The following is a 53825-nucleotide window of genomic DNA, read 5'->3' as shown; positions in this document are numbered from 1 at the left end:
GCCACCGACGCTGGCCCAGGTGGGGGACCTGACCGAGCGCGAGACCGAGGTGCTCGTGCTGATCGCGCAGGGGTTGTCGAACGCGGAGATCGCCGACCATCTGGTGGTGGCCGAGTCGACGATCAAGACGCACGTCAGTCGCATCCTGGTGAAACTGGGGCTGCGGGACCGGACCCAGGCGGCGGTGTTCGCGTACGAGGCGAGACTGGTACAGGTCGGCGGCTAGGGCCTCTCCGGCCCGGGCCGGTAGCGTCCGGTCATGGACGTTCCTTTCGAGCCGTGGTCGCCGGCCTTCGTCGCGGACCCGTACCCCGCCTACGCCGAGCTGCGGGCGACGGGCCGTGCGCACTGGTACGCGCCGACCCGCCAATGGCTGATCCCGCACTACGAGGACGTGTCGTCGCTGCTGCGGGACCGGCGCCTCGGCCGTACGTACACGCATCGCTTCACGCACGAGGAGTTCGGGCGCACGCCTCCGCCGGCGGCGCACGAGCCCTTCCACACCCTCAACGACCACGGTCTGCTCGACCTGGAGGCGGCCGACCACACACGGATCCGGCGCCTGGTCTCGAAGGCGTTCACCCCGCGGACGGTGGAGAACCTGGCGCCGACGGTGCGGAGACTGGCGGCGGAGCTCGTCGGCGGCCTGGTCGAGCGGGGCGGCGGGGACCTCCTCGCGGACGTGGCGGAGCCGCTCCCGGTCGCCGTGATCGCGGAGATGCTGGGCATTCCGGCGGAGGACGAGGAGCGGGGGCGGCTGCGGCCCTGGTCGGCGGAGATCTGCGGCATGTTCGAGCTGAACCCGTCGGAGGAGACGGCACGGCGGGCGGTCCAGGCGTCGCTCGACTTCTCGGCGTACCTGCGGGAGTTGATCGAGCGGCGGCGGAAGGATCCGGGGGAGGATCTGATCTCCTCGCTGATCGCGGTGGAGGAGCTGACCGAGCAGGAGATGATCTCCACCTGCGTGCTGCTGCTGAACGCGGGGCACGAGGCGACGGTGAACACGACGGTCAACGGCTGGTGGACACTGCTGCGGCATCCGGAACAGCTCGCGGAGCTGCGGCGGGATCCTGACGGAATGTTGTCCACAGCTGTGGAAGAGCTGCTGCGTTACGACACCCCGCTGCAGATGTTCGAGCGCTGGGTCCTGGACGACATCGAGGTGGGCGACGTCCGGATCCCCCGCGGCTCGGAGGTGGCCCTCCTCTTCGGCTCGGCGAACCGGGACCCCGCTCGCTTCGCGTCCCCCGACGTCCTGGACCTGACCCGCAAGGAGAACCCCCACATCACCTTCGGCGCGGGCATCCACTACTGCCTGGGCGCGCCACTGGCCCGCCTGGAACTGACGGCGATCTTCGACGAGTTGATCCGCCGCGCCCCGGACCTGCGCCTGGCGGCGGAGCCCCGGTGGAACCCGGGCTACGTCATCAGAGGCGTGAACGAACTCCTGGTGGAGGTGTAGACCCCACCCGTCGCCGAGGGGACCGATCCGGGCGGGGCCCGCCAGGCCCCGCCCGGGGCCGGTGTCCACTCGGCCCCGGGCGGCGCCCTTCAGGACGTCGTCACGTCGCGAACGCGCAGGCGCCACAGGCCCGTCGCCACGAAGGCCAGGGACAGGGCCGTCAGGGTCAGGGTCGGGCCCCAGGCCATGGTCCCGCCCGGGAGCTTCGGCAGGTGGCCGAAGGGCGACAGGTTCAGGAGCGACTGCGGAAGATCCAGTGCCGGGCCGATCCAGCCCAGCGCCAGGCACAGGCCCGCCGCCCCCCACCCCGCCACCGCCGCTCCGGGGAACGCGCCCCACAGCAGGACCGCGAGCCCCGCAAGGGTCCAGATCGCGGGGAGTTGCGCCAGCGACGCACCGAGGATCGGGCCGAGGTCCGAGCCGTACGAGACGTACAGACCGAGGCCGCTCAGCAGCATGATCAGCGCCGCGCCCCCGAACGCGATCACCAGGTGACCGGCCGCCCACCGCACCCGCCCCACCGCGTTCGCCAGGATCGGCTCCGCCCGCTGAGACGTCTCCTCGCCGTTCAGCCGCAGGACCGAACCGACCGCGTACAGCGCCGCGATCATCCCGAACAGGTTGACCATCGTCGCCAGGAAGGCGTCCGTCAGGCCCGTCCGACCGCCCATCCGCTCGAAGATCTGCCGCGCCTGCTCGTTGTCGCCCACGATGTCCGCCGCGCCCTCGACCATCCCGCCGAAGACGATCCCGCCGAGCAGGAAGCCGACCGACCAGCCGAGCACACCGCCCCGCTGCAGCCGCCAGGCCAGCGCCCAGGCCGTCCCGAGCCGCCCCACCGCGGGGCCCGGCCGCGTCGGCAGGAAGCTCATGCCCACATCGCGCCTGCCGGCCAGTTCGTACGCCACCGCCGCCTGTACGAGCACGGCCACGGCGATCAGCGCCGGCACCCACCACCGCTCACCCGCGAAGGCGCGCACGTTCTCGGCCCACCCGATCGGCGAGAGCCACGTGAGCACCGACGACCCCCCGGGCGTCCCCGCGTCCCCCGCCGCCCGCAGCGCGAAGGCAAGGCCCAGCACCGCCGCCGTCAGCCCCTTCGCCAGCCGCGCGCTCTCCGTCAGCTGCGCGACGATCGCCGCCATCGTGGCGAAGAGCATCCCCGTGCCGCCGACCGCGAGGCCGAGGGCGAGCGCCCCGCCCGCACCCTGCCCGGCGAGCCCGGCCGTGATCAGGAGCGCGACGGCCGTGTTGGCCACGAGCGCCGCGAGCAGCGCGGCGGTCAGCGGGGCCCGTCGGCCCACCACCGCGGAGGAGAGCATCTCCTGACGCCCGGTCTCCTCCTCTTCCCTCGTGTGCCGGATGACGATGATCAGGCTCATCACGGCCGCGAGCACGGCGGCGAAGGTGCTGAAGCGCCAGGCCACCAGCCCGCCGAGCGAGTCGCCGAACACCGGCCCGTACAGCGAGCGCATCGAGCTGTTGGCGTTCATCGACGCGGCCAGCTCGGTCCGTTGCTCCTGGGTTCCGTACAGGCCCTCCAGGGAGCCGACACCACTGGCGACCATGCCGCCGGTCACGAGCGCCCAGATCGGCAGCATCACCCGGTCGCGGCGCAGCGCGAGCCGTGCCAGGGCGCCGGTCCCGGTCAGTTGCACGGCGAGCGTGCTCATCGCGCGGTCACCTCGGCAGTCTCTTCCGCGTAGTGGCGGAGGAAGAGCTCCTCCAGCGTGGGCGGGGTGCTCGTCAGCGAACGCACCCCCGACTCGGTCAGCGAGCGCAGCACCGCGTCGAGCTTGTCGGTGTCGACCTGGAGCCGCACCTTGTGCCCCTGGACGGCGAGGTCGTGGACGCCGGGGAGGTGCGCGAGCCCGTTCGGCGCGCCGGCGAGTTCGGCGGTGACGCTGGTACGGGTGAGGTGGCGCAGGTCCGCGAGCGAACCGCTCTCCACCGTCTGCCCCTTGCGGATGATGCTGACCCGGTCGCAGAGGGTCTCGACCTCGCTGAGGATGTGCGAGGAGAGCAGGATCGTGCACCCGCGCACGCGCGCCTCGGCGACGCAGCTCTGGAAGACCTCCTCCATCAGCGGGTCGAGGCCGCTGGTGGGCTCGTCGAGGATGAGCAGGTCGACGTCGGAGGCGAAGGCGGCGACCAGGGCGACCTTCTGGCGGTTGCCCTTGGAGTACGTCCGCCCCTTCTTCGTCGGGTCGAGCTCGAACCGCTCGATCAGATCGGCCCGCCGCGTCTTGTCGAGGCCCCCGCGAAGCCGCCCGAAGAGGTCGATGACCTCGCCGCCGGAGAGGTTGCGCCAGAGCGTCACGTCACCGGGGACGTACGCGACCCGGCGGTGCAGCTCGACGGCGTCCTTCCACGGGTCGCGGCCGAGGAGCTGGGCTGCGCCGGAGTCGGCGCGCAGCAGTCCGAGGAGGACCCGGATGGTGGTGGACTTCCCGGCGCCGTTGGGGCCGAGAAAGCCGTGGACCTCACCGGTCTCGACCGCGAGGTCGAGGCCGTCCAGCGCGTGCGTTCGCCCGAAGGACTTGTGCAGCCCGGCGACGGTGATTGCCTTCGTCATGCTTCAGAACGTACGCTACTTTCACAAAATTCTGAAGTTAAGGAAGCGTATAAAGTCGGGGGATGAGCGAGATGACGACGACCGGCGCCGGCGGCGCGGGCAACGACGAGGGTGTGTCCCGGTTCGTGGAGCGCTTCGCCGCCGAACTGACCGAGGCCGGGATGCAGCGGATGGCCTCGCGGGTGTTCGCGGCGCTGCTCGCCTCGGAATCGGCGTCGATGACCTCCGCCGAGCTCGCGGAGCAGCTGCAGATCAGCCCGGCCGCCGTCTCCGGAGCCGTCCGCTACCTCAACCAGGTCGGCATGGTCAGCCGCGAACGCGACCCGGGCTCGCGCCGCGAGCGCTACGTCCTCCACAACGAGGTCTGGTACGAGACGATCACCCGCCGCGACCAGATCCTGGTGCGCTGGGAGAAGGTGCTCCGGGACGGCTCCGAGATCCTCGGCCCGGGCACGGCGGCGGGGCGGCGGACGGCGGAGACCGCGGAGTTCTTCGAGTTCCTCCAGGAGGAGATGCTCGGCTTGATCGACCGCTGGCGGGAGCGCAAGGCGTCGAAGGCGGCCGACGCGGAGTCCGAGGCGTAGACCCAGGCCTCGGCCTGGGGCCCGGCTCCGGACTTCGCCTCCGGACTTCGGCCTCGGGCGGGGCCCGAGCTTCGGCTCCGGGCTTCGGCTTGGGCCTCGGCTTGGGGCGGGCCCCGGGCTTCGGCTCCGGACTTCGGCTTGGGCCTCGGCCCGGGCTTCGGCTTCGGGCGGGGCTCGGGCCTCGTCTGGGCGCGAGGCGAGGCCTCGGCCTGGAGCGGCGGTGCGGGTTTCAGCCCGGTGCGAGGCGGGGCTTCGGGCCGGGCCTGAGCCCGGGCCCGGGCCTCGGTACGGGGTGGCCGTGGGTGCGGTCAGCCCTTCGTCGCGGTCGTCGCGGTCTCCGTCTCGGCGTCCGTCTCGTCCCCGGGCTCCCACCGCAGCAGGTCGCCCGGCTGGCACTCCAGCACCTCGCAGAGCGCCGCCAGTGTCGTGAAGCGCACCGCCTTCGCGCGGCCGTTCTTGAGCACCGCCAGGTTCGCCGGGGTGATCCCGACGCGCTCCGCGAGCTCGCCGACGGACATCTTCCGCTTGGCGATCATCACGTCGATGTCGACGATGATCCGCATCAGATCACCTCGTCCAGCTCTGCCTTCATCGCCTTCGCCTCGACATCGCGAGCGACGGCCTGGGCGAGCAGCGTCCGCAGGACGAGCACGATCAGCGCGACCCCCAGGATCGCCAGGCCGATCCCGCCCATGATCACGGTGACGCCGGGGTCGTCCCGCTGGCCCGGTGCGTTGAGGGCCGTGACCGCGAACCACAGGAGGGCGGCCGCCACGATCGCGCCGATCACGACGTCCACGTACCGGAAGGCGGTGTGGGAGAACACGGTTCCGCGTCGCACCATCGTCACCAGCCGCCATACGCAGACCAGGGCGACCTGGGCCGACACCAGGCCCAGGATCGTGATCACGCGGAGCGGGGTCAGCGGGAGGGACCCGTCCTCCGGGTCGTTCCCGCTGACCAACGTCCACACCATCAGCGCCTGTACGAGCACGGTGCCGACGAGCACCACCACGAGCACGGCGCGCAGCGCGAGCACCGTCAGTCTTCCCATCGTCGCTCCTTCGATCGAGTCACGATGGGAATCTATTGATAATCGATAGGTTCGGCAAGTGCTGAGGGCCGCGCGGCCCCGACTCGACGCCTCAGGCCTTCGGCAGGGTCAGCCCCCACGCCCCTTCGCGCACCGTCCACGTCCGTCTGCGCACCGGTCCCGACACCACCGTGTCCGCGCGATAGCGGAAGTCCGGGCCCGAGACGGTGAGGGTGCGGGCGCCGGTGTGGATGGGGGGCGCGGACGGCGGGTGGATGGTGATGTCGGCCACTCCGGCGACGGAGTGGACGCTGACCCCCTCCACCGGCGCGTTCACATCGCTGAGCAGGACGCCGTCCGCCTCCACCCGGAGGCGGTGCGTGCGCACCGCGAGCTGGGACGGGGCCGGCCGGACCAGGGTGCGGACCAGGGAGCGGCAGGCGCCCCAGACGGAGGGCGCGGCATCGCTCGCCGCGCGCCCCGCCGTGGCGGGGATGCTCAGATCGCCGAGCACGACGCCGTCGCTGTCGTCGACCAGCAGGTCCAGGCGGCGTACGGCCCCGTCGAGCACCGCCCGCGCCGCCGTCACCGCGTTCTGCGGCACGCCGAGCGCGTACGCGACTTCCAGCGATTCCGGAGCGCCGATCGGGATCAGGGCGAGCGCCCCGTCCGCGAGCTCACGCTCCCGGTGCAGCGTTGTCACCGTCCGTAGCAGCGCACGGTCGTCCCCGACCACCACAGGGCGGCGGGAGCCCCGCCGCGCAAGGGCCCGGAAGAATTCCTCCGGGCTGTCCGGAAGACAGATCTTCGTCTCTGCTCCCGCACACAACACATCTTTCGCGATCCGTACGGACTCGCCGTCACTTCGGCGGGCGACCGGGTCGATGACCACCAGCAGCTGGTCGTGAGCCGACACCTCGGTCCTTCCTCGGGTAGCATCTTTGTGCAAGAGCCCCTTGCGCTATTGCGCCAGGGGCTTCGTCTATTCCGGGGCACACCGGTGAGGCGGCATTATGGCCCCCTGACCTTGGACATGCCCCGCCCGGAAGGGGTGTACGCCTGTGCCCGCACTTGTGCTGCTCGGTGCTCAGTGGGGTGACGAGGGCAAGGGAAAGGCCACCGACCTCCTCGGTGGATCCGTTGACTATGTAGTGCGTTACCAGGGCGGCAACAACGCCGGCCACACCGTCGTCGTCGGCGACCAGAAGTACGCGCTGCATCTTCTCCCTTCCGGAATCCTCTCCCCGGGGTGCACCCCGGTGATCGGAAACGGTGTCGTCGTCGACCCGGCGGTCCTGCTCTCCGAGCTGAGCGGACTGAACGAGCGCGGCGTTGACACGTCCAAGCTCCTGATCAGCGGCAACGCGCATCTGATCACGCCGTACAACGTCACCCTCGACAAGGTGACGGAACGGTTCCTCGGGAAGCGCAAGATCGGCACCACGGGTCGCGGCATCGGCCCGACCTACGCCGACAAGATCAACCGCGTCGGCATCCGGGTCCAGGACCTGTACGACGAGTCGATCCTGACCCAGAAGGTCGAGGCGGCGCTGGAGGGCAAGAACCAGCTGCTCGCCAAGCTGTACAACCGCCGCGCGATCGACGCCGCGCAGATCGTCGAGGAGATGCTCCAGTACGCGGAGCAGATCAAGCCGTTCGTCGCGGACACCACCCTGATCCTCAACAACGCGCTGGACGAGGACAAGGTCGTGCTCTTCGAGGGCGGCCAGGGCACGCTCCTGGACGTCGACCACGGCACGTACCCCTTCGTCACCTCCTCGAACCCGACCGCGGGCGGCGCCTGCACCGGTGCCGGCGTGGGCCCGACGAAGATCAGCCGGGTCATCGGCATCCTCAAGGCGTACACCACCCGTGTCGGCGCCGGCCCGTTCCCGACGGAGCTGTTCGACGAGGACGGTGAGGCGCTGCGCCGCATCGGCGGCGAGCGCGGTGTCACCACCGGCCGTGACCGTCGCTGTGGCTGGTTCGACGCGGTCATCGCGCGGTACGCGACCCGGGTCAACGGCCTGACGGACTTCTTCCTCACCAAGCTCGACGTGCTGACGGGCTGGGAGCAGATCCCGGTCTGCGTCGCGTACGAGATCGACGGCAAGCGCGTCGAGGAGCTGCCGTACTCGCAGACCGACTTCCACCACGCGAAGCCGATCTACGAGATGCTGCCGGGCTGGTCCGAGGACATCACCAAGGCGAAGACCTTCGCGGACCTGCCGAAGAACGCGCAGGCGTACGTGAAGGCGCTGGAGGAGATGTCGGGCGCGCCGATCTCGGCGATCGGCGTGGGCCCGGGCCGCACGGAAACGATCGAGATCAACTCCTTCCTCTAGGAGCACCACACGCGTCGTGGGCAGTCGTTCCGCTCCAGAGGAACGACTGCCCACGACCGCTTGTCAGCGGCCGTCCAGCTTCGTGTCCCGGCCCACCTTCTCCCACGTGGCAGGTCCCCCCGGACCTGCTCCAGGTGCCCCAGGATCGTGTCGATCGAGTCGCCGCCCAGCGCCAGCCTGAGCGGTGTCTCCTCCGCGTCGAGGGCCTTGACGACCGCCGCCGCCGCCTTCGCCGGGTCCCCCGGCTGCGTGCCGCCGCCCGTCTCCACGTACGTGCGGGTCGCCCCCACCGTGTCGGCGTAGTCGGCGATCCCGTCCGCGCTCGCACTGCGGTTGCCGAAGAGGCTCGTGCGGACGACACCCGACGAGTCGTCCAGGACTACGCCAGGGCGGCGGCGACCCGCACTCTGCCCTGAATCCCTCTCGTCAACTCCTCTGTCTCCCGTCACACTTGACGACCCATCATCGGAACCAGGGGGACTCATGGCAGAGGAACCGAAGACTCCACCACCGCCCTCCACGCCGCCGCGGCCGTGGAAGGCGGCCACACCGGCGCCGCCGTCCGCGCCACCGGTGGTCGGGGACGTGGTCGAGGTCAAGCTGAGCAAGCGACTGCTGTGGGTGGACGGAGCCGCGTATCCGCTCCAGAACATCGCCCGCGTCTACACGTTCACGCTCCACCCGCGCCGCGCCGAGGCCTTCGTGCGCTTCATGAAGCGGATGGCCGTCCTCGTCCTGGTGGGGCTGTTCCTCGCCTTCCTCACGGAGGAGAACGCCTTCGGCTCGTCGTCCTACGAGAGCGACTCGGACCCGGTCACGCCGTTCCTGTGGTTCATCGTCGTGTGCCTGGTGATCTACTTCGTCGGCGACATGCTCAGCGTGGTGCTGGCCAAGTCCCACTTCGTCCTGGCGGTCGAGACGTCCGGTCCGTCGCAGGCCGTGGTGACCAGCAGGGACCGCGCCTATCTCAGGCAGCTCGTCCACACCCTGGCGGAGGCGATCGAGAACCCGGAGAACGAGTTCGCGGTGAAGGTCGAACGGGTGATGATCAGCAATCCCGCCAACTACTTCTTCGGCAACGCCGTGAACATGTACGGCGGCAACGGCAACGTGGGGATGTCCAACGGATGAGCGGCGACAACTACTTCTACGGCAACACCGTCAACATGCACGACGGGACGAACAACACCGGCATGGTGAACCACCAGTCGGGGACGGTCGGTGCCCAGGCCGCCTCGCCCGCCATGGAGGCCGCCGTCCAGGAGCTGCTCCGCCTGCTCGTGGAACTGCGCGGCAATGTGCCCGCGGGGACGGCGCAGTCCCTCGACGCCACCCTGCCGGCCATCGCCGCCGGTCCGGCCGCCGAGCCGGAGGAGCGGCGTCGGGCGCTGGACCGGATCGCGGAGATCGCCGGGGCGGCGGGCGCGATCGGCGCCCCTCTCGTCGCCGCGGTCGAGCGCGTGATCGCCCTGCTCTAGGACCGACCGGAACCACGCCGAAGCCCACGCCCGGGCACTAGCTGCGGTAGTACTCGCCCGGCTCGCCGTCCAGCATCGGGAAGACCAGCAATCTCTCCCGTCCCTTGAAGGGGACGATCGACAGATAGCCGGAGATGTCGGCCCGCTCGCAGTCGCGGTCGGAGGCGTCGGGGTCCGAGGTTCCCGGGCCGATGACCAGGGGAGTTCCGGAGCCGGCGAGGATCGCCGTGAAGGTGCAGGCGACCGATTCGGGGGTCGGGTTGCCCTCGTCGTCGGTGCGCGGGTAGACGTGCACCCGACGGAAGACGGCGGAGCCGACGGGGCCCTGGGTGATGGTCACCTCGTCGCTGTAGCGGTCGCCGTTCTCGCCGAAGATCAGCGGGTCGTTCTCCATCTTCCACCGGCCGAGCAGCTGCGTCGGCACGATGTCCGCGCCGGTCCTGGCCTTGCGGAAGGTGGCCTTCGCGGCCCCCGAGGTCCACTCCAGGACCTCGGGGGAGCGCAGCGTGAGCGTCTGGTGGGCGGCGGGCGTGCAGCGCTGGGCGGGGACGCTCGTGGTGACGTCGGACTCGCCGAGGACCACCTTGTCCTCGTCGGCGGAGACGAGCCGGGAGCGCCCCATGCAGAGCTGCTCCTCGTTCACCTGGACGTAGACGGCGGTCTTGGCGCCCGCGGCGCCCTGGGCGATCTCGATCCGCATGGTCGCCCTCGGGTGGTCCGCCGAGCCGCGCTGGACACCCTCCCAGGCACCCAGGAACGCCGCCGGAACGATTCCCGCCGGGCGGGCGGAGACGTCACCGGTCTTCCCGCGTGCCTGGTTCTTCTGCTCGTCCATGCCCTTGTCCGGGTCCGGCCAGAAGACGTAGGTGAGCGTGGCCGCCGCGGCGACGACGAGGGCCGTGGCGGCGGCGATCAGTCCGGTGCGCCGCCGCTTGGGCGCCTTGGGGGCGGGCGGCGGCGTGGGGTCGTCGGGGCCTGCCGGGGTGCCGTCGGTGGCGGTCGACTCCGCCTCGGCCTCCAGCACCCGCGCGGCGTGGCGGCCGAGCCGGGTCAGCACCTCCGCCGGCAGCCACGGGTCGGCGACCGTGATCGTCTCCACCAGCTCCGTGGCCGAGGGCCGGGCCGCCGGGTCCTTGGCCAGGCAGGCCCGCACCACGCCGGCGAGTTCCGGCGCGAGGTCGGTCAGATCGGGCTCGTCGTGGGCGATGCGGAACATCGTGGCGTGGACGCCGCTGTCCGCCGTACCGAACGGGGAGTGGCCGGTCGCCGCGTACACGAGGACCGAGCCGAGGCAGAAGATGTCCGAGGCCGGCGTCAGCTTCTCGCCGCGCACCTGTTCCGGGGACATGAAGCCGGGCGAGCCGACCACCGCTCCGGTGCTGGTCAGTCCGCCGTCGGTGATCGTGTCGACGGCGCGTGCGATGCCGAAGTCGATGATCTGCGGGCCGTCGACGGTGAGCAGCACGTTCGAGGGCTTCAGATCGCGGTGGACGAGTCCGGCGCTGTGCACATGGGTGAGCGCCCGCGCGAGCCCGGACGCCAGCGCCCGTACGGTCGCGGACGGCAGCGGCCCGAACTCGTCGCCCACCACGGACCGCAGCGACGGCCCGGGTACGTAGCCGATGGCCACCCAGGGGGCTTCGGCGGCCGTGTCCGAACCGAGGACCGGGGTCGTGCCCGTGCCGCCGACCCGCTCCAGGGCGGCCACCTCACGGGCGAACCGGCGCCGGAACTCGTCCTGCGCCGCCAGCTCGGCATGCACGACCTTCACCGCGACCGTCCGGCCGCCGGCCGAACGCGCAAGGAACACCCGTCCCATCCCGCCCACGCCCAGTCGGCCGAGCAGGCGGAACGGGCCGATGCTGACCGGGTCTTCCGCGTTCAATGGCTCCACGTCGAAAGAGGATGCCAGACCGGTCCCGCCGGTTCTCCCCCTCGCTGTCACCCTTCACCGCAGATCCGCAGCCCTTTGGGCGTCGCGCACGGCAGGTGGCCGTGGACGCGGATGATGTCCTGGCCGCTGCCCCGGCTCAGGTAGGTGAGGAAACTGGAGGTCAGCGAGTCGGCCGGCGGCTCTCCCCAGGTGTAGGCGTACTCGATCTCCCGGTACGGGTACGTCGACTCGCCGATCTCGTCGACGTTCGGCACGCGGCCGTCGATCGACACCCGGTGCAGGCCCTTCAGCCCGGTGCCGGAGCGGAGTTCGGTGTAGCCGATGGCGCCCGGGAGCTTGGCGACGGTCGACAGGACCTGGTCCGTGGTGTCGAGTTCGCAGCGTACGACCGGAGCCTCCGGGTCGTCCTTGGTGACGCAGTCGAGCGAGGAGTTCGCCGGCTCGTTGCGGCCGAGGACGCGACGCTGGAAGACCTCCCGCGTACCGGAGTTGGCGCCCCGGCTGACCAGCAGGACCGGACGGTTCGGCCCGCCGGGGATCTGGTTCCAGTTGCCGATCTCGCCGCGGTAGAGCCGGCGGACCTCGTCGAGGCTGAGGTTCGTGACCGGTATCTCGTCGTTCAGGACGAGCGTGAACAGGGAGACGGCGACCATGCTTTCGCGCAGCTGCGGATAGCCGCCGGGCTTGCGTCCGTCGGAGAGGGCGATGACGGCCGGGGAGCCCTTGCCGCCGCTCTCGGCGCCGGCCGTCGCCAACTCCCTGATGCCGGCCGTCGAACCGTGCGCGTCCACCACGACCGTGGCGCCCTCGCAGTCCTTCTCGTACTTCTTCGCCAGCTCCCGCACCACCGGGGCGAACGCGGTCGATCCGGTGACCCGCAGCGTGCCCCGGGCGCAGCCGATCGGGGGCGGGGTGTCGCTGCGGACGATGATCGTGGCGAGGGCGAGCACACAGGCGGCCAGGACGAGGGTGATGTTCCGGGCGGCGGGGCTGAACGTCGGTCTGCGGTCGTCGACGCTCATGCTCTTGTTGTGGTGGACCTCGACCGTCTCATGGAAGCCGTTGATCCGGATCGCGCCTTCGAGCACGCTGCCGGAGAGCAGGACGAGCAGCTTGAAGTACTGCTTCCGTTCGAGCGACACCTTCGGTATCAGGACGGAGTTCTCGTGCTTCCGCAGCCCGAGACCCGCGGCCATGTCGATCTTCACCGGCTCGAACGCGCGGGGGATCGTCGCGACGACGGCCCGCACGAGCCGGTCGCCGAAGGTGACCTTCAGCCCTCCGGTGTCATCCCCCTGGGTGTAGTCGCCGTGGGTGATGTCCCGCAGGCCGTCGTTCTCGATCCGGAGCAGCACGAGCGTGGACCCGTTGGAATCGCCGATGTCGCCGTCCCACAGGGTGAGGTCACCGGCGGTCTCGCCCGCGTCGCGCAGCGGGGTGTTGAGCTGCACGCGGTAGCCGAGCCGTCGCCCCCGCTGGAGGAAGCGCTCGTACGCGACCACGCCGGCGGAGACGAGGACACCGAGAAGCGCGGTGACCACGGCGATGACGTTCTCGGCGGTGACCCAGTCCACGACCGAGACGGTACGGACGCGTGTGCGGTTCCGTGGGGAAGGTCGCATCCCGCCACCTGGAGTTCTCCCTTCGTTCAGCGGCGGTCGTGGGGCCGCACGGGTTGGCGGAGCATGTGTTGCCGGGGGTGAGGACCGTGGGTGTAATGGCCACGAGGGGGCTCGTCGGAGAGGAACCCCATGCGTGTCGTCGAAGTGACCGCCTACGGCGGCCCTGAGGTCCTGAGGATGGCCCGCCGGCCCGAGCCCGAGGCCGGAGACGTCCCAGGACGCGTACGGGTGCGCCTGAAGGCCGCCGGTGTGAACCAGGCGGATCTGCGGATCCGCGCCGGCGCGTACGCCGACCAGGTCGGCGACCTCAAGCCCCCGTTCGTCCTCGGGACCGACTTCGCCGGCAGGCTCCTCGATCCGGTGCCGGGCATGGCGGCCGGTACCCGCGTGGCGGGGTTCGTGCCCTGGTGGGAGGAGCTGACGGGCGAGGGTACGTACGCCGAGGTCGTACGGATCGCCCCGGAGTGGGCGGCCCCGATCCCGGACGACGTGGACTACACGGTGGCCGCCTCTCTCCCGCTGGCCTCCGCCACAGCCCAGCAGAGCCTCGACCGGCTCGCGCTCCCGGCAGGGTCGACGCTGGTCGTGACCGGCGCGAGCGGGGTGGTCGGCCGCCTCGCGCTCCAGTACGCCGCGGCGGCCGGACTGCGGGTGGTGGCTGTCGCCCACGAGGGCGACGAGCACGAACTGAAAGTCCTCGGCGCGGAGCACAGCGTGACCCGCGGCACCCCCGAGGACGTGGTCCGGAAGGTGCTGGACTTCGTCCCGGAGGGGGTCGACGCGGTCTTCGACGGGGCGCTCCACGCTGCTCCGGTTCTCCCGGTGGTGAAGGACGGTGGCGCCTTCGTCGCGCTCGCCATCAACCGGACGCCGGCCACCGAACGGAACATCCGCGTCGAGACCGTCCGCGCGAAGCCGGACGCCGCCCGGCTGAAGGAGATCCTGGAGAAGGTGGAGGCCCGCGAGGTGATCACCCGGGTGGCCGACGTGATGCCCCTGGAGGAGGTCGCGGAGGCGCACCGCAGGGCGGAGGCGGGGCACCGGCCCGGCCGCATGATCCTGATGATCTGAGACCCGGGGCCGCAGCGGCGACCGGCACCCGAGGGAGGGCACCCGCAGCCCGGCCCCGGATCGATCGCTCCCGCGGCCGACCACGCGGTCGCCGACCGTGCCGCTCCCGTGCTCAGCCTCCGTGCAAGGCCCCGCGGCCGGTCCCGGTCGGGCGGACCCGGCCGCCACCGGTCACGGGCGGCGTCCCGGAACGCCTTGGCCGCCGGCCGGCCGAGCGACGGGTCCTCGGCGTCCCAGCCCATGCCGGTCCGCCCAGTCCGTGAGCGCGGCCGCGATCTCCTTCGGGCGGTCCTCCGGGGCCTGGTGGCCGGCCGGGCCGCAGTGGGTGGTCTCCAGAGCGGCTATGTGCGCCTCGCACCAGGCCGCCATCGGCGGGTCGACCATCAGGGTCGGTGAACCGTCGAAGGTCAGCAGGAGCTTCGGCACGTCCGGGCTGTCCGCCAACCACGCGTCGTACGCCTCGATGCGGGCGACGACCTCGGCCGGCTCGCCGTCCAGCGGCATCGCGCGCGGCCATTCGAGCATGGGGCGCCGCGACCCGGGCGTCGGGAACGGCGCCCGGTAGACGTCGAGGTCCTCCTCGCTCAGACCGCTGAGCACGGTCTGCGTGAAGGAGTCCTCGATGAAGAGGTTCTTCTCCAGGACCAGCTCCTCGCCGACACCGGGCGTCTTGAACGCCATGAACCGGTCCCGCGCCTTCTCCGGGAACTCCTCCCAGCTCATCGGCCGCAGGATCGTCTCCATGAACGCCACGCCCCGCACCCGCTCCGGGTGCCGGGCGGCCCAGTCGAAGGCCAGCGATCCGCCCCAGTCGGTCCCCACGAGCACGACCTCGTCGAGCCCGAGCGCCTCGAACCAGGCGTCCAGATACCGCGCCTGGTCCGCGTACGTGTAGGCGATGTCCGGCTTGCCCGACCGCCCCATCCCGATCAGGTCCGGAGCGAGGAGCCGCCGCCCGCCGCCGACGGCCGGGAGGACATGGCGCCACAGGTGGGAGGAGGTGGGATTGCCGTGCAGGAAGACGAGCGGGGCGGCATCCGCGCCGGCAGCGGCGCCGTCGGGACCGGCGGGGCCCGACTCCTCGTAGTGCATCGTCGAGTCGAGGACATTGATCGTCGCCATGATCTGTTCACTCCTCTAACGTTCATTGCTCTAACGTTTATGACGCTAACGAAGCTATATCGTTCGGACGACTAACGCAAGGGGTAATCTGCGGGCATGACGACGGACAGCGGAGGCGACGCCTCCGAGATGGATGAGCGCCAGACCCCGGCCCGCCTCCGCGGTCTGCCCAGCCGACTGCTGGCCCTGACCGCCGCCCGCGCCGACCGACTGATCAGCGAGGGCCTCGCGGGCGAGGACGCCCGCAAGTGGCACTACGCGGTGCTCGCCTCCCTCGACGAGTACGGCCCGACCAGTCAGGCCGGCCTGAGCCGCCGCACCGGCATCTACCGCAGCGACCTCGTCGCCGTCATCAACGAACTCGCCGAGCGCGGGCACGTCGAGCGCACCCCCGACCCCGAGGACCGCCGACGCAACGTCATCACCCTGACCGAGCAGGGCGGTAGTCATCTGGAGCGCCTGGACGAGGTGTTCGCCGGAGTCCAGGACGCGCTGATGGAGCCGCTGTCCAAGCTCGAACGCGAGCTGCTGACAAGCCTGTTGGAGCGGGTCCTCGACCGCTGAACCCGACTGTCGAGTGGTTCGACCACCGTTTGTCACAAGTGATGGTCTAGACCTTGACAGGTCCAGACCAAAGGCGCTTCGCTGGCCTTCCCCCACGGAAGGGCGAGCGCATGAAGCGACGTCTGCTCATTCTCCTGTCCGCACTCTGTACGGCTGTCGGGCTTGCCGTGTTCATCCCGGCATCCACGGCGGGCGCGGCGCCCGCCTGCGTGACCGCCTGGAACTCCGGCAGCGTGTACACCGGCGGCATGACCGCCTCGTACAACGGCCACAACTGGTACGCCAAGTGGTGGACCCAGAACGAACGCCCCGGCTCGTCCGACGTCTGGCGCGACGAGGGCGCCTGCGGTGGCGGCGGCACGGACCCGAACCCCTCCGGATTCGTCGTCTCCGAGGCCCAGTTCAACCAGATGTTCCCGAGCCGGAACTCCTTCTACACGTACAGCGGTCTCACGGCCGCCCTCAGCGCCTACCCCGGCTTCGCCAACACCGGCAACGACACCGTGAAGAAGCAGGAGGCCGCCGCCTTCCTCGCCAACGTCAGTCACGAGACCGGCGGACTGGTCCACATCGTCGAGCAGAACACCGCCAACTACCCGCACTACTGCGACAGCGGCCAGCCCTACGGCTGCCCCGCCGGCCAGGCCGCCTACTACGGCCGCGGCCCCATCCAGCTCTCCTGGAACTTCAACTACAAGGCAGCGGGTGACGCCCTCGGGATCGACCTGCTCAACAACCCCTACCGCGTCGAGCGCGAGGCGCCCATCGCCTGGAAGACCGGCCTCTGGTACTGGAACACCCAGAACGGCCCCGGCACGATGACCGGCCACAACGCCATGGTCAACGGCGCGGGCTTCGGCCAGACGATCCGCTCGATCAACGGTGCGCTGGAGTGCGACGGCAAGAACCCGGCGCAGGTCCAGAGCCGCGTGAGCAAGTACCAGCAGTTCACGCAGATCCTCGGCGTTCCGGCCGGCGCGAACCTGTACTGCTGAGTTCCGTACGCGCACGACAGCGATTCCCGGGACGCCCGACAGGGCCCCGGGAATCGTTGTCATGTCAGGTCATGGTGCCGCCGTCAGCAGGGGGCGCTGATGTTCCCGCAGTAGATCCAGCCGGTCGCCGGGGACGTCACCTTGTACCAGCGGTTGCCCGCCGAGTTGAGCCTGCTGCTCGTCCAGTAGACGTCCTCGCCGTACGACGTCGGGTAGACCACGCGGCAACTCGCCGCGTCACAGGACCTGATGGGCCCGCCGATCGACATCGCCCACCCGGCGGACGCCTGGGCCGGTGCCGGTGCGGGGGTCGCCTGGGCGGGGACCACGGTGGTCGCGGTCAGCGCGGCGCCGGCGAGGACTCCCGCCGCTGCGAGCATACGGATGCGCATGAAGGCTCCTCTGTCGCGAGTGGGGCCCCGGTGGATGCCGGGGCCCTGACAGAGCGCAACTCTTGTCGCCCGCCGAGCGGCCGCTCAAGGCCGTTCCCGTCCGGGACGCGTCCGGGACGGGTCCCGGACAGAGCCGGGACGACGTCAGCCCTGGCAGGCGGCAAGAAACGCGGACCAGGAGGCCGGAGCGACGGCGAACGCGGGGCCGTCGGGAACCTTGGAGTCGCGGAGGTGGACGGAGTGGGGGCAGGCGGCGACCTCGACGCATTCGCCACCGCCGCTGTCGCTGTAGGACGACTTCCGCCAGTCGAAGGCAACTTCGACACAGTTACCGCCGCCGTCGTCGCTGTAGCTGGACTTGAACCAGTGCAGGTTTTCGCTCATCTCTGTTCTCCTGCCAGCCGCTCGATGAGGCCCAGCGACCCGCGCGGGTCCAGGGCCTGTGCCCGGATCTTCGCATACCGCTGTGAGTGCGTACTGACCTTCGCCCGCTCGGTGATCAGCAGGCTCTCGCCCTGGATCTCCAGGAAGCTCACCCGGTCGTGGGTGGGAGTCTCGACCAGGTTCAACTCGCCCCGGGCACCTGCGTACTCGCCACCGAGGCCCGCGTTCAGCGGCAGGACCTGAAGGTTCACATTCCTCCTCTGTGCGCACTCCACGAGGTACGCGAGCTGATCGCGTGTGATCTCCTCGCTCCCGATCGGCCGCCGCAGCACCGACTCGTCCAGCACAAGCTCGATCTCGCACGTCGGCTTGCGGTCGAACAGCGCCTTGCGTGCCATACGTCCGCCCACCAGCTCCTCGACCCGCTCCGGCGTCGGCTCCGGGTACCCACCCGCGATCAGCGCCCTCGCGTACTCCTCCGTCTGAAACAGTCCGTGCACGACGTGGCTCGCGTACAGGCACAGGCTCACAGCCTTCTGCTCGATCGGCGCATAGCCCCTGAACTGCTCCGGCAACTTCTCCAGCCGCACCAGCTCCCGCATCTCCTCGAAGATGCCCGTGCCGTCCCCCAGTACCTCCTCCAGCTTCACCAGCATCTCGTCGCTCACCGGTTGCGACAGGCACTCCATGGCGCTGATGGCCGCGCCGGTGTACCCCATTCGCGCCCCCGACTGCTCCTGTGTCCATCCCTTCTTCAGCCGCAATCTCTTTGCCACCGCGGCCGCCATCCGTGCAGCCGGACCCGCCGTTTCCTTGTTCTCCGCACGCGCCATTTCCGTCCCCATCCGGACTCAACCGATCTCAACCGGTCTCAACTGCTCCCCGCCGAATTCGACTGCCCTCAAGGTGCGTTGGCGCAGGTCAAGGGGTTTCCGACGCACCCTCCCAGTCGTGGAGAACGCTAGCTTCGGCGCGGGAACATGTCCTGGTGAATGCAGAGAATCGACAGGCAAACATGGATTGGATTCCAGTTTCCGGATTCCAACTCCGCAAGGCCGGCGTGCAATTCGACGCCGTCCGTGTCGACGGCGGGGACGGCCGTCGGCTCGCCGACTGGATGGAAGAGCTCACGGGCGGCGATCCCGGTCCCGTCGTCACCGAGGCGAACGGTCGGCGGGGCGTCTACTTCCTCGTTCCGGCCGGTACGACCGCACGCCGGACCTGGCCGCGTGGCGTGACCCGGCTCAATGCCGGGCCCGCCCATGTGAGTTACGTACCCGTACCGGCATTGACGGGTCGGACCTGGCCGCTGGCCTGGCGGTTTCCGCCGACCGGGCCGGGCAGGTTCGTCCATCCGCTGCTTCTGCGCAGCGCGGCCACCGAAATGCTGGCGAACTAGGACAGGATCCGGCCTCGTCGCGCCCTACCTTCGGGGCATGAGCGAGAACGAGAAGGATCAGCATCGGGTCCGGCCGATCCCCGAGGGGTACACCAGCGTCACCCCCTGGATCATCGGCCACGACACCGCCGGGCTCATCGACTACCTGGAGCACGCCTTCGGGGCCGAGGACCTGGGCCGCGTCGTGATGGACGACGGGAAGATCGGGCATGCCGAGCTCAGGATCGGGAACGGCCGGCTGATGGCCTTCGACAGCCCGCCGGGCTGGGCGGCGACCCCCGCGTTCATCCGGCTGTACGTGGAGGACGCGGAGGCCACGCACCGGCAGGCCGTCGAGGCGGGCGGTACGTCGGTCACGGAGGTGACCCATCTCTTCTTCGGCGACAAGGTCGGCCGGGTCCGTGATCCGTTCGGGAATCTCTGGTGGATCCAGACCCACATCGAGGACGTCGACGAGGAGGAGATGGGTCGTCGGATGACGGACCCCGTCTTCACTCGGGCGATGGAGTACGTGCAGGGGGCCATGTACCGACCGGGGGAGCAGGATCCGCCTCGGTGACCGCTTCCAGCGCCCGGGACAGCCGCTCCAGGACCCGTACGGTCTCGTCGAACCCGGCCTGGCCGCCGAGGGCGTCGGCGAGTCGGGCCGCGAGGTCGGCGTGGCCGGGGTCGAGCCGTTCGACGGCCGCCAGCCCTTCCGGGGTCGGCGACAGGAGCTTGGCGCGCCGGTGTGCCGGATTGGGCTCGTACACGGCGAGCCCGCGCTCCACCAGAAGGTCCGCGATCCGTTGGACGCTCTGACGGGTGATGCCCATGGTGCGGGCGATGCCCGCGACGGGCTGAGGGGTGCGGAGTACGGCTCCGAGGACCTGCCACCAGGCGGCGGTGAGGCCGACGGGGCGGGCCAGTTCCTCCGAGGCGGCGAGGAACTGGCCGTTGAGCCGGAAGACGCTCAGTGCGGTGCGGGCGAGGGCGTCCTGCTGCTCCCGGCTCACGATGCCTCGTCGTCCGCGTTCAGCTCTTCGTACGCCGCCGGGTCGGAGTCGTGGAAGAGGCGGTACCAGGCGTCCAGCCTGGTGCCGTCGAAGGCGCCCATGGTCCCGAGCACCTCGCGGGCGAAGGCGACCGGCTCGGTCGGTCCCGCGGTGATCAGGTCGCCGAGGCCGCCGATGCCTCTGTCCGTGACCGCGTCGGCCTCGACGTACAGCTCGCCGCCCTTGTAGCCGGTCGCGGCCAGGTAGAACGAGACGGCGCTGGTGTGCGCACGGTCGTCGAGGAGGCCCTCGCGGGCCAGGCCCGCGGTGGCGCCGCAGATGGCGGCGACGGGGACGCCGGCGTCGAGGAAGCGGCGGGCCGCCGCGGCGAACGGTGCGAGGTCGTCGCTCGTGTCCCAGAGGTCGGCGCCGGGGAGGACGAGCAGCGCGCTGTCCTCCGGGCGGAGGTCTTCGAGGGAGAGGTCGGGGACGATCCGCATGCCGCCGATGGTGGTGACGGGCTTGTCGGCGACGGGGCCGACGGTCTTGACGGTGAAGCCGGAGCGGGCGAGCCAGGCGGTGGCGTGGCCGGTCTCCCAGTCGGCGAGGGTGTCGTATACGGCGAGGTGGACGGTGCGGGGCATTTCCGGGCCTCCAGCGTTCGTGTCGGTACCGTTCTCGTATGACAGAAGGCTGTCATGTCGACAGGATGCTGTCAATGGTGTTCGGGGTCGGTTGCCGGAGGGGGCACGGGACCGGCGCGTCCGCGCGGAGTGGGCGCGGCAACGTGTCGTGTCGCCCGGGGTCTCGGTGGACAAGATGGTCATGGCCGCTCCGACCTGCACGTCCTTACCCTGGGCATATGACCCCTCATGTCGAACCCGACCCCCAGGCCGGCGCGGCCGTGAAGGCCGCCGACCGTGCGCATGTGTTCCACTCCTGGTCCGCCCAGGGCCTGATCGACCCGCTCGCCGTCGCCGGTGCCGAGGGTTCGTACTTCTGGGACTACGACGGCAACCGCTACCTCGACTTCACCAGCGGCCTCGTCTACACCAACATCGGCTACCAGCATCCCCGCGTGGTCGCCGCCATCCAGGAGCAGGCCGCGAAGCTCACCACCTTCGCGCCCGCCTTCGCCATCGACGTACGCTCCGAGGCCGCACGCCTCATCGCCGAGCGCACCCCCGGCGACCTGGACAAGATCTTCTTCACCAACGGCGGCGCCGAGGCCGTCGAGAACGCCGTACGGATGGCCCGTCTGCACACGGGCCGCCACAAGGTGCTCTCCGCCTTCCGCTCGTACCACGGCGCCACCTCCACCGCGATCAACCTCACCGGCGACCCGCGCCGCTGGGCCTCCGACACCGGCTCCGCCGGCGTCGTGCGCTTCTGGGCGCCGTTCCTCTACCGCTCGCCGTTCTACGCCGAGAACGAGCAGCAGGAGTGCGAGCGTGCCCTCGCACACCTGGAGGACACCATCGCCTTCGAGGGTCCGGCGACCATCGCCGCGATCATCCTGGAGACCGTCCCCGGCACCGCCGGCATCATGACGCCGCCGCCCGGCTACCTCGCGGGCGTCCGCGAGATCTGCGACAAGTACGGCATCGTCTTCGTCCTCGACGAGGTCATGGCCGGCTTCGGCCGCACCGGCAAGTGGTTCGCCGCCGAGCACTTCGACGTCGTGCCCGACCTGATGACCTTCGCCAAGGGCGTGAACTCCGGTTACGTGCCGCTCGGCGGCGTCGCCATCAGCGCCGAGATCGCCGCGACCTTCGACAAGCGGCCCTACCCGGGCGGACTGACCTACTCCGGTCACCCGCTGGCCTGTGCCGCCGCCGTGGCCACCATCCAGGTCATGGAGGACGAGAAGGTCGTCGAGCACTCCGCCCGCATCGGCGAGACCGTCCTCGGCCCCGGCCTGCGCGAGCTCGCCGAGCGCCACCCGTCCGTCGGCGAGGTCCGCGGCATGGGTACGTTCTGGGCGCTCGACCTGGTCAAGAACAAGGAGACCCGCGAGCCGCTCGTCCCGTACAACGCGACGGGCGCGGCCAACGCCCCGATGGCGGCGTTCGGCGCGGAGGCCAAGAAGCACGGCCTGTGGCCCTTCATCAACATGAACCGCACCCACGCCGTCCCCGCCTGCAACGTCTCGGAGGCCGAGGCCAAGGAGGGCCTCGCCGCCCTCGACGCGGCGCTGAGCGTGGCCGACGAGCACACCGCGTGAGGCGCCCGGCCGGGCGCGACGCCGGTGGCGCAAACGTCGCGTAACCGGCGTCACGGAGCCGAACCCTCCGTCTGGTCTAGGGTGTCCACCAGCCGGACGGAGGGGGGCCGAACGATGCCCGCGAGCGGAGCTGTCACCCGCAACACCCTGCGGCGGCAGATCGCGGACGCGCTCCGTGACGAGGTGCTCGCTGGGCGTTTGCAGCCCGGCGAGGAGTTCACCGTCAAGCAGATCGCCGAGCAGTACGAGGTGTCGGCGACACCCGTACGCGAAGCCCTCGTGGACCTCTCCGCGCAGGGGCTCCTCGACTCCGACCAGCACCGCGGCTTCCGGGTGCACCAGTTCACGGTCGACGACTACCGCGGCATGGTCGAGGCCCGGATGCTCGTCGTGGACGGCATCTTCCGCCGCCACGACCCCGTCGCCCATCCGCCCGGTCCCGACGTCTCCCGCGGGGTCGCGCTCGTCTCCGTGCGGCGCCGGGGCGAGGCGGCGGCGCGGGCGGCCCGCGCGGGTGACCTGGACATCCTCATCGGGTACGACATCCGCTACTGGCGCGAACTGGCCAGACTGGTCTCCAACAACGACTACATCGCCGACTTCCTGCACCGGCTGCGGGTCCAGGCGTGGGTGTTCTCCGTGCCGTATCTGCGCTCCGACCGCGATGTCCTCGGCTGGCTGTGGAGCGGTCACGTCGACCTCGTCGACGCGCTCACGCTCGGGGACGCCGAGGCGGCCGTCGCGGTCGTCCAGGCGTACAACACCCAGTCCCTGGCGTGGGCGGACCGTCTGGAGCGGCTCTCGGAGTGACGGCGGCCCGGGGGTGTCGGCGGGGGTGCCGAAGGGCAGGTCACCAGCGGGTGTGCGGCACGGACCGCGCCGACTACCCTGGCCGTCCCTGCAACTGACGGAGAGAGAGCCTCCCTTGGCCTGTGACCTGTGGCTGGTCCCTCTTGTCGACGTGCTGTGCCACAGCCCCGACAATCCCTTCGCCGAAGAGATCGCCGCCTACGACAAGGCCCTGACCGCGTCCGGTCTGCCCACCGTTCCCGTCTTCGCCTACATGCCGGGGCTCTCGGGCGACGTGGCGCCCGTCGCCGGATTCGACTACGAGGCCCTGCACTTCCTCCGCCGCGCCTATCTGCTGCTGATGTGCGGTCTCGCCGTCGAACCGGTCGACGAGCTCGGCGGTGACTACGAGCAGCTCCTCGAGATGTTCGAGGCGACCGCACAGCAGTCCCACCTGGTCTGGCACTACGACCACGCCGGCGCGTACGTCCCCGTGGACTTCCCGGCCCCGCTCTCCAACGACGAGCTCCTGGAGGGCGGCGGCCCGCTGGGGTCCTCGCACGGACTGCTGCGGGAGCTGGAGTTCGTCGCCCCGGCGATCGGGATCGACCCGGCCAACCCGCCGGCCGCCCCGCTCCCGCCGGAGCGTCCGACCGCGCTCGAGGAGCCGGCGGGGGCCATCGCGTACGACGACAGTCCGTTCGCGCGCGAGCGCCATGTGTGGCTGGGGCTGCACGCGGCGGCGACGCGGAGCCTCGGACAGGGCTCGATGATCATCCTGAGCTGAGCCGGGCGGACACCCGGCCTGCGGGACGGGCGCCCCTCCACGAAAGGCGCCCGTCCCGTCCTGCCTCCGCTCAGCGCGGCTCCGGCGGCCGCTGTCGCGGCATGTTCGGGCGGGTGCCCGGAGGCAGCGGGAAGCGGGACGAGGGGTGAGAGCCCTCAGGGCGGGCGGCGCCGGCACCCACCGACTGGAGGGCCAGCGGCGCGGGGCCCGAGCGGAACTCGATCATCCAGTCCGCCGTCTCCGCCCGTACGAGCTCCGTCACGTCCTCCGAGAACCGCCGCAGCACCCCGAGGCAGCGCTCCGCCGCCTCGCTCGCGGTCCCCTCAGTGGGCCCGAGGACCTCCCGTACGCTCTCCGACGCCCAGTCGAACTGCAGCGCCTGCAGTCTGCGCTGCACCGCCTGGGCCGTCGCCACGTCCCTAATCCAGCCGGACGTCAGCCCGAAGTACCGGTCGCAGACCAGACAGGCCGCGCCGAGCAGCAGCGACAGGTACCCCCAGCCCGCCGCCCCGTCCGCGACGTCGGTGACGTCGAGCAGCGGCAGCGCCGCGCCCGCGATCACGCCCAGCGCCGTGCCGACCCGCAGGATCCGGGCGCAGCGACGCTTCCAGACCCGGTCGGACAGATACCACTCCGCCGTGCGCAGAGCATTGGACTCGACCCAGCGGTAGAGCTCGTCCAGACGCTCCGCAGGCTCGCCCCAGTCGCCGAGCGGGAACGGCGTCCCGGTCAGATCGCGGCTCGCGGCGGGCCCCCCGGGCTGTCCCGGCTGCCCCGGCTGCTGCGGCGGCTGCATCTCCGGCTGCTGGCTCACCGGGGCACTCCTCTGTTCAGCTCGGCGCTCGTGTCCTTCTGTGACGTGCGGTGCACGTGGTGCCTGCCCTTCCTACCGCCGAATGGTGGGCTGTGGGCCCGGAATCCCGGGTTTTCCGCCCACAAGGGGGTCTTGATCAGGTAGAGGAGCCCGCAGTTTCTCACTCGAAAGAGTTGTGGCGGCAGGCCGGGCATGGACCACGTAGGCTCGGCCGTACCGAACGTCAGTCGTCACATCAGTCGTCCGGATGTCATCCGTATACCGTCGAAATGCCAGGAGTGACCGTGATTCCCGGTGGTGGCCAGCCCAACATGCAGCAGCTCCTCCAGCAGGCCCAGAAGATGCAGCAGGATCTCGCGCGCGCCCAGGAGGAGCTCGCCGCGACCGAGGTCGAGGGCCAGGCGGGCGGTGGCCTGGTGGCGGCGACGGTCACCGGCTCCGGCGAGCTGCGCGGCCTGGTGATCGACCCCAAGGCCGTCGACCCCGAGGACACCGAGACGCTGGCCGACCTGATCGTGGCCGCCGTCCAGGCCGCCAACGACAACGCGCAGCAGCTCCAGCAGGCCAAGCTCGGCCCGCTGACGCAGGGCCTGGGCGGAATGCCGGGCCTCGGCTTCTGAGCCGCTTCCGCGCCCGGGCTTCTAAGGCGCCCCGGCAGCCACTACCGTAAGAATCAAGCACTTCTCAGAAGGGCGTTCCGTTGTACGAAGGCGTGGTTCAGGACCTCATCGACGAGCTGGGCAGGCTGCCCGGCGTCGGTCCCAAGAGCGCGCAGCGGATCGCCTTCCACATCCTCCAGGCCGAGCCCACCGACGTACGCCGTCTCGCGCACGCGCTCCTGGAGGTCAAGGAGAAGGTCAGGTTCTGCGCGGTCTGCGGCAACGTGGCACAGCAGGAGCAGTGCAACATCTGCCGCGACCCACGCCGGGACCTGTCGGTCATCTGTGTCGTCGAGGAGCCGAAGGACGTCGTGGCGATCGAGCGGACGCGCGAGTTCCGCGGGCGCTACCACGTACTCGGCGGCGCGATCAGCCCGATCGAGGGCGTCGGCCCGGACGACCTGCGCATCCGCGAGCTGCTCGCGCGGCTGGCGGACGGGACGGTCACCGAGCTGATCCTCGCGACCGACCCGAACCTGGAGGGCGAGGCCACCGCGACGTACCTGGCGCGGATGATCAAGCCCATGGGCCTCAAGGTCACGCGTCTGGCGAGCGGACTGCCGGTCGGCGGCGATCTGGAGTACGCCGACGAGGTCACGCTGGGGCGTGCCTTCGAGGGGCGGCGACTGCTAGATGTATGACGACAGGGTTCGCACGCCCGCGCCCGAAGGAGGCACTCGCGATGTCTGACGCCACACTGCACGCGATCACGCAGGATCCGGACGACTTCGCGGTCCAGATCGCCGACTCGATCGAGTCCTTCATCGTGGCCACCACGGAAGTGGCCAAGGGCGACGAGCCCGACAGTGCGGTGCCGTTCCTGCTCCTGGAGATCTCCCAGCTGCTGCTCGCCGGCGGCCGCCTGGGCGCGCACGAGGACATCGTCCCGGACGAGCGGTACGAGACCGACACGGGTCCCGAGCCGGACGTGGACGAGCTGCGCGAGCGGTTCGCGGTGATGCTGGACCCGGTGGACGTCTTCTCGGAGGTCTTCGACCCGTACGAGCCGCGCAAGGCGCCGGTTCCGGCCCGGATCTCCGACAACCTCGCCGACATCGTCACCGACCTGCGGCACGGGCTGGCCCACTACAGGGCCGGGCGCGTGAGCGAGGCGCTGTGGTGGTGGCAGTTCTCCTACTTCTCCAACTGGGGCCCGACGGCCTCGGCGACCCTGCGGGCGCTGCAGTCCCTCGTCGCGCACGTCCGTCTCGACCAGCCGCTGGCGGCCCTGGACGGCCTCGACACGGACGAGGACCTGACCGAGGACGACCTCGCGGAGGAGGCGGGCCGGGTCATGGCGGAGGAGATCGCGGGCCCGCTGGGGCTGGGCACGCTGAAGAAGTAGCGCCTGCCGCCTTCCTGCCATCAGGGGGGCATGGCAGGTGGGGGACGGTCAAGAACGTTGCTGTGGACCGGCATTGGCGTCACCGGGGCCGTCAACGGACGCACCTCCCTGGACGCCGCCCAGGTGCGGACGGTCTGCGCCACGCTGGGCCATCTGCCGCTCGCCGTCGCCCAGGCCCGCCGCCTACTGCGCCGAGACCCGGACGACGCCCGCCGAGTACCTCGACCAACTCCGTCGATACCCGGGTGAGTTGTACGAGACACCGGGCGACGGGCGGCAGCCCGTCGCCCGGACCTGGCGGCTCACTCTCGACCGCCTCGTGGCCGTCGATCCGCTCACCGGGACCATCCTGCGGGTCCTCGCCTGGGGGGCCCGACCGGATCCCCCGGCAGCTCCTCGACCGGCTCGGCCCGGCGCCCGTGGTGCGGCGCGCGGTCGGCCGGCTCGCCGCGCACGGCATGGTGACGCTGCACGAGACGACGCTCGGTGAGCGCGGGCGGCTGCTCGGTCCGGACCACCCGGAGACACTGACCTCGCGACTGAACCTGGTCCGGCTGTACGAGGCCGTGGGAGAGGTCGAGCGGGCGGCGGCCGGTTTCGAGGCGGTGGTCGCCGACGCCGTACGGGCGCTGGGGGAGGAGCACCCCTTCACCGTCCACCTGCTGCACGTACGGCCACCGGGCTGACCGCCTTCCGTGTGTGAGGCCGCCCACACCCCTGCGTACCACCGGCTCTCCCGGGCAGACGGAGTCCCATGGGCGGCCCGGGCGTTCGGCCGAGATCACTTCCTGAGCGGGACATCTCAGGATCTGATATACGGTCGGCGATTCCGGGCCGCTCGTTAAACTGAGCCGACCGCAGTAATGACTGCGGCAGAGACTGAGCGAGGAGCGCACGTGGGCCTTGTCGTGCAGAAGTACGGAGGCTCCTCCGTTGCCGATGCCGAAGGCATCAAGCGCGTCGCCAAGCGGATCGTGGATGCCAAGAAGAACGGCCACCAGGTGGTCGTCGTGGTTTCCGCGATGGGCGACACGACGGACGAGTTGATCGATCTCGCCGAGCAGGTATCCCCGATCCCTGCCGGGCGTGAGTTCGACATGCTGCTGACCGCCGGAGAGCGGATCTCCATGGCCCTGCTGGCCATGGCGATCAAAAACCTGGGCCACGAGGCCCAGTCGTTCACGGGCAGCCAGGCCGGTGTCATCACCGACTCGGTCCACAACAAAGCGCGCATCATCGATGTCACGCCGGGGCGGATCCGTACCGCCCTCGACGAGGGCAACATCGCGATCGTGGCCGGCTTTCAGGGCGTGTCCCAGGACAAGAAGGACATCACCACGCTGGGGCGTGGCGGGTCCGACACGACGGCCGTCGCGCTGGCCGCCGCGCTCGACGCCGAGGTCTGCGAGATCTACACCGACGTCGACGGTGTGTTCACGGCCGACCCGCGCGTGGTGAAGAAGGCGAAGAAGATCGACTGGATCTCCTTCGAGGACATGCTGGAGCTCGCCGCCTCCGGCTCCAAGGTGCTGCTGCACCGGTGCGTCGAGTACGCACGCCGATACAACATCCCGATCCACGTCCGCTCGTCCTTCTCGGGGCTGCAGGGCACCTGGGTCAGCAACGAGCCGCAAGGGGACCGCAAGGTGGAGCAGGCCATCATCTCGGGCGTCGCCCACGACACCTCCGAGGCGAAGATCACCGTCGTCGGTGTGCCGGACAAGCCGGGCGAGGCCGCGGCCATCTTCCGGGCCGTCGCGGACGCCGAGATCAACATCGACATGATCGTGCAGAACGTGTCCGCCGCCTCCACCGGTCTGACGGACATCTCCTTCACGCTTCCCAAGGCCGAGGGCCGCAAGGCCATGGACGCCCTGGACAAGGCGAAGGGCGCGATCGGCTTCGACTCGCTGCGCTACGACGACCAGATCGGCAAGATCTCCCTGGTCGGCGCGGGTATGAAGACGAACCCGGGCGTCACCGCGTCCTTCTTCCAGGCGCTGTCCGACGCCGGTGTGAACATCGAGCTGATCTCGACCTCCGAGATCCGCATCTCGGTGGTCACCCGTGCGGACGATGTGAACGAGGCCGTGACGGCCGTCCACACCGCCTTCGGGCTCGACAGCGACTCGGACGAGGCCGTCGTCTACGGCGGCACCGGCCGGTGACGAACCGATGACCGCCAAGCCGACGCTCGCGGTCGTGGGAGCGACCGGGGCCGTCGGTGCGGTGATGCTCCAGCTCCTGTCGCAGCACGCCGACGTCTGGGGCGAGATCCGACTCGTCGCCTCCCCGCATTCGGCCGGCCGCAAGCTGGCCGTGCGCGGGGAGGAGGTCGAGGTCCTCGCGCTGAGCGAGGACGTCCTGGAGGGTGTCGACCTCGCCCTCTTCCTCGTGCCCGAGGACATCGCGGCGCGGTGGGCGCCGATCGCCGCCGCCAAGGGCGCGGTGGTCGTGGACACCTCCGCCGCGTTCCGGGCCGACCCGGACGTGCCGCTGGTCGTCCCGGAGATCAATCCCCACGCCGCACGGGTACGGCCGCGGGGCATCGTGGCGAGCCCGGGCTGCTCCACGCTGGCGCTGATCGTCGCCGTGGGAGCCCTGCACGCCGAGTTCGGGGTCGGTGAGCTGGTGGTGACCGCCCAGCAGGCCGCGAGCGGGGGCGGGCAGGCGGGTGTGGCGGCCCTGCGCGAGCAGCTGTCGCTGGTGGCCGGGACCGAGCTGGGCAACCATCCCGGCGACGTACGGCGGGCCGTCGGTGACGACACCGGGCCCTTCCCCGGTCCCGTCGCGCTCAACGTGGTGCCCTGGTCCGGGTCCCTGGGGGAGGACGGCTGGTCCTCCGAGGAGCTGCGCATCCGTGAGGAGACGCGCAAGATCCTCGACCTTCCCGGGCTTCCGGTGGCGGCCACGTGCGTGCGCGTCCCGGTCGTGACCGCGCACTCCGTCTCCGTCCACGCGCGGTTCGAGCAGCCGGTGAGCGTCGCGCGGGCGCACGAGATCCTGGCGACCTCGCCGGGTGTGGTCCTCTACGACGATCCGGCCTCGGGCGACTTCCCCACGCCCGCCGATGTCGTGGGCACGGATCCGGTCTGGGTGGGGCGGGTGCGTCGATCGATGGACGACGAGCGTGCGCTCGAGTTCTTCGTCTGCGGCGACAACCTCCGCAAGGGCGCGGCGCTGAACGCCGTACAGATCGCGGAGTCGATCATTCGCCCGGAGCGCCCCAATGGTCCAGACCATCTGGATGTTCGCGAGCGCCCCTGAGCGTCCCCGAGTGTCCGGAAATCGGCGACACGAGATCGTTGGAGTTTGTAGCATCTGTGAACACCCTGTGAGCAAGTCGGCGTCGGATGCCCCTTGAACTGGGGTGACGGCATGTTCGACGATGCTCTTCCCGCTTGCCGCAACCGGTAGTTGGGTGGGCCGCGTCTCTGCGTGCGCTCTGGTGGTGTATCGCATGAGGTGCTGTTAAAACGGGGCATTGGGGAAGATCGGGTACGCATGATGACAAGTGGCTCACCGTCAAAAACGGTGGCGTACTCGTACAACCCTGACGGGGGGAAGCGTGTCCAACAGGCGTGGCAGAGGTACTCGACATCACAGCGGTCGTCCCGCTCCGAGGCGCGGCAGTCGTCCCCTTGCGGGGCGGGCTCGCAGCCCCCGTACGCGGCGCCTCGGCGCGCCCGCTCACGCGCCCGCGTCCGGCCGGCGGCATGCCGGTGATCGCTCCCGTGCCCACCGGCACCCGGACGTCCGGTGTGATCGGCATCCCCTCGCCGCGCGAGAGCGCTGAAGGCATCGTGGCCGCGGGCACCACCGTCGATCACCTGACCGAGACGTATCGAGCGCACTACCGTTCGCTCCTCGGCCTGGCCGCGCTGCTCCTCGACGACACGGCCTCCTGCGAGGACGTCGTCCAGGAGGCGTTCATCCGCGTCCACTCCGCCCGCAACCGGGTCCGGGACCCCGAGAAGACGCTGGCGTATCTGCGTCAGACGGTCGTCAACCTGTCCCGTTCCGCGCTCCGCCGCCGCATCCTCGGACTCAAGCTGCTGTCCAAGCCGATGCCGGACATGGCGAGCGCGGAAGAGGGCGCGTACGACCAGCTGGAGCGGGACGCGCTCATCAAGGCGATGCGCGGGCTGCAGCGGCGGCAGCGTGAGGTGCTGGTGCTCCGGTACTTCGCGGACATGACGGAGGCACAGGTCGCCGAGACGCTCGGCATATCCCTGGGGTCGGTGAAGGCGTACGGCTCGCGTGGCATCGCGGCGCTGCGCGTCGCGATGGAGGCGACGGCATGAGCTCCGAAGGCAAGGGCCCGGACGACAAGGGCCCCGATGCGACGAGCGGGCTGCCCGACGAGCGTCGCGACGACATGGGACACGGCATTGTGAACGACGGGCCGGACAGCGGGACGCCCGAGAGTGACGCGACCGCCGGTCAGGCGACCGGCAGCGGGGCGTCCGAGGTTGAGGTGTCCGACGGCGGGGCGACCGGCCGTGGGGCTTCCGATGGACGGGCCACCGGCGGTGGTGCTTCCGGCAGCGGGGCGTCCGATGGTCGGGCGACCGGCGGTGGGACGTCCGACGGCGGGGTCTCCGAGGTCGAGGCGTCCGATGGCCGGGCGACCGGCGGTGGGACTTCAACTGGTGGTGCGCCCGGCAGCGGGTTGTCCGACAGGAGGCTGTCCGACGACAGGGCCTCCGACAGCGCGGCCTTCGGCAACTGGGCGTCCGACCACAGGGCGTCCGACAGCGGCGTGCCCGGCGCCGGTGCGCCCGGCGACGAGTGGGCCGCGGGCGGCCTGCTCAAGGGTGCCGACCTCTTCGGGGGCAACTCCTCCTTCGCGGGCGACGAGCTTGCGCTGCGGCGCCTGCTCCACGGCGCCGTGGCGGACCTTCACCCCTCCGACGGCGCGCTGGACCACCTGCGCCGCGCGGTGCCCGTACGGCGCACCCGCAAGCGTCAGGCCATCGTCGGCTTCGCCGCGGCCGCGGTGCTGATCGGCACGGCCGTCCCCGCCTTCGTGCACGTCGCCAACTCGGGTGGCATCACCGCCGACCAGGCCGTGAACGCCGGCCACGGCGAGCAGGCCCAGGGCGGCACCGGCACCGAGACGGGCGTCGAGGGCGGTCAGCAGACCGCGGGCACGCCGACCGGCGCCGCGAGCCCGAGCCAGGGCGCGGCCGAGGGCGCGGGCAAGCCCGAACAGTCCGAGGCCGGGAAGTCGGGCGGCGCGGGCACCGGTTCGACGCCGCCGGAGGATTCCCTGCCGGACTCGTCCTCGCCGGCGTGCGAGGCTGGGCAGCTGGGCGTCAGCTCGGCGCAGGCGGGCGGCCCGGACGCCGAGGGCAAGGTCTACGGCACCTTCCGCATCGCCAACGTCTCCGGCAAGGAGTGCGTGGTGAGCGGCGGTGGCAGCGTCGGCTTCCAGGCCCTGGGTGCGGCGGACGGTTCCAAGATCTCGGTCGTGGCGCACACGGCCGGCGACGCGGCGAGCGGCCTTCCCGACCCCTCGCAGGAGTCGCCCACGCTGGTCCTCAAGCCGGACAACGCGTACGAGGTGAAGTTCGCCTGGGTCCCCAAGGAGACCTGCCCGACGGTCAACCCCTCGCCGGACCCGAGCACCACGACGGACGGCGCGGGCGGTACGTCCGCGGGGGCGACGGGGTCGACCGGCAACGGCGCGGAAGCGGACGGCGCGGGGACTCAGCTCGGCACCGAGGGGACGCCCGCGGACGGCAGTGTCGCGGTCAGCCACACCGCGGAGGCGGGCGGCCCGCAGGCGGCCACGACGATCCCGAACGCCTGCGCCGGCACGATCTACCGCACGGGCGTCCTCGACGCGTCCTAGGGACGCCCCACAGGGGCCACCGGTGCCCCGAGACCCGGGAGTCGGCGCCCGAGCCTCGGGGCACCGGGCTTTGCGAGGCGGCCGGGCTGGGCACCGGGCTTCGGGGCGGCCAGGCTGGGCGCCGGCCTTGCCGGGGCACCCGCCTTTGCAGGCGCCGGGCTTCGAGGGCGCGGGACTTCTCGCGTGCCGGGCCGCGGGGCGGCCAGGCTGGGCACCGGCCTTTCCCGGGCACCCACCTTTGCAGGCGCCGCGCTTCTCGGCCGCCGGCCTTTCCCGGGCACCCACCTTTGCAGGCGCCGCGCTTCTCGGCCGCCGGCCTTTCCCGGGCACCCGCCTTCGCGGGCGCCGGGCTTCGAGATGCGCCAGGCGCCTCGGGCCGCCCGGCTAGAGGCCCAGCGCCTCGTCCCGTTGGGCCTCCACCTCGCGGCGCAGCAGGCGGAACCACATGAAGATCACGAAGCCGGCGAAGACGAACCACTCCGCCGTGTAGCCGAGGTTCTGGAACGCCTTCAGATCCAGCGACGTGCCCGCCGCGGCGGCCGCCGGGACCGGCGTCAGCCCGGCCGGGGAGTCCACGACCGTGACCCACGCGTCGTACACCTCGTCGGTGACCAGGTTGATCAGGGCGCTCGCGCTGATCATGCCGAGCTGGCCCTCGGGGAGCCCGCCCGCCGCGTGCACGCCCTTGGTCCCCGCGTTCTCGGACGCCTGGAGGGCGCCCACCACGGTGACCTCGCCGGACGGCGGGGCCGGTGCCTTCGCACCGGCCGGCAGCCAGCCCCGTACCACCGGCAGGGACTTGCCGCCGTCCGTCTTCAGCATCGTCAGCACATAGCTGCCACGCCGGCCGTCCAGCTCACGGTCCGGTACCAGGAACTGCTCCCCGTACCGGCCGCTCGCCTCCGCGTGCCGGCCGGACGTCTGCTTGTCCACCGGCAGCAGCTCGTCCAGCGGCTCGGTCCTCAGCGTGCCCGGGTCCGGGGCCTGCTCCGCCTCCCGGTGCGAGTCGACGCGGTCCTCGAACTTGCCCATCTGCCAGGTCCCCATGAACAGGCAGAACGGGATCGCCAGCAGGACGAAGACGTTGATCCCCCACCAGCGGGGCGTTTTCAGGAACCGGTACACCCCTCCACGGTACGCAGCCGCCTCACCCCGCGACCGGGCGGGTCCCCAGGTGACGCGCGGCGAAGGCCAGCTCCAGACGGACCTGCTTGATCCGTTCCTCCACCACCAGGGAGCCGTGTCCCGCGTCGTACCGGTACACCTCGTGCACCGCGGACCGGGCCGCCAGCCGGTCCACGTAGTTGTCGATCTGCCGGATCGGGCAGCGCGGGTCGTTCACACCCGCCGAGATGTAGACCGGGGCCGTGACCTTGTCCACGTACGTCAGCGGGGACGAGACCTCGAACCGCTCCGGCACCTCCTCAGGCGAGCCGCCGAACAGCGTCCGGTCCAGCGCCTTCAAGGCCTCCATCTCGTCCTCGTACGCCGTCACGTAGTCCGCGACCGGGACGGCGGCGAGCCCCACCGACCAGGCGTCCGGCTGCGTCCCGAGCCCCAGCAGCGTCAGATACCCGCCCCACGAGCCGCCCGACAGGACCAGCTTCGCCGGGTCGGCGAGACCCGAGGCGACCGCCCACTCGCGGACCGCGGCGACGTCCTCCAGCTCGATCAGGCCGACCCGGTGCTTGAGCGCGTCCGTCCACTCCCGGCCGTAACCCGTCGAGCCGCGGTAGTTGACGCGGACCACCGCGTAGCCGTGGTCGAGCCAGGCCGCCGGGGCCGAGGCGAAGGCGTCGCTGTCGTGCCAGGCCGGCCCGCCGTGCACCTCGAAGATCGTGGGGAACGGCCCCTCGCCCTCGGCCGGCCGCTGCACGAGCGCGTGGATCCGGCCGCCGGGCCCCTCCACCCACACGTCCTCCACCGGCACCGACCCCGGTGCCTTCGCGCCCGGAGGGTCGAGGACGATCCCGCCGTCCGTCGAGCGCACCACCGGCGGCTGCGCCGCCGAGGACCACAGGTACTCCACGGTGCCGTCCGGCCTGGTCGTGGCTTCCGAGACCGAACCGGCCGGGGTCTCCACCCGCACCAGCGCGCCCGTCGCGATGTCGTACCGCCACAGCTCGCTGCGCGCCTCGAAGCTGTGCACGATCAGCAGACCCGTGCCGTCCTCGTACCACTCCGCCGACACGTCGCCCGGCAGATCGAGCCGGAGGTCGGTCTCCTGGCCCGTCGTCACGTCCCACAGCAGAGGCTCCCAGCGCCCCCGTCGCTGATGGCCGACGAGCAGCCGGGTGTCACCGTCCACCGGCGCGAAGCCCAGCACCGCGAGGCCCAGCTCCTCCGTACCGCCCTTGGAGTCGTCCAGCTCGGCCACCACCGAGGAGTCCTCGGCGCGCAGCACCCGCAGGGCCGAGTGCATCGCGTCGCCGTGCTCCGTGTGCTCGATCGCGATCAGCGAGCCGTCGTGCGAGAGGTCCCCCACGCCGGCCGACTCCCGGTGCCGGTAGATCTCCACCGGCGCCGCGTCGCCGCGGACGAGATGGACCGTCGAACCCTCCTCGTCCGTCGAGCGGCCGACGACCACCGTGCCGCCGCGGCCGATCGCGAGTCCCGCCGGATACGAGGCCGCGAGCCCGGGCACCGCGGGCTCGTCCGCGCCGCCGCCGAAGGGCTGGCGCATCCACACCCCGAACTCGTCCCCGTCCGTGTCCGAGAACCACCAGATCCACTGCCCGTCCGGGGACAGCGTGCCGTCCGTCGTCCCGTTCGGCCGGTCCGTCACCTGCCGCTGCTCGCCCGTCGCCCGGTCCCAGGCGTACAGCTCGTACGTCCCCGTCGCGTTGGACACGAACAGCGAGCGGTCCGGTGCCTCCTCGGCCCACTCGGGCAGGGACACCCGCGGCGCCCGGAACCGCTGCTCCCACACCGGGATCTCCGGTGACGGGCCCGAGCCGTCGGCGCTGTCACCCGGTCGGTCTGCGATCTCATTGGTCTCAGTCATGGCCCCCATGATGCTCCGGTCCGCCGACAATCCGTTCGCATCGTCCGCAACCTGTGGATAACCTCCCGGGCATGTACGCACCGACGCCCGACGACTGGCACGAGGCCAACCGTGCCCGCTGGGACGAACGAGTCCCGATCCACGCCGCCAGCGAGTTCTACGACCTCGACGCGTTCCGGGCCGGCAAGGAGGCGCTGCGCGACTTCGAGCTCGCGGAGGTCGGCGACGTCACCGGCCGTTCCCTCCTCCACCTCCAGTGCCACATCGGCCTGGACACCCTGTCCTGGGCCCGGCGCGGAGCCTCGCACGTCGTCGGCCTGGACTTCTCCGAGCCCGCCGTCGAGACGGCCCGCTCGCTCGCCGCCGACCTCGGCCTGTCCGCGGACCGGGCCGCGTTCGTCGCCGCCGACGCGTACGACGCCGCCGAGGCCGTCCCCGACTCCTCGTACGACATCGTCTACACCGGCACCGGGGCGCTGAACTGGCTCCCCGACATCGAGCGCTGGGCCGAGACCGCCGCCTCGCTCGTCGCCCCGGGCGGATTCCTGTACGTCGCCGAGTTCCATCCGATCACCGACTCCCTCGACGACGAGACGGGGAGCCGGATCGTCAACGACTACTTCGTACGCGAACCGTGGGTGGACACCAGCTCGGGCACGTACGCGGACATGGAGGCCGCCACCGTCCACAACCGGAGCGTGGAGTGGGTGCACCCGGTCGGCGAGGTCGTCACGGCCGTCGCCAAGGCGGGGCTGCGCATCGAGTTCCTCCACGAGCACGACGTCTCGCTCTACTCCCGGTACGAGACGCTCCAGCGGCAGGAGGACGGGTACTACCGCTTCCCGGCCGACCGGCCGCGGATCCCGCTGATGTACTCGCTCAAGGCGTCCCGCCCGCGCTGACGCGGATCACCGCGCGGCCGCCGGCCAGGTCGACCGTGGACCGGTGCGGCGGCGCGCCGTCCTCCTCGTCGTCCCGCAGCACGAGCGCGCTCTGCCGCTCCTTGAGCTCGTTCTGCTTGCCCTGCGAGAAGGTGGCGTGCAGCTGCTCGAAGCCGGTCGAGGAGACCTGGCCGCTGCGTCGGCCGAGCCCGGTCGCGCGCAGGATCTGGTCGGCGAAGGCGACCACGGTCAGCAGGATGACCAGCCCCGGCAGCGTCACGAACACGGCGAACTCCATGCCGCTCATTGTCCGGGATGCCGGCCGGAAAGGGCAGGGCTCGCGCAGGCGGTGTCAGCCGCGGGGGGTGTCCGACGCCGAACCGGCCGGGGGCGTCTGCCGGTGCGATCCGGTGATCGTCTTCGACAGACGGCTGCGGACGACGGCGGTGCCGATCGCGCCGGCGAGCGCGGCTGCGCCGAGGCCCAGGGCGAGGACGGACGGGCCGGAGTCGGAGACGACCTCGGCGGGGACGGTTGCCGCCGCCTCGGCGGCTGTCTGGAGGGGGTGCATGTCCCCAGGGGACCGGACCGCGCCCCACCGGGCCACCTGACGGCCCCCGATCGGGGTCCGGGGCAGGCGGCCCCGCGGCTCAGGCGCTGTCGGGCGCGTGGGTGCGGAGCCGGGCTTCGAGGCCGTCGAGGATGGCCTCCACACCGAACTCGAACTTCTCGCTCATCACCGCGGCGGGGTCGACACTCTGCTGGGCCTCCATGCGGGCGCGCAGCCGCGGGTACTGGGACGCGATCCCGTACGCCCATTCGGTGACGCTCTGCGCCGGCTTGCCCTCGTCGCCCTTGCCCCGGGGGGCCTGCGCGGTGGCGATCGTGGCCTCGGTCGCGTCGACGAGCAGGGTGCCGGCCACGAAGGTGAAGGCGGAGTTGACCGCCCAGTCGAGCTCCCAGTCCTTGAAGCCGGCCGCTTCGTAGATCGCGCACGAGTGGTCCTGGAAGCGGGCCATGCCGTGGCCGTAGACGAAGTGCGAGCTGATCGCCGGGACGAGCCAGGGATGGCGCTTGCCCAGCGCGTACGTGTCGTGCACGAGCGCGCGGGCGGCGGCGCGCCAGCCGACCTCGGCAGGGTCGAGGAACGTCAGCTCGCTCCACACCGAGTCGGCCGCGAGCACGACGAGGCTCTCCTTGCTGCCGACATGCCAGTACATGGCCGTCGCCGCCGAACCCAGCCGCTGGCCGAGCCTGCGCATGCTCAGTCCGTCGATGCCCTCGCTGTCGAGCAGCTCGACGGCGGCTCGGACGATCTGGTCTCGGGTCAAGGTCTCACGCGGCATGGACTCAGCGTAGCCGACTTTCTTGCACGGTGTTCAACTCGGGGGTTGCGCACTGCCCGAGTCGTCTTTTACGGTGTTCAAGTCAGCGCAGTTGAACACCGTAAAAGTGAGGGGTGACCACAGTGACGGCCACGACCATCGCCGCACCGGCCACGGCCATCGAGGCCGTCGGGCTGCGGAAGTCGTACGGGGAGAAGCTGGTCCTCGACGGGATCGACCTGCGGATCGAGGAGGGCACGATCTTCGCGCTGCTCGGTCCGAACGGCGCCGGCAAGACGACGACCGTGGAGATCCTCTCCACCCTCGTCCGCGCCGACGGCGGCCAGGCCCGGGTCGCCGGCCACGACCTGACCCGGCAGGCCGACGGCGTGCGCCGGTCGATAGGCGTCACCGGCCAGTTCGCGGCGGTGGACGGTCTCCTGAACGCCGAGGAGAACCTGCTCCTGATGGCCGACCTGCACCACCTCGACCGCCGCGAGGCCCGACGCCGCACCGCCGAGCTCCTGGAGCGCTTCGAGCTCACCGAGGCGGCGAGGAAGCCGGTCTCCACCTTCTCCGGAGGTATGCGGCGCAAGCTCGACCTGGCCATGACGCTGGTCGGCGAACCGCGGATCATCTTCCTCGACGAGCCCACCACCGGCCTCGACCCCCGCAGCCGCCGCACCATGTGGGAGATCATCCGCCGCCTGGTCGCCGAGCAGGGCGTGACCATCTTCCTCACCACGCAGTACCTCGAAGAGGCCGACCAACTCGCCGACCGCATCGCCGTCCTGGACCGCGGCCGCCTCGTCGCCGAAGGAACGGCGGAGGAGCTGAAGCGCCGCATCCCGGGCGGACACATCCGCCTCGCCTTCGCCGACGAGTCCCGACTCGCCACCGCGGCCGCTCTCTTCGCCGGATCCGCCGCGGACCACGAGGAGCTCACCCTCCGCATCGCCGGCGACGGCAGCCTTCCCACCCTCCGCGCCGTCCTCGACGTCCTGGACGACGCCTCCGTCCCCGCCGAGAGCCTCACCGTCCACACCCCGGACCTCGACGACGTCTTCCTCGCCCTGACCGGCTCCGCCAACGCCCCGAAGGAGAACGCCCGATGAGCACGAACACGATCACGAGGACGAACCCGAACGCGAGCGCGGTCACGGGCGGGAACGGCAAGCCGAAGTCGTACGCGCTGCGCGACTCGATGACGATGCTGCGCCGCAATCTCAAGCACCAGCTGCGCTATCCGTCCATGACGATCGCGATCGTCGCGATGCCGGTCCTGATGCTGCTGCTCTTCGTGTTCGTCTTCGGCAGCGCGCTCGGCGAGGGCATCGGGCTCGCGGGCGACCTCGGCGCGTACACCGATTACGTCACGCCGGGCATCATCCTGATGGCCGTCACGTCCGGCTCGATCTCGACCGCCGTGTCCGTCTGCACCGACATGACCGAAGGCATCGTCAACCGCTTCCGGACCATGTCGATCTCCCGCGGATCGGTGCTGACCGGTCATGTCTTCGGCAACCTGATCCAGGTGACGGTCATCCTGGTCATCGTCGTCGGCGTGGCCCTCGCGGTCGGCTTCCGGCCGGAGGCCACCTTCGTCGAATGGCTCGCCGCGCTCGGTCTGGTGCTGTTCCTCGCGTTCGGCCTCAGCTGGATCTCGGCCGCCATGGGCATGGGTGCCAAGACGGTCGAGGCGGCGAGCAACGCGCCGATGCCGCTGACCTTCCTGCCCTTCCTCGGCAGCGCCGTCGTCACCACCGACTCGATGCCGACCGGACTGAGCTGGTTCGCCGAGTACCAGCCCTTCACCCCGATCAACGAGACCCTCCGGGGACTGCTGCTCGGCACCGAGATCGGCAACAACGCCTGGATCGCGCTCGCCTGGTGCGCGGGGCTCGCCCTGGTCGGCTACTTCTGGTCCCGCTCGGCCTTCAACCGCGAGGCCACCCGCTGACGTCTAGGGTCTTTCGTTTGGATCAGGCCGAACCCGGCAAGATCCAAACGAGAGGCCCTAGGACAGCCAGGCCATGCCGATGAGCAGGAAGACCACGAAGGCTATGCCGCCGGCCACGGCGGCGGTCTTCCTGGGACGGCGCCGGGAGAGGGCGGCAAGACCGCCCTCGCTCCGGCGCGCTTGTCGTCGTGGAGCGGCGACGGCGGACTGAGGCCGGGCTTGAGGCCGCGGCTGAGGCTGGGGCTGAGGCGCCCGGGACCGCGCCTGCGGCTGCGGCATCGACGGCGCGTGGCGGGGCTGCTGACGCGGTTGAGGGTGGTGCTGGGGGTGCTGCCGGCGCTGATGCGGCTGACTCGGCTGAGCATGGGGCTGCGGGTGACCGCGCCAGGCGCCCGAGGAGAACCAGTCCGCGATCGCCTGGGCCGGGGGTCTCTGCTCGGGCTCCTTGGCCAGCAGCGTGAGGAGGTACGCCTCGAACGCGTCGGGCAGCCCCACTCCGAGCTGCCGGGGCGGCGCGGGCGGAGTGTCGATGTGCTGGTACAGCAGGGCGGTCGCGGTGTCGCCCTGGAACGGAGGCCGTCCGGTGAGGAGTTGGTACAGCACGCAGCCGAGCGAGTACACGTCCGACGCCGGCGACGCGGGCCGGCCGAGAGCACGCTCGGGGGCGAGGTAGAGGCCGGTGCCGACGATCTGTCCCGTGGTGGTGAGCCCGGCGGAGGGGTCGTCGACGAAGCGGGCGATGCCGAAGTCCGCGAGCTTCACGGTCCCGTCGCCGTCGAGCAGCAGGTTCCCGGGCTTGATGTCCCGGTGCACGACACCTTCCCGGTGTGCGGCGGCCAGCCCGGCGGCGGCGTGGGCGGCGACATGGGCCACCCGCTCCGCGGGCAGCACGAGCGGGTTCCCCGGGTTTCCGGCGAGGCTCTCCCCTTCGACCAACTCCATGACGAGGAACAGCTTTCCGTCCCACGTACCGAAGTCGAAGACGCCGACGACATGCGGATGACTCAGCCGCGCCGCCGTCTGCGCCTCCAGCCGGAACCGGTCGGCCGCCGAGGGGTCGGTCCCGTGACCCAGCATCAGCTTCACGGCCACGGCCCGCCCGAGCACCTCGTCGGTGGCCTGCCACACCTCGCCCATGCCGCCACGCCCGACACACGAGTGGAGCCGATATCGGTCCGCGACCAGCACCTGAGACCCAGCCTTTCGACGGCAAGCCAACCTGACAGGCAAGCCAACCTGACAGAGCACGCGTCGCCGTACCCCGCTGTCGGCGCCCGATGCCGTTCCAGGGTAGGCGGCTTGATCGACATCTCGTCCACGAGCCCCGGCGCAGTGGGGGGCTCAGGGGATCAGAGCGCCGCTTCTACGTGCTCCTCCCGCTCGGATCGGGCGCCGGTCCCGAGGACCTTCCCGTGGCGTATCTCCGAAGCGGACAGCAAGGCCTCCAAAGCCCCTCGGGCCTCGGCGATTCGGCGGCGCCACTCTTCGCCTCGCAGGGCCGCGGTGTCCCACTCGACCACCGGTTCGGCGCCGGTCGCGCAGTAGCCGTAGACCTGGTGGGCCACCTGGTCGGTGAGGAGTTCGTCGTAGTGGAACGACCCCTCGAAAGCCGCCCAGGCCACTGCCCGCGTGTCTGCGCAGACACGCCGAAGTGCTGCTCGCGTGTACTCGCGGAGATCGAGCGAGACGTCATCGAAGTCGATGTCGTATGACACCAGACCGAGCCGCTCGACGGCTTCAGGTTGCCCCAGCAGAGGGAACGGCAGGAAGGCGTCAGGGACCATCTCGGCGAGGTGAAAGGCCTCCTTCGGCAACGGGGTGTTGCCGGAGCCGATGACGAACACGTTCACCGAGACCGGACCGCGCCAGCACAGCACGTCACGCATATCACCCGGCATTGTCCCCACCCTCTTCCCTGACCGCCTCCGAGGTGCGCACTGCCGTCGTACGACGCCGGTCGCCAGCGGTGTGTCCGACCTCGACGCCATCATGACAAGCGTGATCACTGCCGACCACCGCTTTAGGGGAGGGGGCAGGCGATCACTGGTCTGACCTGCAAGCTTCCGGCTTGGGTAACACCCTCGGGGCCATTGCGGTTGCTCCCGGCTCCCCGTGGTTCCCCGCAGCTTCTGGCACCGGCTCAGCGGCCGAGACCGGACAGTCCGTCACCGAGGACGCTTGCTCCCAGAAGCAGCAGCACGATCACGGTGATCACGGTGCTGTTGGTGACCATGAACTGTCTGACGCTGTCCAGGAACGACGCGGCGCGCTGTCCGCCGACGAGATGAATGCCGACGGCCCCAACCACGGTGCAGGAGGCAATGAGTACGAAGACCGCGACAGCTGCGGCGAGGCCGACGTCGTGGACGCCGGCCTCGACGATCGAGGCGGTGGCCGACGCTGTCAGCATGAGGTTCTTGGGGTTGGCGCCCGACAGCAGCACCCCGAGGAGGAGCGCCCGTCCGGCCGTGGCGTCGTCGAGCCGGGCCATCCAGCGGGGGGCCTCCACCTGCTCACCGGCGCGCGGGCGATTCCACCACTTGCGTACCCCCAGCACAATGAGGGCTGCTCCGGCCAGCACCCGTCCCCAGTCCGCGATCGCCGACGACGTGCTGTCGGGGTCGTCGGCCCCGCCGAAGAGCACCGCGACGAGCGTCGCCGCGATGCCAAGGCCGGTGATCCACCCGGCCGCGAACAGCAGTCCGTTACGGCGGCCCTGCGAGCCGGAAAGGATCAGGACGATTCCGATGAGGGGGAAGGGACTGAGCGCGACCGCCAACGCAGCCGGCAGCATGGCCCCCATTGCCTGGCTGAGCAACGGATTCCCTTTCACCTCATGCGATCGGAGCAACAGATCAACGTGCCCCCGCAACGGCCGCACCGGGCTGCCGCGCGCATCCACTGCGTGACCAGCATCTTTCGCTGACACCCGATGCTGCCCTATCAGGAGTGCCGGTGCTTTCCGAACTCGCCGAAGAAAGCTCCGGCACAGCTTCGTGTCCCTGCTCTCCGGCCGTGGCGTCCCGCTGGGAATGATCTTCCGCCTTGTCGGCCACTCGGGGACGGCAGTGGCCGAGGAGGTCTGTCGGAAGCAGATCCGGCCCGTGATCCAGACCGGCGCCGTCGTCATGGGCGGGATCTTCGGCGCCGACCCGCAGGGGTCGTGGACGCACGGGAAGCAGTGGTCACGCAGACGGAAACAGGTGAGGCCGGTACTGAGATCAGTACCGGCCTCACCTGGTGTTTCGGCTGTCGGGGTGGCGGGATTTGAACCCACGACCTCTTCGTCCCGAACGAAGCGCGCTGCCAAGCTGCGCTACACCCCGATGTCACTGCTCTGTTCTTCACGTCGCGGCGACATCGATTACTTTAGCCCACCCGCGCCCGGAGACGAAATCCGGTTTTCGCGGGGCAGCGCCGCAGGTCGGATGTGGTGCGGTCGATGATCGCCCGGGCGGCCCGTACGTGGGGGACGTCTCAGTCGCGCGCCGTCAGCGTCAGCAGCGTCGCCTCCGGGGGGCAGGCGAAGCGCACCGGGGTGAAGCGGTTCGTGCCGCAGCCCGCCGAGACGTGGAGGAAGGAGGTACGGCCCTCCACCGTGTGCGTCGAGAGGCCCTTCACCCGGTCCGTGTCCAGGTCGCAGTTGGTCACAAGGGCGCCGTAGAAGGGGATGCACAGCTGGCCGCCGTGGGTGTGGCCCGCCAGGATCAGGTCGTAGCCGTCCGCCGTGAACGCGTCGAGCGTGCGCAGATACGGGGCGTGGACCACGCCCAGCGAGAAGTCCGCCGTCAGGTCGGGGCCGCCCGCCACCCGCTCGTACCGGTCGCGCTTGATGTGCGGGTCGTCCAGGCCGGTGAAGGCCAGCTCCAGGTCGGGCAGCTTCAGTCGGCCACGGGTGTTGGTCAGGTTCACCCAGCCCGCGTCGTCGAAGGCGTCCCGCATCCCCTCCCACGGGTTGTGCACCGCGCCCACCACCGGCTTGTTGCCGTTGAGCCCGTGCCGCCCCTGGGCCTTCTCCAGCAGATAGCGGGCGGGGTTGCGCAGCCGCGGCCCGTAGTAGTCGTTGGAGCCGAAGACGTACACGCCGGGGAAGTCCATCAGCGGGCCGAGCGCGTCCAGGACCTCCGGGACCGCGTCCGTGTCCGAGAGGTTGTCGCCCGTGTTGACCACGAAGTCCGGGCGCAGCCCCGCGAGCGACTGCAGCCACTTCCGCTTCTTGTGCTGGCCGCACACCATGTGGACGTCGGAGACCTGAAGGACCCGCAGATCCCGCATTCCGCGCGGGAGTACGGGGATCGTCACCCGGCGCAGGCGGAACGAGCGGGCCTCGAAGCCCGCCGCGTAGACCAGTCCGGCCGCCGCCGTCGCCGTAAGACCTGCCGTGACCTTCAGGGGGATCCCGTACCGTGCGCGCATCCCCCCATCGTCGCAGACCCGATGGAGGGAAATGCGCGGGCGGGCAGGGTGGGGCACCTGACACACTTGGGGCATGACCACGCTCAAGGCCAAGCTTCAGGACGACCTCAACGCCGCCATCAAGGAGCGCGACGAGCTGCGCTCCTCGACGCTCCGGCTCACCCTCACCGCGATCACCAAGGAGGAGGTCTCGGGCACGACCAAGCGCGAGCTCTCCGACGACGAGGTGCAGAAGGTGATCGCCAAGGAGGCGAAGAAGCGCCGTGAGGCCGCGGAGGCCTTCGCCCAGGGCGGTCGCACCGAGTCGGCCGAGCGGGAGAAGGCCGAGGGCGTCCTCCTCGACGCGTACCTGCCGAAGCAGCTCGGCGACGACGAGCTGGAGCAGATCGTCGCGGCGGCCGTCGCCGAGGCCAAGGCCGCCGGAGCCGAGGGCCCGCGGGCCATGGGCGCCGTCATGAAGATCGTGAACCCGAAGGTCGCCGGGCAGGCCGAGGGCGGCCGGGTCGCCGCCGTCGTGAAGAAGCTCCTCGCGGGCTGACACCCCCCCCCGGGACGCCGGACGCGAGCGGCTCGCCGGCCGAGTCACCGGGACCGGGAAACGAACGAGGGCGCCTCTCCCGGGAGAGGCGCCCTCGCTCATGTCCGTGCCCGTGGGCTAACGGCCGTTGCCGCCGTTGTTGCCACCGCGGCCGTTGCCGCCGCCGATCAGATCCGGCGGGATCGTGATCCCGGGGAACGGGTTGTCGTCCCCGTCCCGGTCGCCCGGCTTCTCGTCCTCGCGCGGCTTGCCCTTGTCCTTCTCCTTGTCCTCCGGCTTCTCGCCACGAGGTACCGCGATCGGAGCGAAGGACGGCGTCTCGGAGGCGGTCAGCGCCCCCTTCATCGCGATCTTCCAGATCGGACCCGGGAGGCAGCCGCCGCAGACCTTGTCGTAGGTCACCCCGCCGATGACGATGTCGTACATCGACTGCTTCTCGCCGACGTCGTCACCGACCCACACCGCCGTGGACAGGTTCGGGGTGTACCCGACGAACCAGGCGTCCTTGCGGTCGTTCGTCGTACCCGTCTTGCCGGCGTTGTCGCGGTCGGTCAGACCGGCCTTCGTACCGGTGCCGTCCTCGACGACGCCCTTCAGCATCTGGTTGACGGTGTCGGCGGTGCGCTCGCTCATCGCCCGCGAGCACTCCGTCTGAGGCACCTTCAGCTTCTCGCCGTTGGCCGTCTTGATCGACTCGATGGCGATCGGGGTGCAGTACGTGCCGCGGTTGGCGAACGTGGCGTACACCGCCGCCATGTCGAGCGGGGTGGACTCCTGGCCGCCGAGGGTGATCGAGGGCAGTTCCTGGAGCTTCTTGCCCAGCTCCTTCTCGTACCCCATCTTCTTCGCCATCTCGACCGTCTCGCACAGCCCGGTCATCTGCTCGAGGTGGGCGAAGTAGGTGTTGATGGACTTGCCGAGCGCGCTCGTCATGTCCCAGGTGCCGGCCTCGGACTTCATCTCGTTCTGCAGGTCCCAGTTGCCACCGCCGGACGGACCGCCCGCGCAGGTGGTGTAGGAGTCCATCGGCAGCGAGATCTTCCAGGGCGTGGAGAAGGACTGAGCCGGGCTCAGCCCCTTCTCCAGGGCCGCCGCGGCCGTGATCGGCTTGAACGTCGAACCGACCTGGAAGCCGTACGTCGTGCCGCCCATCTTCTTGCCGACGGCGAGGTTGAGCGTGGTCTGGTGCTGCTTCTGGTCCAGGCCGTACGGGCGGGACTGGCCCATCGAGAGGATCTTGCCGCTGCCCGGCTGGACCTGGACGACCGAGGCGGCGACCTTGTCGTCCACGTTGATCTTCGCGACGGCCGCTTCGTTGGCCGCCTCCTGGGCGCGCGGGTCGAGCGTGGTCCGGATGGTCAGGCCACCCAGGTTCCACAGCTTCTGCCGCTCCTCGACCGTCTTGCCGAAGACCGGGTCGTTGAGGATCGTCTTGCGGACGTAGTCGCAGAAGAAGCCTGCGCCGTCGACGGCGGTGATGCAGCCGTTCTTCGGGGCCTTCACCTTCAGCTTGATCGGCGCGGCCTTCGCCCGGTCCGCCTCCGCCTGGCTGATGTCCTTCACGTCGGCCATCCGCTGGAGCACCGTGTTGCGGCGCTTGGTGGCTTCCTGGAGGTCGTTGACCGGGTCGTAGCGGCTCGGCGACTGGACGAGGCCGGCCATCATGGCGGCCTCCTCCAGCTTCAGGTCCGCGGCGGGCTTGGAGAAGTAGCGCTGGGCCGCCGCCTCGATGCCGTACGCCTGCTGACCGAAGAAGGTGATGTTCAGGTAGTTCTCGAGGATCTTCTTCTTCCCCAGCTCCTCCTCGACCTGGATCGCGAACTTCAGTTCGCGGACCTTGCGGCCGATGGTCTGCTGGGTGGCCTGGGCGACCTTCTCGGGGTCGTCACCGGCCTCCTCGACGAAGACGTTCTTCACGTACTGCTGAGTGAGCGTCGACGCGCCCTGCGCCACGCCGCCCGACTGGGCGTTGCGGTTGATCGCGCGCAGCACGCCCTTGAGGTCGATCGCTCCGTGCTCGTAGAAGCGGGAGTCCTCGATCGCGACGATCGCCTTCTGCATGTACGGGGAGATCTTCTCCAGCGGCACGACCTTCCGGTCGCGCGAGTACACGGTGGCGAGGTGGCCGCCCTCGGAGTCGAGGATCGTGGTGCGCTGACTCAGGGGCGGCGTCTTCAGGTTGGACGGGATCTCGTCGAATCCCTCGACCGTGCCCTTGGCCGCCAGTCCGAGTGCCCCGGCCGCGGGCAGGGCGATGCCTGCCAGCACGGCTCCGGAGAGCACACTGACACCGAGGAACTTGGCGGCCTGCTGGGTCCCGGTCAGACCTCCGCCCGAGCGCTTCTTTGCCATGGGGGCAGCCTACGTTCTCATTCGCCGGACACACGTATATGCCTTGGCCTAAGCTGCTCTCAACTGTCACAGCAGTGTGGTTCTGCATCAAGACCCGGGCGTGACATCGGTATGAAATCCCTTGAACCCGAAGCTTGGGAAGCCATGCCCGATTCCGCCCCATGCGTCACTCGACGCCCCAAGTGACTCCGTCACAGTCGGGCGAACTGTACCGGTTCGCCGGATTTGACACGCATGTCCACCGGTCACTCCCCTGGGTGATCTGCCGCGTACGCATAGTCCGTTCGGGCCATTCAAGATTGGGCCCGAAGGGGGTGTTGCGCTGTGCCCACCTTCCGTAACGTCACCAACTGGCAGCGGTGAATATGCCGCTACCGCCGTGGGGGAGCCTCGATTCGGGAGAGGACGGCGCCGGTATGGGCTGGGTAGCTGACTGGAGTGCGCAGGCGGCCTGCCGCACTACCGATCCGGATGAACTTTTCGTTCAAGGAGCGGCACAGAACAGGGCGAAGGCAGTGTGCACCGGATGTCCGGTGCGGACCGAGTGCCTGGCCGACGCCCTGGACAACCGCGTGGAGTTCGGTGTGTGGGGCGGGATGACGGAGCGCGAGCGCCGTGCCCTGCTGCGCCGGCGGCCGACCGTCACCTCGTGGCGGCGACTGCTCGAGACAGCGCGCACGGAGTACGAGCGGGGAGCGGGCCTGCTGCCCGTGGCGATCGAGGACGACGCGACGTACGAGGCGTACGCGGCGGTGGGCTAGCCCACCGGCTCACGACGTTCGAGACGTACGAAGGCGTACGACACGTCCGAGACGTGCGCAGCGTATGAAGGCGTACGGCAGGTTCGACACGTACGCGGCGTACGGAGACGTACGAGGCTCGTGCGGCGGTGGGTGATGCCCCCGCCGACGTCCGTACAGCTCAGGCCGACGGCATCCGTCCGGCCGTGAGCCGATCACCGATGGCCCGCAGCCCTGCGAGATCGTGTACGTCGCCGGGCAGGGCGGCCACTTCGGCCACAGCCACCTCGGGGTGGAGCGCCGTGAAGCGATCACGCGTGCGCTGCTCGCGCGCGAGCACCTGCATCCGCTCGGCATGGAGACGGAGCAGTCCTGCGGTCAACTGCTGAAGGTCGTGCGTGGTGTCGTCGGCTGTGGGGGCAGCCTCGTCGTGCGAAGTGCGTGCGGCGGCGGTGACGGTGGCGGCGCTGGCGGTGTCCGACAGCTCGGGGGGTGTGGCTCGGGAGCCACGAACACCAGTCTTCCCGTCCGTCTGATCGACAATGCGCCCCTCGTCAAGATTTTCCGCGGCGGCCCGCGCCCGCTCGGCCGACAGCCGGGCGGCGCCGCTGCCGTGGACCCGATTGAGGACGAGACCGGCCAGCGGCATCTCCTCCGCGGCGAGCCGTTCCACGAAGTACGCGGCCTCGCGCAGCGCGTCCCGCTCGGGCGTGGCCACCACGAGGAAGGCCGTGCCCGGAGCCTGGAGCAGCTTGTACGTCGCGTCCGCCCGGGTCCGGAAGCCGCCGAACATCGTGTCCATCGCGGCCACGAAGGTCTGAACGTCCTTCAGGAACTGGCCTCCCAGCAGCTTCCCCAGCGTCCCCGTCATCATCGACATGCCGACGTTGAGGAACTTCATCCCCGCCCGGCCGCCCATCTTCGCGGGGGCCATCAGCAGCTTGATGAACTTCCCGTCCAGGAAGGACCCGAGCCGCTTCGGCGCGTCCAGGAAGTCCAGCGCCGACCGGGACGGGGGAGTGTCGACCACGATCAGGTCCCACTCGTCGCGGGCCCGCAGCTGCCCCAGCTTCTCCATCGCCATGTACTCCTGCGTACCGGCGAAACCGGCCGACAGGGACTGGTAGAAGGGGTTCTCCAGGATCGCCCGGGCCCGCTCGGCGTCCGCGTGCGCCTCGACGATCTCGTCGAAGGTCCGCTTCATGTCGAGCATCATGGCGTGCAGTTCGCCCGCCCGTCGCTCGCCGCCACCCTTGCCCGAATCGCCGCGCGATGCCCCTCCGGATTCGGACCCGTCGATCCCGTCCACCTTGCGGGGGATGTTGTCCAGCGAGTCGATCCCCATCGACTGCGCGAGCCTCCGGGCCGGGTCGATCGTCAGCACGACGACCTTGCGGCCGCGCTCGGCCGCCCGGACGCCGAGGGCCGCCGCGGTCGTCGTCTTGCCGACCCCGCCCGCCCCGCAGCAGACGATGATCCGCGTGCCCAGGTCGTCGATGAGCGGATCCAGATGCAGGACAGGGGCGGAGTCGAGCCCGTTCAGGGCGGGCACGGAGTCGAGACCGTTCACCGCGGCAGCCTTCTCCGTCACGCGCCCACCCCTTGCTTCCGCAGGTCCTTCGCCAGCCGGTACAGGCCCGCGATGTCCGCCCCGTCCCCGAGGAACGGGAGTTCGTACGTCGGTACGCCGAGCCCGGCGAGCGCCGCACGCTGCTCGCGCTCCAGCTCCACCCGCTGGGCGTGCTCGCCGGCCTGCTCCAGGAGCGGCTCGACCAGCTTCGTACCGCCGGAGATCCCCACGGCCTCCAGGGTCTTCGCGATCGCTTCCCGGTGGTCGCCGGAGGCGGCCCGTACCGCCGCCTCGTCGAGGACGTGCGGACGGACCATGTTCACGATGATCTCGCCCACCGGAAGGTCGGCCGCGCGCAGCTCTGCGACGCCGTCCGCGGTCTCCTGGACCGGCATCTCCTCCAGCAGCGTCACCAGGTGCACCGCCGTCTCCGGGGACTTGAGCACCCGCATCACGGCCTGCGCCTGATTGTGTATCGGGCCGATCCTGGCCAGCCCCGCCACCTCGTCGTTCACGTTGAGGAAGCGGGTGATCCGGCCGGTCGGGGGCGCGTCCATGACGACGTGGTCGTAGGTGTAGCCGCCGTGCTTCTCGCGCCGGCGGACCGCCTCGCACGCCTTGCCGGTCAGCAGTACGTCCCGTACGCCCGGCGCTATCGTCGTCGCGAAGTCGATCGCGCCGAGCTTCTTCAGGGCCCGGCCCGCGCTGCCCAGTTTGTAGAACATCTGGAGGTAGTCGAGGAGCGCGCGCTCGGCGTCGATGGCCAGCGCGAACACCTCGCCGCCGCCCGGCGCGACGGCGATCTTGCGTTCCTCGTACGGAAGGGCCTCCGTCTCGAAGAGCTGTGCGATGCCCTGTCTGCCTTCGACCTCGACGAGGAGGGTCCGCTTGCCCTCCGTCGCGAGGGCGAGCGCGAGGGCGGCGGCGACCGTCGTCTTACCGGTACCGCCCTTGCCGCTGACGACCTGGAGCCTGCTCACGTCATCGAGCCTAACCACTGGCAGGCCCGCCTAAGCAGGAGGCTACCTGTGGCAGCGGATACAGTCGGCTCCATGACCAAGTGGGAATACGCGACCGTGCCCCTTCTCGTGCACGCGACGAAGCAGATTCTGGACACCTGGGGCGAGGACGGGTGGGAGCTCGTCCAGGTCGTTCCCGGCCCGAACAACCCCGAGCAGCTCGTGGCCTACCTGAAGCGGGAGAAGTCCTGATGAGCGGCGCCGTCGAGGCGAAGCTCGCCGAGCTGGGCCTGACGCTGCCGGAGGTCGTGCCCCCGCTGGCCGCCTACCAGCCGGCCGTGCAGTCGGGCGTGTACGTCTACACCTCGGGCCAGCTCCCGATCGTGGGCGGCAAGCTCCAGATGGCCGGCAAGGTCGGCGGCGAGGTCACCGCGGAGGAGGCCAAGAAGCTCGCGGCCACCTGCGCGCTGAACGCGCTCGCGGCCGTGAAGTCGGTCGCCGGTGACCTGGACCGGATCAAGCGGGTCGTGAAGGTCGTCGGCTTCGTCGCCTCGGCCTCCGACTTCACCGGTCAGCCCGGCGTCGTCAACGGCGCCAGCGAGCTGCTCGGCGCCGTCCTCGGCGACAAGGGCGTGCACGCGCGCAGCGCGGTGGGTGTCGCGGTGCTGCCGCTGGACGCTCCGGTCGAGGTCGAGGTCCAGGTGGAGCTCGTCCAGGCCTGACCGCCCGTACGTTCGTCAAGAGCCGGTTCCCCCGCCCAGGGGGAATCGGCTCTCGTGCGTTCGGGTAGTTGCGCATACCATCCGGCCATGTCGAATGGTCAGTGGTACCCACCGGAATGGCCCGACCGCATCCGCGCCCTGGCGGCGGGCGAGCTCACGCCCGCGGCCCCCAGGCGGGCGGCGACCGTCCTGCTGCTGCGCGACGCCGCCGAGGGGCCGCACGTCCACATGCTGCGGCGACGCACCTCCATGGCCTTCGCGGGCGGTGCGTACGCGTATCCCGGCGGCGGTGTCGATCCGCGTGACGAGCACCCGGTGCGCTGGGCCGGACCCTCCTTGGAGAGCTGGGCCGAGCGGCTCGGCGTCACGGGTACGGAGGAGGCGCAGGCGATCGTCTGCGCGGCCGTGCGCGAGACCTTCGAGGAGGCGGGCGTGCTGCTCGCCGGCGGGACCGCCGACTCCGTCGTCGACGACACGACGGGGGAGGACTGGGAGAAGGACCGGGAGGCGCTGGTCGCCCGCGAGCTGTCGTTCGCGGACTTCCTGGACCGGCGCGGGCTGGTGCTGCGCTCGGACCTGCTCGGCGCGTGGGCGCGGTGGATCACCCCGGAGTTCGAGTCCCGGCGGTACGACACCTGGTTCTTCGCGGCCGTCCTTCCGGCCGGCCAGCGCACCCGCGACGTCTCGACCGAGGCGGACCGCACGGTCTGGATCCGCCCGGCCGATGCCGCGGCCGGCTACGACCGGGGCGAGCTGACGATGATGCCTCCGACGATCTCGACCCTGCGGGGCCTCGAACGCTTCGGTACGGCCGCCGAGGCACTGGCCGCGGCCCAGGACCAGGATCTGACTCCCGTACTGGCGCAGGCGCGGCTGGAAGGCGACAAGCTGATCCTGAGCTGGCCGGGCCACGACGAGTTCACCAAGCACGTCCCGATGAGCGGACGTCCGGACGCGGACGCGGGCGAGGGCGCAGGCGCGGCGGACGCAGGTACCGGCGCGGGCGCAGGCACGGGCGCGGACGTAGGTACCGGCGCGGGCACGGGCGCGGGCGCGGCTCCGGGCGCGACGCCCGGCGAGGGCGCGGACCAAGGCGCCGCGTCCGCGGCGGACGCGGATGCCCCGCGCGAAGGAGGTGCGCGATGAGTGACGCCGCCGCGCTGCCCGGGCAGCCCCGGGGCGGGGTCCTCTCCGGCCCCGCGACCGCCCGGGCCGTCAACGTCCTCGCGCCCAATCCGTCCGCGATGACGCTCGACGGCACCAACACCTGGATCGTCTCCGAGCCCGACTCCGACCTCGCCGTCGTCATCGACCCGGGGCCGCTCGACGACGGCCACCTCACGCATGTGATCGAGACCGCGACGAAGCTCGGCAAGCGGGTCGCGCTCACCCTGCTGACGCACGGTCACCCCGACCACGCCGAGGGCGCGAGCCGGTTCGCGGAGCTGACGGGGACGCATGTGCGCGCCCTGGACCCGGCCCTGCGACTGGGCGACGAGGGGCTCACCGCCGGGGACGTCATCACCCTCGGCGGTCTGGAGATGCGGGTCGTGCCGACGCCCGGCCACACCGCGGACTCGCTCTCGTTCCATCTCCCCGCCGACCGGGCCGTCCTGACGGGCGACACGATCCTCGGGCGGGGCACGACGATCGTCGCCCACCCCGACGGGCGGCTCGGCGACTATCTGGACTCGCTGCGCCGGCTGCGCTCGCTCACGGTCGACGACGGGGTCCACACGGTGCTGCCGGGTCACGGGCCGGTCCTGGAGGACGCGCAGGGTGCGGTGGAGTTCTACCTCGCGCATCGCGCCAACCGGCTCGCCCAGGTGGAGACGGCGGTCGAGAACGGCCACCGGACCCCTTCGGAGGTCGTCGCCCATGTGTACGCGGACGTGGACCGCTCGCTCTGGCCGGCCGCGGAACTGTCCGTACGGGCCCAGCTGGAGTACCTGCGGGAGCACGGCCTGATCTGACCCCCACCCTCGAGGGTTCGCGGTTCGTGTCTTACGCTCCGCTTACTTCGCGTGCAACCGACCGTAGTCCTCGGGGGGAACACTCATGTTCGTCATAGCCATCCTGCTGCTCATCGCGGCAGTGGTGCTCTTCTTCGTCGCCCGCTCCAACGACTCGAAGGGGCTCAAGCTCGGCGCCCTCGGCGCGGTCGTCGCGGGAGCCTTCTCGCTGATCGCCAGCATGACCTACGTGGTCAGCGCGTACGAGGTCGGCGTCCCGGTCGCGTTCGGCAAGGTGGGCGAGCCGATGACGTCGGGCATGCACGTCAAGTCGCCGTTCACCGACGTCACGACCTTCTCCACCCGCCCCGTCGACCTGAACCTCTCCGACAAGGACGTGGTCGAGGTCCGCTCCTCGCAGGGCGGCGTGATGGAGGTCGAGGTGACCGTGAAGTGGGCGGTCACGCCGGCCAAGTCGGTCGAGCTGTACCGGCTCGCGGGCAGCGAGGAGTCCATCCAGCAGCGTCTGGTCTACCCGGACAGCCGGGAGATCGTCCGCAACGTCTTCGCCCGCTACACGAGCGAGCAGGGCTACGCCACGGACCGCGAGAAGATCAACGCCGAGATCGGCACGCTCATCAAGGAGCGTCTGGCCCCGCGCGGGATCGACGTCACGACCGTCAACCTGCGCAACGTGAAGCCCTCGAAGGCTCTGCAGGACCAGATCGACCGCAAGATCCAGCAGCAGCAGGCGACCGAGCGCGCCACCGAGGCGTCCCGCACGGCCAAGGCCGAGGCCGACCGGCGCCGCATCGAGGCCGAGGGCATCGCCCGCGCCAACAAGATCCTCAACGACTCGCTGACCGACAAGGTCCTGATGAACCAGTGCATCGACGCGTACAAGGAGGCCGCGGCCAAGAACCCGGTCTACGCGGTTCCCTGCGGCGCCGCCGGCGGCAACCCGCTGATCGTCGACGGCACGAAGCGGTAGTGCTGCCGTAGCCGACGTACGAAGGAAGGCCGCCCGGTCCACGACC

At 70.7% G+C, this 53825-nt stretch carries 58 protein-coding genes, 1 tRNA gene and 2 pseudogenes (1 of these 61 running past the window's edge); 33 read left to right on the top strand and 28 right to left on the bottom strand.

Annotation, left to right across the window (positions count from 1 at the left end; translation table 11 throughout):
• Window positions 1–226 carry the 3' end of a response regulator transcription factor gene (locus ACFQ7Q_RS14405; protein WP_329118839.1) on the top strand. The gene continues 434 nt to the left of window position 1, outside the view, so only the last 226 of its 660 coding nucleotides appear in the window; the start codon falls outside the window, past its left edge; it ends in the stop codon at window positions 224–226.
• A gap of 33 nt (window positions 227–259) precedes the next feature.
• A complete protein-coding gene (locus tag ACFQ7Q_RS14400) occupies window positions 260–1462 on the top strand; it encodes a cytochrome P450 (protein WP_383554067.1) in 1203 nt (400 codons plus the stop codon).
• An 89-nt stretch (window positions 1463–1551) separates the two neighbouring features.
• Here ACFQ7Q_RS14400 and ACFQ7Q_RS14395 read toward each other — a convergent pair whose 3' ends face one another.
• Both ACFQ7Q_RS14395 and ACFQ7Q_RS14390 read right to left on the bottom strand, forming a co-directional pair.
• Window positions 1552–3135, bottom strand: a complete 1584-nt coding sequence (locus ACFQ7Q_RS14395; protein WP_383554064.1) for an ABC transporter permease — start codon at window positions 3133–3135, stop codon at window positions 1552–1554.
• Window positions 3132–4037 carry an ATP-binding cassette domain-containing protein gene (locus tag ACFQ7Q_RS14390; protein ID WP_383554061.1) on the bottom strand — a complete coding sequence of 302 codons (906 nt, stop codon included), beginning with the start codon at window positions 4035–4037 and terminating at the stop codon, window positions 3132–3134. The genes ACFQ7Q_RS14395 and ACFQ7Q_RS14390 overlap by 4 nt, the downstream gene beginning before the upstream one ends.
• 62 nt (window positions 4038–4099) lie before the next feature.
• Between ACFQ7Q_RS14390 and ACFQ7Q_RS14385 the strand changes: the two genes are divergently transcribed.
• Entirely contained in the window at window positions 4100–4621 is a 522-nt protein-coding gene (locus ACFQ7Q_RS14385) for a GbsR/MarR family transcriptional regulator (RefSeq protein ID WP_383554058.1), read from the top strand.
• Window positions 4622–4929: 308 nt separating this feature from the next.
• On the opposite strand, the gene ACFQ7Q_RS14380 is transcribed toward ACFQ7Q_RS14385, so the two are convergent.
• From ACFQ7Q_RS14380 to ACFQ7Q_RS14370, 3 genes are all read right to left on the bottom strand, one after another.
• Window positions 4930–5184: a helix-turn-helix domain-containing protein gene (locus ACFQ7Q_RS14380; RefSeq protein WP_383554055.1), complete on the bottom strand. Its 255-nt coding sequence runs from the start codon at window positions 5182–5184 to the stop codon at window positions 4930–4932.
• On the bottom strand, window positions 5184–5675 hold the full coding sequence (locus ACFQ7Q_RS14375; RefSeq protein ID WP_383554052.1) for a DUF2975 domain-containing protein: 492 nt from the start codon (window positions 5673–5675) through the stop codon (window positions 5184–5186). Before ACFQ7Q_RS14375 ends, ACFQ7Q_RS14380 begins: the two co-directional genes overlap by 1 nt.
• A gap of 91 nt (window positions 5676–5766) precedes the next feature.
• On the bottom strand, window positions 5767–6570 hold the full coding sequence (locus tag ACFQ7Q_RS14370) for a diacylglycerol kinase (RefSeq protein WP_383554050.1): 804 nt from the start codon (window positions 6568–6570) through the stop codon (window positions 5767–5769).
• A gap of 145 nt (window positions 6571–6715) precedes the next feature.
• On the opposite strand from ACFQ7Q_RS14370, the gene ACFQ7Q_RS14365 reads away from it, so the two are divergent.
• The gene (locus ACFQ7Q_RS14365) at window positions 6716–7999 is read left to right on the top strand and encodes an adenylosuccinate synthase (protein ID WP_362363217.1); all 1284 of its coding nucleotides are present in this window, start codon (window positions 6716–6718) and stop codon (window positions 7997–7999) included.
• Here the strand turns inward: ACFQ7Q_RS14365 and ACFQ7Q_RS14360 are convergent.
• The gene (locus ACFQ7Q_RS14360; protein WP_383554047.1) at window positions 7996–8289 is read right to left on the bottom strand and encodes a hypothetical protein; all 294 of its coding nucleotides are present in this window, start codon (window positions 8287–8289) and stop codon (window positions 7996–7998) included. The two genes, ACFQ7Q_RS14365 and ACFQ7Q_RS14360, sit on opposite strands and share 4 nt — an antisense overlap.
• Window positions 8290–8482: 193 nt before the next feature.
• On the opposite strand from ACFQ7Q_RS14360, the gene ACFQ7Q_RS14355 reads away from it, so the two are divergent.
• The gene (locus ACFQ7Q_RS14355; RefSeq protein WP_383554043.1) at window positions 8483–9130 is read left to right on the top strand and encodes a DUF6232 family protein; all 648 of its coding nucleotides are present in this window, start codon (window positions 8483–8485) and stop codon (window positions 9128–9130) included.
• On the top strand, window positions 9127–9477 hold the full coding sequence (locus ACFQ7Q_RS14350; protein WP_383554041.1) for a hypothetical protein: 351 nt from the start codon (window positions 9127–9129) through the stop codon (window positions 9475–9477). Before ACFQ7Q_RS14355 ends, ACFQ7Q_RS14350 begins: the two co-directional genes overlap by 4 nt.
• Window positions 9478–9514: 37 nt before the next feature.
• Here the strand turns inward: ACFQ7Q_RS14350 and ACFQ7Q_RS14345 are convergent, their stop codons facing one another.
• Both ACFQ7Q_RS14345 and ACFQ7Q_RS14340 read right to left on the bottom strand, forming a co-directional pair.
• Window positions 9515–11371, bottom strand: coding sequence for a serine/threonine-protein kinase (locus tag ACFQ7Q_RS14345; RefSeq protein WP_383554038.1), 1857 nt, complete (start codon window positions 11369–11371; stop codon window positions 9515–9517).
• A gap of 47 nt (window positions 11372–11418) precedes the next feature.
• On the bottom strand, window positions 11419–12945 hold the full coding sequence (locus tag ACFQ7Q_RS14340) for a substrate-binding domain-containing protein (RefSeq protein WP_383554035.1): 1527 nt from the start codon (window positions 12943–12945) through the stop codon (window positions 11419–11421).
• A 177-nt stretch (window positions 12946–13122) separates the two neighbouring features.
• On the opposite strand from ACFQ7Q_RS14340, the gene ACFQ7Q_RS14335 reads away from it, so the two are divergent.
• A complete protein-coding gene (locus tag ACFQ7Q_RS14335; RefSeq protein WP_383554033.1) occupies window positions 13123–14064 on the top strand; it encodes an NADP-dependent oxidoreductase in 942 nt (313 codons plus the stop codon).
• 171 nt (window positions 14065–14235) lie between these two features.
• On the opposite strand, the gene ACFQ7Q_RS14330 is transcribed toward ACFQ7Q_RS14335, so the two are convergent.
• The gene (locus ACFQ7Q_RS14330; RefSeq protein WP_383554030.1) at window positions 14236–15186 is read right to left on the bottom strand and encodes a haloalkane dehalogenase; all 951 of its coding nucleotides are present in this window, start codon (window positions 15184–15186) and stop codon (window positions 14236–14238) included.
• A gap of 96 nt (window positions 15187–15282) precedes the next feature.
• Between ACFQ7Q_RS14330 and ACFQ7Q_RS14325 the strand changes: the two genes are divergently transcribed.
• A complete protein-coding gene (locus tag ACFQ7Q_RS14325; protein WP_383554027.1) occupies window positions 15283–15750 on the top strand; it encodes a MarR family winged helix-turn-helix transcriptional regulator in 468 nt (155 codons plus the stop codon).
• Window positions 15751–15860: 110 nt separating this feature from the next.
• Window positions 15861–16745 (top strand): glycoside hydrolase family 19 protein, encoded by an 885-nt coding sequence (locus ACFQ7Q_RS14320; protein WP_383554025.1) that lies wholly within the window; start codon window positions 15861–15863, stop codon window positions 16743–16745.
• 83 nt (window positions 16746–16828) lie between these two features.
• Here the strand turns inward: ACFQ7Q_RS14320 and ACFQ7Q_RS14315 are convergent, their stop codons facing one another.
• From ACFQ7Q_RS14315 to ACFQ7Q_RS14305, 3 genes are all read right to left on the bottom strand, one after another.
• Window positions 16829–17137, bottom strand: a complete 309-nt coding sequence (locus tag ACFQ7Q_RS14315; RefSeq protein ID WP_383554022.1) for a hypothetical protein — start codon at window positions 17135–17137, stop codon at window positions 16829–16831.
• A 144-nt stretch (window positions 17138–17281) separates the two neighbouring features.
• Complete coding sequence (locus ACFQ7Q_RS14310; RefSeq protein WP_383554020.1) at window positions 17282–17521, bottom strand: DUF397 domain-containing protein; 240 nt, start codon at window positions 17519–17521, stop codon at window positions 17282–17284.
• Window positions 17518–18354, bottom strand: coding sequence for a helix-turn-helix transcriptional regulator (locus ACFQ7Q_RS14305; RefSeq protein ID WP_383554018.1), 837 nt, complete (start codon window positions 18352–18354; stop codon window positions 17518–17520). Before ACFQ7Q_RS14305 ends, ACFQ7Q_RS14310 begins: the two co-directional genes overlap by 4 nt.
• Window positions 18355–18536: 182 nt before the next feature.
• Here ACFQ7Q_RS14305 and ACFQ7Q_RS14300 point away from each other — a divergent pair, with 182 nt between their 5' ends.
• Both ACFQ7Q_RS14300 and ACFQ7Q_RS14295 read left to right on the top strand, forming a co-directional pair.
• On the top strand, window positions 18537–18920 hold the full coding sequence (locus ACFQ7Q_RS14300; protein WP_383554016.1) for a hypothetical protein: 384 nt from the start codon (window positions 18537–18539) through the stop codon (window positions 18918–18920).
• A gap of 37 nt (window positions 18921–18957) precedes the next feature.
• Window positions 18958–19479: a VOC family protein gene (locus tag ACFQ7Q_RS14295; RefSeq protein WP_383554013.1), complete on the top strand. Its 522-nt coding sequence runs from the start codon at window positions 18958–18960 to the stop codon at window positions 19477–19479.
• Here ACFQ7Q_RS14295 and ACFQ7Q_RS14290 read toward each other — a convergent pair.
• Complete coding sequence (locus ACFQ7Q_RS14290) at window positions 19412–19915, bottom strand: MarR family winged helix-turn-helix transcriptional regulator (RefSeq protein WP_383554010.1); 504 nt, start codon at window positions 19913–19915, stop codon at window positions 19412–19414. The genes ACFQ7Q_RS14295 and ACFQ7Q_RS14290 overlap by 68 nt on opposite strands.
• Window positions 19912–20538 carry a DJ-1/PfpI family protein gene (locus ACFQ7Q_RS14285; protein WP_383554007.1) on the bottom strand — a complete coding sequence of 209 codons (627 nt, stop codon included), beginning with the start codon at window positions 20536–20538 and terminating at the stop codon, window positions 19912–19914. The genes ACFQ7Q_RS14290 and ACFQ7Q_RS14285 overlap by 4 nt, the downstream gene beginning before the upstream one ends.
• Window positions 20539–20756: 218 nt before the next feature.
• Between ACFQ7Q_RS14285 and ACFQ7Q_RS14280 the strand changes: the two genes are divergently transcribed.
• From ACFQ7Q_RS14280 to ACFQ7Q_RS14270, 3 genes are all read left to right on the top strand, one after another.
• Window positions 20757–22118, top strand: coding sequence for an aspartate aminotransferase family protein (locus ACFQ7Q_RS14280; RefSeq protein ID WP_376434819.1), 1362 nt, complete (start codon window positions 20757–20759; stop codon window positions 22116–22118).
• A gap of 114 nt (window positions 22119–22232) precedes the next feature.
• Window positions 22233–22928, top strand: coding sequence for a GntR family transcriptional regulator (locus tag ACFQ7Q_RS14275; RefSeq protein WP_383554004.1), 696 nt, complete (start codon window positions 22233–22235; stop codon window positions 22926–22928).
• A 115-nt stretch (window positions 22929–23043) separates the two neighbouring features.
• A complete protein-coding gene (locus ACFQ7Q_RS14270; protein WP_362363170.1) occupies window positions 23044–23694 on the top strand; it encodes a hypothetical protein in 651 nt (216 codons plus the stop codon).
• Window positions 23695–23764: 70 nt separating this feature from the next.
• On the opposite strand, the gene ACFQ7Q_RS14265 is transcribed toward ACFQ7Q_RS14270, so the two are convergent.
• Complete coding sequence (locus ACFQ7Q_RS14265; RefSeq protein WP_383554157.1) at window positions 23765–24490, bottom strand: SLATT domain-containing protein; 726 nt, start codon at window positions 24488–24490, stop codon at window positions 23765–23767.
• A 302-nt stretch (window positions 24491–24792) separates the two neighbouring features.
• Here ACFQ7Q_RS14265 and ACFQ7Q_RS14260 point away from each other — a divergent pair, with 302 nt between their 5' ends.
• The 8 genes from ACFQ7Q_RS14260 to ACFQ7Q_RS14225 all read left to right on the top strand — a co-directional run bounded on the left by ACFQ7Q_RS14260 (window position 24793) and on the right by ACFQ7Q_RS14225 (window position 32369).
• Window positions 24793–25128: a YbaB/EbfC family nucleoid-associated protein gene (locus ACFQ7Q_RS14260; RefSeq protein ID WP_383554154.1), complete on the top strand. Its 336-nt coding sequence runs from the start codon at window positions 24793–24795 to the stop codon at window positions 25126–25128.
• Window positions 25129–25208: 80 nt separating this feature from the next.
• Window positions 25209–25808 carry a recombination mediator RecR gene (gene recR / locus ACFQ7Q_RS14255; protein ID WP_356888252.1) on the top strand — a complete coding sequence of 200 codons (600 nt, stop codon included), beginning with the start codon at window positions 25209–25211 and terminating at the stop codon, window positions 25806–25808.
• 41 nt (window positions 25809–25849) lie between these two features.
• The gene (locus ACFQ7Q_RS14250) at window positions 25850–26512 is read left to right on the top strand and encodes a DUF5063 domain-containing protein (protein ID WP_383554001.1); all 663 of its coding nucleotides are present in this window, start codon (window positions 25850–25852) and stop codon (window positions 26510–26512) included.
• Window positions 26513–26931: 419 nt separating this feature from the next.
• Entirely contained in the window at window positions 26932–27198 is a 267-nt protein-coding gene (locus ACFQ7Q_RS14245) for a tetratricopeptide repeat protein (protein WP_383553998.1), read from the top strand.
• Window positions 27199–27408: 210 nt separating this feature from the next.
• Entirely contained in the window at window positions 27409–28680 is a 1272-nt protein-coding gene (locus ACFQ7Q_RS14240; RefSeq protein ID WP_329118906.1) for an aspartate kinase, read from the top strand.
• Between the two features lie 7 nt (window positions 28681–28687).
• Entirely contained in the window at window positions 28688–29779 is a 1092-nt protein-coding gene (locus ACFQ7Q_RS14235; protein WP_383553996.1) for an aspartate-semialdehyde dehydrogenase, read from the top strand.
• Window positions 29780–30228: 449 nt separating this feature from the next.
• Window positions 30229–30816, top strand: coding sequence for a SigE family RNA polymerase sigma factor (locus ACFQ7Q_RS14230; RefSeq protein ID WP_376434958.1), 588 nt, complete (start codon window positions 30229–30231; stop codon window positions 30814–30816).
• On the top strand, window positions 30813–32369 hold the full coding sequence (locus ACFQ7Q_RS14225) for a hypothetical protein (protein ID WP_383553993.1): 1557 nt from the start codon (window positions 30813–30815) through the stop codon (window positions 32367–32369). The genes ACFQ7Q_RS14230 and ACFQ7Q_RS14225 overlap by 4 nt, the downstream gene beginning before the upstream one ends.
• A gap of 384 nt (window positions 32370–32753) precedes the next feature.
• Here ACFQ7Q_RS14225 and ACFQ7Q_RS14220 read toward each other — a convergent pair whose 3' ends face one another.
• Both ACFQ7Q_RS14220 and ACFQ7Q_RS14215 read right to left on the bottom strand, forming a co-directional pair.
• Window positions 32754–33494 carry an SURF1 family protein gene (locus ACFQ7Q_RS14220; RefSeq protein ID WP_383553990.1) on the bottom strand — a complete coding sequence of 247 codons (741 nt, stop codon included), beginning with the start codon at window positions 33492–33494 and terminating at the stop codon, window positions 32754–32756.
• Between the two features lie 22 nt (window positions 33495–33516).
• Window positions 33517–35382: a S9 family peptidase gene (locus ACFQ7Q_RS14215; RefSeq protein WP_383553987.1), complete on the bottom strand. Its 1866-nt coding sequence runs from the start codon at window positions 35380–35382 to the stop codon at window positions 33517–33519.
• Between the two features lie 62 nt (window positions 35383–35444).
• On the opposite strand from ACFQ7Q_RS14215, the gene ACFQ7Q_RS14210 reads away from it, so the two are divergent.
• Entirely contained in the window at window positions 35445–36275 is an 831-nt protein-coding gene (locus ACFQ7Q_RS14210) for a class I SAM-dependent methyltransferase (RefSeq protein WP_383553983.1), read from the top strand.
• On the opposite strand, the gene ACFQ7Q_RS14205 is transcribed toward ACFQ7Q_RS14210, so the two are convergent.
• The 3 genes from ACFQ7Q_RS14205 to ACFQ7Q_RS14195 form a co-directional block, all read right to left on the bottom strand.
• Window positions 36253–36552, bottom strand: a complete 300-nt coding sequence (locus ACFQ7Q_RS14205) for a DUF6191 domain-containing protein (protein ID WP_383553980.1) — start codon at window positions 36550–36552, stop codon at window positions 36253–36255. The two genes, ACFQ7Q_RS14210 and ACFQ7Q_RS14205, sit on opposite strands and share 23 nt — an antisense overlap.
• A gap of 54 nt (window positions 36553–36606) precedes the next feature.
• The gene (locus ACFQ7Q_RS14200; RefSeq protein WP_383553977.1) at window positions 36607–36825 is read right to left on the bottom strand and encodes a hypothetical protein; all 219 of its coding nucleotides are present in this window, start codon (window positions 36823–36825) and stop codon (window positions 36607–36609) included.
• Between the two features lie 79 nt (window positions 36826–36904).
• Window positions 36905–37600 carry a TetR/AcrR family transcriptional regulator gene (locus ACFQ7Q_RS14195; protein WP_383553974.1) on the bottom strand — a complete coding sequence of 232 codons (696 nt, stop codon included), beginning with the start codon at window positions 37598–37600 and terminating at the stop codon, window positions 36905–36907.
• Window positions 37601–37713: 113 nt separating this feature from the next.
• Between ACFQ7Q_RS14195 and ACFQ7Q_RS14190 the strand changes: the two genes are divergently transcribed.
• Both ACFQ7Q_RS14190 and ACFQ7Q_RS14185 read left to right on the top strand, forming a co-directional pair.
• Window positions 37714–38694: an ATP-binding cassette domain-containing protein gene (locus tag ACFQ7Q_RS14190; RefSeq protein ID WP_383553971.1), complete on the top strand. Its 981-nt coding sequence runs from the start codon at window positions 37714–37716 to the stop codon at window positions 38692–38694.
• 89 nt (window positions 38695–38783) lie between these two features.
• Complete coding sequence (locus ACFQ7Q_RS14185; protein ID WP_383554151.1) at window positions 38784–39539, top strand: ABC transporter permease; 756 nt, start codon at window positions 38784–38786, stop codon at window positions 39537–39539.
• Between the two features lie 57 nt (window positions 39540–39596).
• Here the strand turns inward: ACFQ7Q_RS14185 and ACFQ7Q_RS14180 are convergent, their stop codons facing one another.
• The 3 genes from ACFQ7Q_RS14180 to ACFQ7Q_RS14170 form a co-directional block, all read right to left on the bottom strand.
• Window positions 39597–40676 (bottom strand): protein kinase, encoded by a 1080-nt coding sequence (locus ACFQ7Q_RS14180; protein WP_383553968.1) that lies wholly within the window; start codon window positions 40674–40676, stop codon window positions 39597–39599.
• A 212-nt stretch (window positions 40677–40888) separates the two neighbouring features.
• Window positions 40889–41545, bottom strand: a complete 657-nt coding sequence (locus tag ACFQ7Q_RS14175) for a hypothetical protein (RefSeq protein ID WP_383553966.1) — start codon at window positions 41543–41545, stop codon at window positions 40889–40891.
• 134 nt (window positions 41546–41679) lie between these two features.
• A complete protein-coding gene (locus ACFQ7Q_RS14170; protein ID WP_383553964.1) occupies window positions 41680–42441 on the bottom strand; it encodes a GAP family protein in 762 nt (253 codons plus the stop codon).
• Window positions 42442–42514: 73 nt separating this feature from the next.
• Between ACFQ7Q_RS14170 and ACFQ7Q_RS14165 the strand changes: the two are divergent.
• Window positions 42515–42694: pseudogene (locus ACFQ7Q_RS14165) on the top strand (site-specific integrase); the annotation flags it as partial.
• A 97-nt stretch (window positions 42695–42791) separates the two neighbouring features.
• On the opposite strand, the gene ACFQ7Q_RS14160 reads toward ACFQ7Q_RS14165, so the two are convergent.
• Window positions 42792–42865: transfer RNA gene (locus ACFQ7Q_RS14160), tRNA-Pro, on the bottom strand.
• A gap of 151 nt (window positions 42866–43016) precedes the next feature.
• Window positions 43017–43955 carry a metallophosphoesterase gene (locus tag ACFQ7Q_RS14155; protein WP_383553961.1) on the bottom strand — a complete coding sequence of 313 codons (939 nt, stop codon included), beginning with the start codon at window positions 43953–43955 and terminating at the stop codon, window positions 43017–43019.
• A 73-nt stretch (window positions 43956–44028) separates the two neighbouring features.
• Between ACFQ7Q_RS14155 and ACFQ7Q_RS14150 the strand changes: the two genes are divergently transcribed.
• Complete coding sequence (locus ACFQ7Q_RS14150; protein WP_383553958.1) at window positions 44029–44493, top strand: GatB/YqeY domain-containing protein; 465 nt, start codon at window positions 44029–44031, stop codon at window positions 44491–44493.
• Window positions 44494–44610: 117 nt separating this feature from the next.
• On the opposite strand, the gene ACFQ7Q_RS14145 is transcribed toward ACFQ7Q_RS14150, so the two are convergent.
• Complete coding sequence (locus ACFQ7Q_RS14145; protein WP_383553956.1) at window positions 44611–46845, bottom strand: transglycosylase domain-containing protein; 2235 nt, start codon at window positions 46843–46845, stop codon at window positions 44611–44613.
• A 416-nt stretch (window positions 46846–47261) separates the two neighbouring features.
• On the opposite strand from ACFQ7Q_RS14145, the gene ACFQ7Q_RS14140 reads away from it, so the two are divergent.
• Window positions 47262–47606, top strand: coding sequence for a WhiB family transcriptional regulator (locus ACFQ7Q_RS14140; RefSeq protein ID WP_015034550.1), 345 nt, complete (start codon window positions 47262–47264; stop codon window positions 47604–47606).
• Window positions 47607–47766: 160 nt separating this feature from the next.
• On the opposite strand, the gene ACFQ7Q_RS14135 is transcribed toward ACFQ7Q_RS14140, so the two are convergent.
• Together ACFQ7Q_RS14135 and ACFQ7Q_RS14130 are read right to left on the bottom strand one after the other, a co-directional pair.
• On the bottom strand, window positions 47767–49155 hold the full coding sequence (locus tag ACFQ7Q_RS14135) for an ArsA family ATPase (RefSeq protein WP_383554148.1): 1389 nt from the start codon (window positions 49153–49155) through the stop codon (window positions 47767–47769).
• A gap of 17 nt (window positions 49156–49172) precedes the next feature.
• Complete coding sequence (locus ACFQ7Q_RS14130) at window positions 49173–50135, bottom strand: ArsA family ATPase (RefSeq protein WP_383553953.1); 963 nt, start codon at window positions 50133–50135, stop codon at window positions 49173–49175.
• Between the two features lie 72 nt (window positions 50136–50207).
• Between ACFQ7Q_RS14130 and ACFQ7Q_RS14125 the strand changes: the two genes are divergently transcribed.
• From ACFQ7Q_RS14125 to ACFQ7Q_RS14105, 5 genes and pseudogenes are all read left to right on the top strand, one after another.
• Complete coding sequence (locus ACFQ7Q_RS14125; protein ID WP_017947820.1) at window positions 50208–50366, top strand: DUF4177 domain-containing protein; 159 nt, start codon at window positions 50208–50210, stop codon at window positions 50364–50366.
• Window positions 50366–50836, top strand: coding sequence for a RidA family protein (locus tag ACFQ7Q_RS14120; protein WP_383553951.1), 471 nt, complete (start codon window positions 50366–50368; stop codon window positions 50834–50836). Before ACFQ7Q_RS14125 ends, ACFQ7Q_RS14120 begins: the two co-directional genes overlap by 1 nt.
• Before the next feature lie 87 nt (window positions 50837–50923).
• Window positions 50924–51781: pseudogene (locus ACFQ7Q_RS14115) on the top strand (NUDIX hydrolase); the annotation flags it as partial.
• Window positions 51782–51978: 197 nt separating this feature from the next.
• A complete protein-coding gene (locus ACFQ7Q_RS14110; protein ID WP_383553948.1) occupies window positions 51979–52809 on the top strand; it encodes an MBL fold metallo-hydrolase in 831 nt (276 codons plus the stop codon).
• An 85-nt stretch (window positions 52810–52894) separates the two neighbouring features.
• Complete coding sequence (locus ACFQ7Q_RS14105; protein ID WP_383553945.1) at window positions 52895–53779, top strand: prohibitin family protein; 885 nt, start codon at window positions 52895–52897, stop codon at window positions 53777–53779.
• The last annotated feature ends 46 nt before the right edge of the window (window positions 53780–53825 follow it).

Origin of the sequence: Streptomyces sp. NPDC056527 (assembly GCF_042794475.1) — a bacterium.
Lineage (GTDB): Bacteria > Actinomycetota > Actinomycetes > Streptomycetales > Streptomycetaceae > Streptomyces.
This window is presented reverse-complemented; position numbering and strand designations above follow the sequence as displayed.

Coding starts and splice junctions, on each gene's coding strand:
- ACFQ7Q_RS14400 (WP_383554067.1), top strand. CDS start 260: ATGGACGTTCCTTTCGAGCCGTGGTCGCCGGCCTTCGTCGCGGACCCG.
- ACFQ7Q_RS14395 (WP_383554064.1), bottom strand. CDS start 3,135: ATGAGCACGCTCGCCGTGCAACTGACCGGGACCGGCGCCCTGGCACGG.
- ACFQ7Q_RS14390 (WP_383554061.1), bottom strand. CDS start 4,037: ATGACGAAGGCAATCACCGTCGCCGGGCTGCACAAGTCCTTCGGGCGA.
- ACFQ7Q_RS14385 (WP_383554058.1), top strand. CDS start 4,100: ATGAGCGAGATGACGACGACCGGCGCCGGCGGCGCGGGCAACGACGAG.
- ACFQ7Q_RS14380 (WP_383554055.1), bottom strand. CDS start 5,184: ATGCGGATCATCGTCGACATCGACGTGATGATCGCCAAGCGGAAGATG.
- ACFQ7Q_RS14375 (WP_383554052.1), bottom strand. CDS start 5,675: ATGGGAAGACTGACGGTGCTCGCGCTGCGCGCCGTGCTCGTGGTGGTG.
- ACFQ7Q_RS14355 (WP_383554043.1), top strand. CDS start 8,483: ATGGCAGAGGAACCGAAGACTCCACCACCGCCCTCCACGCCGCCGCGG.
- ACFQ7Q_RS14350 (WP_383554041.1), top strand. CDS start 9,127: ATGAGCGGCGACAACTACTTCTACGGCAACACCGTCAACATGCACGAC.
- ACFQ7Q_RS14335 (WP_383554033.1), top strand. CDS start 13,123: ATGCGTGTCGTCGAAGTGACCGCCTACGGCGGCCCTGAGGTCCTGAGG.
- ACFQ7Q_RS14330 (WP_383554030.1), bottom strand. CDS start 15,186: ATGGCGACGATCAATGTCCTCGACTCGACGATGCACTACGAGGAGTCG.
- ACFQ7Q_RS14325 (WP_383554027.1), top strand. CDS start 15,283: ATGACGACGGACAGCGGAGGCGACGCCTCCGAGATGGATGAGCGCCAG.
- ACFQ7Q_RS14320 (WP_383554025.1), top strand. CDS start 15,861: ATGAAGCGACGTCTGCTCATTCTCCTGTCCGCACTCTGTACGGCTGTC.
- ACFQ7Q_RS14315 (WP_383554022.1), bottom strand. CDS start 17,137: ATGCGCATCCGTATGCTCGCAGCGGCGGGAGTCCTCGCCGGCGCCGCG.
- ACFQ7Q_RS14310 (WP_383554020.1), bottom strand. CDS start 17,521: ATGAGCGAAAACCTGCACTGGTTCAAGTCCAGCTACAGCGACGACGGC.
- ACFQ7Q_RS14305 (WP_383554018.1), bottom strand. CDS start 18,354: ATGGCGCGTGCGGAGAACAAGGAAACGGCGGGTCCGGCTGCACGGATG.
- ACFQ7Q_RS14300 (WP_383554016.1), top strand. CDS start 18,537: ATGGATTGGATTCCAGTTTCCGGATTCCAACTCCGCAAGGCCGGCGTG.
- ACFQ7Q_RS14295 (WP_383554013.1), top strand. CDS start 18,958: ATGAGCGAGAACGAGAAGGATCAGCATCGGGTCCGGCCGATCCCCGAG.
- ACFQ7Q_RS14285 (WP_383554007.1), bottom strand. CDS start 20,538: ATGCCCCGCACCGTCCACCTCGCCGTATACGACACCCTCGCCGACTGG.
- ACFQ7Q_RS14280 (WP_376434819.1), top strand. CDS start 20,757: ATGACCCCTCATGTCGAACCCGACCCCCAGGCCGGCGCGGCCGTGAAG.
- ACFQ7Q_RS14275 (WP_383554004.1), top strand. CDS start 22,233: ATGCCCGCGAGCGGAGCTGTCACCCGCAACACCCTGCGGCGGCAGATC.
- ACFQ7Q_RS14265 (WP_383554157.1), bottom strand. CDS start 24,490: ATGCAGCCGCCGCAGCAGCCGGGGCAGCCGGGACAGCCCGGGGGGCCC.
- ACFQ7Q_RS14250 (WP_383554001.1), top strand. CDS start 25,850: ATGTCTGACGCCACACTGCACGCGATCACGCAGGATCCGGACGACTTC.
- ACFQ7Q_RS14235 (WP_383553996.1), top strand. CDS start 28,688: ATGACCGCCAAGCCGACGCTCGCGGTCGTGGGAGCGACCGGGGCCGTC.
- ACFQ7Q_RS14230 (WP_376434958.1), top strand. CDS start 30,229: ATGCCGGTGATCGCTCCCGTGCCCACCGGCACCCGGACGTCCGGTGTG.
- ACFQ7Q_RS14225 (WP_383553993.1), top strand. CDS start 30,813: ATGAGCTCCGAAGGCAAGGGCCCGGACGACAAGGGCCCCGATGCGACG.
- ACFQ7Q_RS14215 (WP_383553987.1), bottom strand. CDS start 35,382: ATGGGGGCCATGACTGAGACCAATGAGATCGCAGACCGACCGGGTGAC.
- ACFQ7Q_RS14210 (WP_383553983.1), top strand. CDS start 35,445: ATGTACGCACCGACGCCCGACGACTGGCACGAGGCCAACCGTGCCCGC.
- ACFQ7Q_RS14205 (WP_383553980.1), bottom strand. CDS start 36,552: ATGGAGTTCGCCGTGTTCGTGACGCTGCCGGGGCTGGTCATCCTGCTG.
- ACFQ7Q_RS14200 (WP_383553977.1), bottom strand. CDS start 36,825: ATGCACCCCCTCCAGACAGCCGCCGAGGCGGCGGCAACCGTCCCCGCC.
- ACFQ7Q_RS14195 (WP_383553974.1), bottom strand. CDS start 37,600: ATGCCGCGTGAGACCTTGACCCGAGACCAGATCGTCCGAGCCGCCGTC.
- ACFQ7Q_RS14185 (WP_383554151.1), top strand. CDS start 38,784: ATGACGATGCTGCGCCGCAATCTCAAGCACCAGCTGCGCTATCCGTCC.
- ACFQ7Q_RS14180 (WP_383553968.1), bottom strand. CDS start 40,676: ATGGGCGAGGTGTGGCAGGCCACCGACGAGGTGCTCGGGCGGGCCGTG.
- ACFQ7Q_RS14155 (WP_383553961.1), bottom strand. CDS start 43,955: ATGCGCGCACGGTACGGGATCCCCCTGAAGGTCACGGCAGGTCTTACG.
- ACFQ7Q_RS14150 (WP_383553958.1), top strand. CDS start 44,029: ATGACCACGCTCAAGGCCAAGCTTCAGGACGACCTCAACGCCGCCATC.
- ACFQ7Q_RS14145 (WP_383553956.1), bottom strand. CDS start 46,845: ATGGCAAAGAAGCGCTCGGGCGGAGGTCTGACCGGGACCCAGCAGGCC.
- ACFQ7Q_RS14140 (WP_015034550.1), top strand. CDS start 47,262: ATGGGCTGGGTAGCTGACTGGAGTGCGCAGGCGGCCTGCCGCACTACC.
- ACFQ7Q_RS14125 (WP_017947820.1), top strand. CDS start 50,208: ATGACCAAGTGGGAATACGCGACCGTGCCCCTTCTCGTGCACGCGACG.
- ACFQ7Q_RS14120 (WP_383553951.1), top strand. CDS start 50,366: ATGAGCGGCGCCGTCGAGGCGAAGCTCGCCGAGCTGGGCCTGACGCTG.
- ACFQ7Q_RS14110 (WP_383553948.1), top strand. CDS start 51,979: ATGAGTGACGCCGCCGCGCTGCCCGGGCAGCCCCGGGGCGGGGTCCTC.
- ACFQ7Q_RS14105 (WP_383553945.1), top strand. CDS start 52,895: ATGTTCGTCATAGCCATCCTGCTGCTCATCGCGGCAGTGGTGCTCTTC.